This is a genomic window from Brenneria salicis ATCC 15712 = DSM 30166, from assembly GCF_003315515.1.
Classification (GTDB): Bacteria; Pseudomonadota; Gammaproteobacteria; order Enterobacterales; family Enterobacteriaceae; genus Brenneria; species Brenneria salicis.
On record NZ_QNRY01000007.1, the window covers coordinates 57,672 to 102,855 of the forward strand.

The following is a 45,184-nucleotide window of genomic DNA, read 5'->3' on the forward strand; positions in this document are numbered from 1 at the left end:
GACCGTCATATTGATTCGTTCGCCCTTATTGAGCACACTCTTAATATCAGACAGCGTATCAAGCGAATCGGCATAACTGTACTGAGAAAGGCTGAATAAAAGCGCGGTAAAAATAAACTTCTTCACGGTAAAAAACGAGGACATCCGGTTTCCTTTAAAAGACGATTTGGAAAAAAACATTTTATTACTCCCTTATGATAATATCCCAATAAATACAAACCCCGAAAATATTCCATTATCCCGATCAAAAAACAAGTGTTATTAATTAAAAAACACAAAAAACGTTATCTTATATTATATAATTTAAAGAAATATAATATTAATAAAAATCATGATTTTGCTACTCAATAAAGAGAAGAATTGAAAGATGACGGGGATAGTCATTATTTAAGTTATATGACTTATATCTGAAATATTTTATGAAGAAATATTTCCCGATATATTTAAACGCGATGCGGCTTATTCACCCCGCATTAATCCGGTAATCCGTTCCACCAGCCCACTGTGCCGTTGGGATGGCGTTTTTACCGCCCGACACAGTATTTTCATATCCGCATACAAAGACAGACGCTGACGAGCGCGGGTAATGGCGGTATAAACCAGTTCGCGCGTTAATACCGGCAAATAGTGATTCGGCAACACCAGCGCCGTATGCTCAAATTCCGATCCCTGTGATTTATGCACCGTCATGGCATAGGCGGTTTCATGGGGAGGTAAACGGCTGGGCGCCACCGCTTTCAGTTTGCCGTCAGGTAGTTGGAAATAAACGCACAATTCGCCTTTTTCACTCATCAGCGCGATACCGATATCGCCATTAAACAACCCCAGCACCGCGTCATTACGTTCGATCATCACCGGACGCCCAATGTACCAACGGTTGAGCGGATTGCGATTCCGACTTATCAACCCGGCTTTTTGCAGTGCCTGTTCAAGCCGCTGATTCAACCCCGCCACGCCAAACGGTCCTTCTCGCAGCGCGCATAACTGACGATAACGCTGAAACGCCAGCAATACCGCGTCAGGGCTTTCGCCCGCCGCAATACGCTGTAAATAGTCACGATATCCCTCAACGCCTGCGGTGAGAATACGCTGATAATCCTCCGTTTCCGCCAGCGGGTAACAGGCGATATCAGTAAAATCGCCGTTCAGTACCGCACGCACCCCTTGATCGTCGCCGTTATTCACCGCCAGCGCCAACTGGCCGATCCCTGAGTGCTGGTCAAAACGATAGCTTCTGCGCAACAGACAGATGCTGTCCGCAACAGTAACCGGACTTTCCGCGCCTGTTTCCGCCAATGGGCAGCCCGTCAGCCGTTGTAGCTGCTGTACCCTGTCGCGGCTATATCCTGATTCGGCAAAACGACAGATATCGCCCAGTACCGCCCCCGCCTCCACCGAAGCAAGCTGGTCGCGATCACCCAACAGGATAAGCCTGGCCTGTTCGGGCAGAGCGGCAATCAGGTTAGCCATCATCGGCAGGTCAACCATGGAAGCTTCATCCACCACCAGCACGTCCAGATGCAGCGGATTGCCCGGATGATGACGTAAACGCTGGCTATCCGGCACCGCGCCCAATAAACGGTGCAAAGTTGCCGCTTCCTGGGGAAAAGCATCACGGTGCGCCTTGCTCAGTGCAAGCGTGTTCAATGCCGTTCCTAATGATTCGGTCAACCGGGCCGCCGCTTTCCCCGTCGGCGCCGCCAACTGAATCCGTAACGCGTCGCCGCGATTATTCAACTGAATCAGCGCCGCCAGCAATTTGGCGACAGTCGTGGTTTTTCCGGTTCCCGGCCCGCCGGAAATAATAGCGACACGTCGGGTCAACGCCACCGCAGCAGCAATTTTCTGCCAGTCAATATCACGGTCTGGCGTGGGAAACAGGCTATCGAGCACGGTGCGGATCTGCGATTCATCATGAGGCAAATCCTGCCCCTTGCCGGCAATAAAATGCGCGACGCGTCCTTCATATTGCCAGCTACGCTGTAGATACAGCCTGTCCTGTTGCAATACCAACGGCGTTGGCCGGCTTCCGTCGCTGACCGCCTCCGACGCAAGTAAATACCGCCGCCAGCCCGCAACATCCGGTTGTCCCGCCAATTCCCCTATCTCATGAGCCAGTTGATGGTCGCGCCCGTCGAATAACCATTGCGTATGCAACCTCTCTAACGGCAGGCAAACGTTGCCCGCGCCCGACTGAGCGCTCAGACAGGCTGCGGCCAGCAATAAATGAGGATGTGCGTCATCCGCCAACATTCTGGCGAACTGCATATCCAATGGCCGCAGCAACCGCCGCTGTAATGCCGTGTCGAGCAAGTCAATCATGGTGGTCATGGCGTATCGGCCCCATCTGCCTGGTTTCCCTGAAACAACCGGTCCAATCCGGCGACAAAAGCAGCCGGTGGCCGACAATAAAATACCCCGTTACCGGGGTAACGACGGTCGATACCGCGTAAAAACAGATAAAACACGCCGCCGAAGTGCTGCTCGTAGTCATAATCCGCCAGGCGATGACGTAAATAGCGGTGTAACGCCAGACTATAAAGCTGATATTGCAAGTCATAGCGATGTTCGGCCATTGCCTGCATCATGGCGGGCTGCGTATAAGCACCGGCATCGGCGCCCAGCCAATTGGATTTGTAGTCCAGCAGGAAATAACGCCCATCCCAGCAGAACACCAGATCGATAAACCCCTTCAGCATGCCTTGCACCTGCTGAAACGACAACGGAGGACAGCGGGCGGATAACGGGTCATAGCGCTTTGTCAGCGCATCAAGTTGCGCCGCCTGCATCGGCGCCTCAATCGGCATGTAAAACTGCAACTCCGCACGTTTATGTTGTGTATCCAGCGCCGACAGCGTAATACCATTATCGTTGAGCGGTATAGTTAAAATCACCGCCATCCACGATCGCAGCACCGGATGCCAGACCGGGTCAAGACCGTGCAGTTGGAGTTGTTCCGCCAGCCATGCGTCATCTACCGGCTGGGTGAAATCCAGCGTTTCGAACAGACTGTGCAAAAACGTCCCAGGGCTTGCGCCTCGTGGAAAAGTATGTGGGGTAAACTGCGTTTCAGACTGTTCCTGCCGCTCACCCATCGCTTCTATATCCAGGCGAGGCAGCAACTCCTGCATGGTGGAAGAACCGTGTTGCTGCAAACCGGAATAGCTGGTCACGCGCCAACCATTGAACCACACGCTCTCGCTGTGACGGGCCGACAATGTCGACTGAACGGGTTCATCGGGTCGCCACGGCTGCTCATCGCCAGGTTGAACCGGCGTGACCGCCACGCCGTCGCCGATCAAACCGTTAAACTCAACCACCAGCGTCGCCGCCTCCGCTTCCTTACCGCGCTGGAGCAAATAACCCAGCGCGCTCTGATGCATATCGCTGCCGTCACCTTTGCGGCGCGAACGTTGCAGCGGCGCGACGCCAACGCTACAGTGGTAAATCGCGCGGGTGAGCGCCACATAAAGCAGCCGCAAATTCTCGGACAACCGCTCTTCTTCGGCCAGCGCCTGACTTTCTTCGCTGTTATTCAGATCAAGCAACGCCTGATAGCTGCTTCTGTCATGATAAATGCCCTGCTCCTGCACCCGGAAATTGCTGATAAAAGGCAGCCAGACCAGCGGGTACTCAAGCCCTTTCGATTTATGGATCGTCACGATCTGCACCAGATGATGATCGCTTTCCAGACGCAGTTGTTGATTCTCCGCCTGCGGATTGGGCTGGGTAATTTGCTGCGACAGCCAGCGAACCAACGCGTGTTCGCTATCCAGCGCCGATGAAGCATCCTGCAATAATTCACCGATATGCAGCACATCCGTCAACCGTCGCTCACCGTCACCGCCGGCCAGCAGGTTTTCCGCCAACTGGCGCCGACTCATCAGCCCACGCAACATCGGCAACACCCCGCGCTGTCGCCACAGAGAACGATAGCCGGCAAACTCTTCAACCAGCACATCCCAGGCCTCTTCGCTACGGCTTAGCGCATCTAAACCCGGCGCATCCAACCCCATCAGCGAGGTGGCCATCGCGCTGCGTAACGTTCTCTCTTGCTCAGGCGTCAGCACCGCCTGCAAGATCCACAGAATATCGCGCGCTTCCGGCGTGGTGAACACGCTGTCGCGATTTGACAGGTAGACCGACGGGATAGCAAGTTTACCTAATGCTTCCCGCACCAGCGCGGCTTCATGACGACTGCGCACCAGCACACTCATATCTGACGCCTGAACCAGACGTCGATCTTTACCCGTACTCAGCCAGGCCTGTTTACCTTGGCTGGCGACCAGCCAGTCACGGATCTGTCGCGCGCATTGACGCGCCATTAACTGCTGATAATCGCCAATGCCAATGGGCTCTTCGCCCGTCAGCCAAAACTGTAGCGCGGGCTGCGGCGCACCGCCGATCTCAAAGACCAGATCGCGTTTAGATTCAGCCGGTTCAACTGCCAGAAACGGAATCTCTTTAAAGAGAAACGGATTTTCAAGACGCTGAAATAAACGGTTCACGCCCCGCACCATCTGATGAGATGAGCGCCAATTAGTGCCTAATGTATAATGCGCGCTGACTTCAGATCGGGCGCGCATATAAATAAAAATATCCGCGCCGCGAAAGGCATAGATCGCTTGTTTGGGATCACCGATCAACAGCAGGCCGCACTGCTGTTGCCCGCCATACAATGAGCGAAAAATACGGTATTGCTGGGGATCGGTATCCTGAAACTCGTCGATCATCGCCACGGGATAACGCGCCCGCACGGTATGAGCCAACTGTTCGCCCCCCGGCTGTTGCAACGCTTCATCCAGCCGACCAAGCAGATCGTCAAATCCCAACTCCGCACGCTGCCGCTTTTCCTGACGCACCGACTGACGAATCTCGCTCAGCGCTCGCACCATGACGATATCACGCAACGAAAGCGACTCCCCCAGCAAACGATCAACCGCCGCAAACACCGGATGTTCAGGCGCCGCGCCTTTTTTAGTTTTCTCCACCAGCACCTGCTGGCTAAATCTTTCCAACTCTTTTGGCAGTTGATAATTCTGCGTTGGCTGTGCCGCCCACTCCGTGACTTTCTGCAACCAGTTAGGCAGGTGTTTGCTGCTATAGCTGCGTTTATCCACGCCAGACGCGTTAATCAGCCCTTCCAGTTCCGCCGCTGACGCCTGCCACTGCTGTTTGCAAGCATCAATAAGCGCAATCATTTTCTGATGCCGGCTAAGCAGCGTTTCCTGCTCCTCCGGCGGATGACGAAAAACCGGACTTTCGCCTTGCAGATAAGGCATCAGATCAGCGAGCAGACTCTCCGGCCCGCTCCACTCCAGACCGACGACACGGGCGACATCCATAGGCAACGGATAACAGTAGCGACGCCAGAAATCCGCACAGGCCTGACGGCGTAATGGCTGCTCATCCTCGATCAGCGCCTGCTCAAACAGGACGCCGGATTCAAACGCATTGGCGCTCAGTATCCGCTGACAAAAGCCGTGAATAGTGTGGATCGCCGCTTCATCCATCTGTCGCTCGGCAGACAACAGGATTTCCGCCGCCGCCTGATAATCCGGGATCTCGGCCAGCAATAATTTCAGCAGCGGGTCGTCGCTTTCTCCACGGATACAGGCGATACGCAAGACATGGATTTTCTCCCGGATACGTTCGCGCAGTTCCTCTGTCGCCGCCTCGGTGAAGGTGACCACCAGAATTTCTTCGACCAACAACGGGCGCGGATAAGCGGACTGCCGCCCCAAACCCAGCAGCAAACGCAGATACAGTGCCGCCAGCGTATAGGTTTTCCCCGTTCCCGCCGACGCCTCAATCAGCCGCTCCCCCAGGAGCGGCAACGTCATGACGTTGAGTGATTGCGGCGCGGGATGTTTCATTTCAACGTTGCCTTATTGAAGGCGTTATCGGTTTCAGACGCGGAAGCGCCGCCGCTTTTCATGGTCGGCGCGTTCTCAACCGGCAACGTTTTCTGTAATGAAGACGCGTTCGGGTAGGTCCGCCATCCCTGCGGAGCAGCGTAATCCGCCTTGCCATGATGACTACCGGAAATTTGCGACAGCACAGCCAGCCCCTCTGGTTTTAACGCCTGCCGGAAGAAATCGGCCAGTTGCTCCACCGTCAGCGGTTTAACTTCAGCAATCAGTTTCTCACGGGTATCAAACGCGAAATTTTCCCGATCCAGATCATTGCGCAAACGGCTGATTTCTTCGTCCAGCGTTTGTGGCCGCTGACTCAACTCATTGATAACGCCTTGTTTGTATTGTTCAAACTCTTCTTTTTTCATCCCACGCAGGCGTTTTTGCGCTTTCTGATAAAAATCCTGATAGCGCTGGTATAAGTAGGCGGGTTGTTTGCTGTTGCTTTGCAGCAGGAAACCCATCCCCCATTGGCGGCCAATTGATATCGGAAAAGCAAACACCACATAGCCAAGTTGTTCTTCCGTTCTTAATTGGTTATAGAACCAGGGTTGAATAATCTGCCCCAGCACCGAGCTATAGGCCATTCCCTGGGTTTCGCTATAGCCGGTGGGAATGTAAACCGCCGCCAATGCGGAGTCCGTGCTGCTGCCGGCACGTTGTAGATTCGCTCGCTGCGGTTGATCGATCCTCACCTCTCTACTGCGCCATAACGTTTTACCACCGCAGTTCAAGCGGGTTTTCAACGCTTGCGCCAATTCTTTCACCTTATCTGACGACAAGTTACCGACCACCAGCATCTCCGGCGTCGCTTTTTGCAGTAAATCCCTGCGATAATTCACCAGTTCCTGCAACTTGATGTCTTTCAGCAACTGACGACGTTCTTCGCGTTCACTGTATGGCAGTTGCGACAACGACTGGATTGGCTGTATAGCCAGTTCAAACGCTTTTGCTTTTTCCGCCGCCTCCAACTGTTGCAGATACCAGGATTTGGCTTGCTCCAGTTGTTCTTCCGTCGAGGTAAACGAGGAATAGCCATCAACCAGCGCCAGCAAAAGCTGCGGCAGACGCTGAGTGTAGCCGCCGGCATCAATCACCAGGCCATCATTGCTTTTGGTTGAAAAGCTAATCCCGCCAACCGATGCCTGATAGCTCAATTCATCCAGCGCAAGACCGGCCAGATAATCATTAAGTGCAAACAGCACCTGACTACGCGCGCTATTGCGGGCATCCTGATTACGCAGCAGCAAGGTGATTTCGGCTTTAGGCTCATCGGCAAAATAACGGCTCGGCATATACAGCACACGCAACCCCGGCTCCTGCGACAGGATTTTCGGATGCGTCGGACGGGTATTGCTCTTGATCAGAGAAAAATCATTCGGGATATAAGGATTGGTAGTGGGGAGGGACAGTGAAATTTTCTCTCCCAGCGTTTGCCATTTGGCAAACGTCTCTGCCGGAATTTTATTCACTTCATAAGGCGCATCGACAAAGTAAGCCACTTTGTTGTGCGGTTCATTCGGGCTAATCATCCAGATACGGGCATTTTGCGGCGTCATGACATCCAGACGCTGCGCTATCGCCGCGGGATCGAACTGATCAGCCAGGTACATTGCATCCAACGTATGTTCGACCGGCACCCACAACATGGTATCGACCAGCCACTCGATGTAATCCATATCACGGCTGATGGACAGGTAGCGGAAATCCAGATCCAATACGCGGGCGATCTCGTCAAAGTAACGCTGTTGGATACCCTCATGGCGGATCTGCCGCAAATAACTGAAGATGGCGGCGATAACGTCGTCACGTTGCGCCAGCCCTTTATCCGTCAGAGAGGCTGAGATCGCGAAGATACCGCCGTTACGATCGATGACCGGATCGGCGCCCGCGCCAATCGATTCCGCCAACCCTTCCTTTTGCAGCCAGTCGGATAACGTATTATGGCTGCGGTTGCCCAGTAGATAACTGATATAAGTATCGGTTTTGCTGCGGAACGCCTGGCTGTTGTTATCGACTCTGAATTCGATACGTAACTGTTTTCTCGGCTGCGCCGGGACATAGTGAATCATCAAACCACGTTGTTTTTGCGTGGTCACCGGCACTGTAACGGCCGGGACGCTGGCTTGCTGATCGGCAATGCGGCCAAATGTCTCCGTAGCCAGTTTTGCCAATGCAGACAGAGGCTGATTGCTGTAAATCACCCCTTTCATCAAATTGGCTGAGTAATAACGTTGATAAAACTTCACCAGTTCATCATGCAATTTGCTGCCCGGTTTATCGCTGAGCGTTTCCAGATTACCGCCGGAAAACCTCGCGCTGGGATGCGCGGGGTTCAACGTCTCTGCGCCTACCTGCCCCATGCGTTGACCATCACGCGAGCGCGCCATGGTCATTTCGGCATTAACGGCATTACGTTCACGGTCGGCATTCAGCGGATCAAGCAACGGGTCGGCAATGGCATCGGCCAGCCGATCCACCGCAGATTGCAACGCGTCGTTTTCCACTTCCAGATAAAATGCCGTGCGATAAGACGCGGTGCTGGCATTGTAACTGCCGCCATGTTTTTTAAGAAACTCGGACAACGCTTCAGGCTTTGGATAACGTTTGGAGCCCATTAAAACCATATGTTCAAGATAATGCGCCAACCCCAACTGACTGTTCGGATCGTCAAGCGATCCTACCGGCAAGGCCAATGAAGCCAGGGATTTAGTCGCCTGCAGATCGGAAACCAGCAGTACTGTCATCCCGTTATCCAGTTTTATCGCCTGGTATTGACGCGGATCCTTCTCACTTTTACGGATAGTTTGAGCAACAGGCTGCCAGCCTGTTTCAGCCCAACTCAACGGAAGCCAGAAAGTGAATAAAAAAAACAATCCGATAATCCAGACAAACGGTTTACGCATGCAATTCTCCAAGAGCCTTTACTTCACTGAATCAAGCCAGATTAGAACGAATCGGCGGCAGCAGCCAGATTTGCGCCGCCTCAATAATTTCATTCATTCGTTTTTCATCCCATTCGCGCACAATTCTATGCAGATAGTCGTCCTCTCCCTCGCCCGGCGCTCCCTTATTCCCTTGCCAGGCCGATAACAGTTTGGCGCGAGCTTTGCTCTGTGTTTCATCATCCCATTGAATACTATCACTTTCGCGATCATAGCACTGCGCCAACCACGCGCCGCCCGATTTGTTGAGCAGCAGGAGCGGCTTATTCATCCCTTGCTGATAGCCGTCCAGCAGTTGTTGCAGCAATGCCAAAGCCTGTTTCTCCGGTATAGGAGCGAATCGCCAGGCCGTTTTTTCACGCCCGTACATCCGGCTTTCCCCCTGCCCCCCCGAAAGGCAATAGACCAGATGTTCCAGCCACAACATCATGCCGTCCGTCATGGCGAGTTTTACGGGACGCCAGCGCAACAGACCATCAGGTTGCACCTGAGCCAACCAGCCTCGAAGATGGACATCATCAATGCGGATATCGATTTCCATGCTTTCCGCCGCACCCGGCGTCATTTCCTCACGTATGCGTGCGGCCAGTTCAGCCATTTCCTCTTGTTGCGCCTGCCAGTATAGTTCGCCAAACGCGCCGAAGGGCAAACCGCCCGCGGCACGAACACGCCGGTATAATCGTGCGGGATCTTCCTGGGCAATCAGCGTATTAAGCAATTCGGTATTCAGTTGATAGCGACTCAGGTTGTCGAGGGTGAACGGTTCTTCATCAAGAAGTTCGTCATTTTGCAGCATAAACCTAACGCCCAACCGATGCTGAAAGAACGCCCGCACCGGATGCCGGTAAAAACGTTTTAAATCGTCCAGATTGATGTCGGTATAGCGTTCCTGCGGCAATTCACGATCAAAATCAGGCGCGGCTCGTCCCTGCCGGTTGGCCGCCGCCAGCCACTCCCCGGCAAAGCTTTGCGGCACCGGTTCCGCGAGAAAGTTTTTTGCATCAAACGGCATCCGGCTATGTTCGTGACACAAATGGCGAATAACTCGCTCCGCGCTGCTATCAATATCGAGCGCCGCATCATCCGGCAGGTAGTGACTTTGCGCAATGTATTCAGTCAGTTCACTGACCAGCACGGAAGGATAGCGTCGGGTGTTATCCTGTATCGAACGACCGATATAGCTGATATACAGCTTGTTCTGAGCGGACAGCATCGCTTCCAGAAACAGGTAGCGATCGTCATCGCGACGGCTGCGATCGCCCTGCCGGATGCTTTTCCCCATAAGATCGAACCCCAGAGGCGGCAACGTGCGCGGGTATACGCCATCATTCATTCCCAGCAGGCATACCACTTTGAAGGGAATCGAACGCATGGGCATCAATGTGCAAAAATTAATGGCGCCTGCCAGAAATCGCTGGCTGAGTCGCTCCTGATCAAGCCTGCGGGAGAGCTCATCACGCAGGATCGATATCGGCACCGCCTGGGGATACTGGGACGCCGTACCCATGCCGAGCACGTGTTGCCACTGTTTCTCAATCAACGCCAATGCAGCTTCCGTATCGCTGTCCGCTTCAAAAAAGGTTTCCAGCAGTTGGCGACACACAGGCAACCATTGCGTCAACTCACGCGGTTGACTCAGACGCTGGCGCCACCCATGAAGCTGCATTAGCAATTCAGCCAATTGTCCGGCGAGTTCCGCCACCAGACCGCTGGATTCGTCGTAAGGCAGTACCCCTTGCCACTCGCCGGCCTGACTGTCCATAGCGTAACCCAGCAACATGCGCGTCAACCCAAAGCGCCAGGTATGCTGTCCGGTGGCAGGAAGCCTCAGTTCCCGAACGTTATCGTCGTCCAGTCCCCAGCGAATACCAGACTCCACGACCCATAAACGTAAACGGCGCAACCCCTCTTCCTGGATGCCGAAACGCGCCGCTAACGCAGGCACTTCCAACAACGCCAGAACCTGCTCGGCGGTAAAGCGGCTATTGGGCAAATCCAGCAGGTTGATCACCGCCTGTAACGCTGGGTGAGCGTAGCGTGCCCGTTGATCGGAGATTGCATACGGCAAATGGCGCTCAGGCGGAGCATTACCGAATACGGCCTGAATAAACGGCGTATAACCATCAATATCCGCCATCATGACAATGATGTCGCGCGGCGTCAGTTGCGGATCATCTGCCATCATAGATAAAATCTGATCGTGCAGCACTTCAACTTCACGTTGCGGACTGTGGCAAGCATGGATATCGACGGAACGATCACGGCGATCCAACGGACGTTTCTTCACGCTGGTTTCCAGCGATGCCTTGCTGACGGCCACCACCGCATGATCTTCCAGTTCCAGAATATCGCGTTGCAGGGTGCGCAACAGGCTATCCGCATCCAAATCCACGAACGCGTCCACCTCCTGTAGCGCATCAAGTTCGGCCAGCAGATACAAATGATCACGACCTAACTTTCCCCAGGACGACAATAACGGATTATTAAGCCGCTGTTCCCCCTCAGCGTTGAACAACCCATCAGCCTGTTGCGGATCACGAAATAAGGCGCGGTGGCTTTCAGGCTGAGCGCTGTCCCAGCGATGCAGCCGGCGATGGCGATTTTTCAGCCTGGACAAAAACTTATAATCCTGAATGTCGCTCCAGTAATGACGACAAGGATTGGTAAACAGCAGATGCACATCAATATGGCGGGCCAATCCATGCAGCGCCTGTAAATGGACCGGCGGCAACGCGGATATACCGCAAATGAAAATCCGCGGCGGTAATCCAGGCGGACAGGTTTTTGCCTTTTCCAGCGTTTGAATAAAACGTTGGTACAACATCGCATGATGCCATTCGGGTTGTTGCAGTTCCCTGGTGTAATCGACCAATGCCCGCCACAGGGCGGCCTGCCAGAGTTGGTTACCCCCAAGACCGTCCACCTGACGGCCTGCTTGCCATTGCGCGATCCACTGCGGACGATAAATCAGATATTGATCGAAAAGATCGGCGATACGTCCGGCAAGTTGGTGCAACTTCCGCTGATCGTCATCATCCTGTAGATAATGGCGCAGTAGAGCAAAATCAGGTTGTTCCAATTGTTCAGGCAGCAAATGCATCAGCTTCCAGGTCATCATCTCTTTGCTGAAAGCACTTTCTTTCGGTATGTCGGGAAAAATATGACGGCACATATCCCACAAAAAAACGCCGGGAAGCGGAAAATGGATATTGGCGGCGATGCCGAAATGTCCGGCCAGTTCAATCTGCAACCACTGGGCCATGCCAGGGCTTTGCACCAGAATCACTTCCTGCTGAAAAGGATCCTGAAGCGGCTGACGTTTAATCAGTTCGACCATCAGTCTTTTCAAAATATCCAACTGGTTGGAATGATAAACCGTAAACATCCTGGCTCCTGTCATGCCGCTAAGTGTGACCAAATTATCCACTAATGGATTGCGCCGCCTGACAAAACCAGCGGGTAAGCCGCGCCTGATAGTTTGTCGGCGTCGTGACGGTTGCCGTCACTTTCCTGCACTCAGCCGTCAGTCTTTGCTCTGACAAGCCGGACTGCCACTTTCGTCCGATTCCTGTGGTGGGATCAAGCATTGTTTTGTCATGAATCTTGTCATCAGACGCCATGCCATCATTGAGTATCCCCGTGTACGCGACCCCCGCCTCATACGCGTCCAGTTGCTGCGCAACCAGACGCCATGCCTGCCGTTGTTGCCACTGATGCAGAAACGACTGTTGCAATAGCTGGTGATATTGCAGTAAACCCAGCAGCGATAGGGTTAACAATAATGCCGCAACCAGCGTTTCTGTCAGGCTAAAGCCCCTCTGCGAGTAGAACGGCCTGAACATCATGGCGTTATTCCGGGTCAGCACAGCGTTCGGCCTCGCTATCCGGGCAGAAATCCAGCCAGCCGCGGGATACCGCCTGAAGCGTGATCCGATCGGATGTCAGACCCGAGAAAACCACCCGCTGATACAGGAAAAGCGGACGACGCTGGGATGGCAGCAGTCCCTCGCCCCGCAATAACCCCAGCCCCTCATCAGACGCTTTTTTCAAACAGACGTTCAACGCGTCGCTTGCCAGCGTCTGGCATGTCCAGTCATTCTGTACCTGCGGCCAGACCACATGTATACCCCAGTTCAGCGAAGATAATGCCTGATTAAACGCCCGCAGGTAATGGCGCTCATCATTTCCCATTTGTATCGTCGCATCAAGCTGGCGTTGCAGGCCAGACATGAGCAGCAGCCCGATAACCGCAATCAACATCACCATGACCAGCGTGCCGCCGCCATACTGTTCTCTCCTGTTCATTGATTGCGTCCCAGGATCAAACGCGTGACGTTACGCTGAACGGCTGGGCGTTTTGTCCAGAATCCGGTCAGTTGCAATTGGTATAGTTTAGCCCCGGCCTTGCCAGCCACAGGTTGTATGCGGAAATGCGTCAGCATCACTTCCTGTGGATCAAAGAGCTTCTCCCAACGATCGCCACGGCAGTTATGCGCGCCGCTTTGGATCTCCAACGCTCCGGCACGCAGCCGATAGCCAAACGATTCCTGTTCCTGCTCTCCTCCGTCCCAGATGCCATTGCGGTTCAGATCGTAAGAGACGTTCAGACAACTATTGGGCATTTCTCCCGGATAGCGCGCCAGCGTCATCACCGCGCCCTGACACGCGCCCGCACAAAAACCCGCACGGCGGATATCTTTTTCCATGCCGGCAATCACCTGACTAAATAGCTGTTCCAGCCGAAAATACTGCGCGCTGTTTTGGCTCTGACTACGCAAAATGGGATACCACTGGGCGGCGGACAACATAATCAGGCTGCTCAAACTCAGCGCCAGCAGAATTTCGGGCAGGGTGAAACCCCGGTGCGCAAGCCTCAGCATAACGGGATCGCCAGAACTTGCCGTTCTTCACTGCACAACCGCATACGCCCACGCACGGAGATGATCAGGCGTAGCTTTCCTGCCGGATTCATCAACGTGATATGCCCCGCCTGCGCCGTACTGCGCAAACCATAAAAAACAAAGCGATTGCTGGTTGCATTCGCCACCGTCATCGTCTGGGTGGGGCTGACATATTGCTGGCCGCTTGCTTCACGGCACAACATATTTTCCGCCCGACGTTCGGCATCACTAACCACACACCAGCGTTCTCTCTGCCGTACCAGTTGCGCCGTGCGGGTTTGATTATGCCAATAGGCATTGGCCTGAACCCGATTAAGAAAATCCATCAGTTGCTGCGCGCCCTGCTCCAGACGCAACGCCTGCTGATAGCCTATCCACGCCTGCATGCCGCCGCCAGCCAATAACGCGACAATGGTCAAAACGACCAGTATCTCAAGCAAGGTAAACCCCCGCGATTGCCGATTGTTTGTGTTCATAGCGGCAGTGTAGATATTTTTATCATTCAATACAGTTGATTAGCGTTTTTTTTGCATACCGATACGCAATGTTTTATTGCAACGATGTAACGACAAAACAGACCTGCGGGAAGACGGGAAAAAATAAGCGGCAATAAACCGACGCAGGAAACAGGCAAACAGGGTGCGCCAATTAAAAAGGGCGCAAAAGCGGCCCTTTAAGATCATCAATGCAGGGAGCTAGCATCAAATCGCCACAGGCGCTTTGATTGGCGGATGCGGATCGTAACCTGCGATGTCGAAATCTTCAAAACGGTAATCAAACAACGTATCAGGACGGCGTTTTATCACCAGTGTCGGCAGCGCGCGCGGTTCGCGGCTCAATTGCAGATGCGTCTGTTCCATATGGTTGTTGTAGAGGTGCGTGTCGCCGCCGGTCCAAACGAAATCGCCCACGTCAAGATCGCACTGTTGCGCCACCATATGCACCAGCAACGCATAACTGGCGATGTTGAACGGCAGTCCCAGGAAGACATCGCAGGAACGCTGGTATAGCTGGCAGGATAATTTGCCGTCGGCGACATAGAACTGGAAAAAGGAATGGCAAGGCGCCAGCGCCATTTTGTCCAATTCCCCGACGTTCCAGGCCGAAACAATAATACGGCGGGAGTCAGGATCCTGTTTCAACTGTGTCAGCACGTTTTTCAACTGGTCGATCTGACGTCCATCGGCCGCGTCCCATGCGCGCCATTGTTTACCGTATACCGGGCCGAGATCGCCGTTGTCATCCGCCCACTCATCCCAGATGCTGACGTTGTTGTCATGCAGATAACCAACATTGGTATCGCCATTCAGGAACCACAGCAATTCGTGAATAATGGAGCGCAGATGACAACGCTTGGTTGTGACCAGCGGAAAACCGTCCTGCAAATTGAAACGCATCTGATGGCCGAAAATAGAGCGGGTGCCAGTGCCGGTGCGGTCTGCTTTGGGCGTTCCTTCATCAAGCACTTTTTTCATCAGATCCAGATACTGTTTCATACTACCTCACCACAAAATTAAAGAATGATACCCGACTAGGATTGTACCGGTTGACGACGGTAGGCCCAGACCATCATCAGGATACCGGCGATCACCATCGGCAACGATAGAATCTGCCCCATACTGAATACGCCGCCAAACAACCCTAGTTGCGCATCCGGCTGACGGAAAAACTCGCTGATGATGCGGAACAGGCCATAACCAATCAGGAACAGGCCCGAAACACTCCCCATAGGCCGGGGTTTGCGAATAAACAGATTCAACAGGATAAACAGCAACACCCCTTCGAGCAGCATTTGATACAACTGGGATGGGTGGCGCGGCAACATGCCGTATTGATTGAAAATCGCCAGCCATTGCGGATTGCTGGCCGCCAGTTCCAGATCTTCGCCGCGTGAGCCGGGAAACAACATGGCCCAAGGCGTATTGATAGTGACACGTCCCCACAGTTCGCCGTTGATAAAGTTCCCCAGACGTCCCGCCCCCAAACCGAATGGAATCAAAGGCGCGATAAAATCAGATACCTGAAAGAAATGGCGTTTGGTCCTGTAAGCAAACCACATCATAACGACGATAACGCCGACCAGACCGCCGTGGAACGACATGCCGCCATCCCAGACTTTGAACAGATAGAGCGGATTTTCCAGAAAGGAGGGAAAGGCATAGAACAGAACATAGCCCAGACGCCCGCCGACAAAAACGCCGAGGAAGCCGATGTAAAGCAGGTTCTCGACTTCTTCTTTCTTCCAGCCGCTGCCCGGTTGGTTAGCCCGACGTCCCGCCAGCCACATGGCAAACACAAAACCGACCAAATACATCAGTCCATACCAATGCAGCGCCACCGGACCGATTGAAAAAATCACTGGATCAAACTGAGGAAACGCCAGATAGCTCGTTGTCATCGTTCACCACATATTTTGTTGTATGTCCCCCACGAACGGGGCATTCCCTGGCCAGGGCAGGAATATCATCCTTTCCCGCCAGGCGCGGCTGCGCATCATAGCATAGCGCATCGGATTCGATGGTTGCCGTGCGGAAAAAGATCTGTAAACCTTTATTCAAAATCGAAAAATCAGCGCCCGCCTCGCACCAATCCGCCCAGCCCGCGCTCTTCAATAAAATGCGCAGCCGATTGTCTGACCTCGCTGGCGGTGTGCGCATTCAGCAGTTGTTGCGCCAGAGATTGCGCGTCAGGCAGCGCGATCTGGCGCAGCAGATACTTGATGCGGGCAACACTGCGACCATTCATACTCAGCGTGCGATATCCGAGCCCTGTCAACAGCAGCGCCCCCAACGCTTCTCCGGCCATCTCGCCGCATACCGAAAGCGCTAGGTCGTGTCGCAGGCACTCAACGGCGATGAGATTGAGCGCCTGAAGCATAGCCGGGTGCAGGCAGTCATACAGCGAAGCGACATGGGCATTGTTGCGATCGACGGCCAGCAGATACTGGGTGAGATCATTGGTGCCAACCGAAACAAAATCGATACGGGAAGCCAGATGCTGCAACAAGAAAATCATTGACGGCACTTCCACCATGATGCCGATCCGCGGTTTAGGTTGTGGAAAGCCCAGCATCTCTTCCACTTCACCCGCCGCCTGATCGATAAGGCGGCGGGCTTCGTCAATCTCATCCAGACTACTGATCATCGGCAGCAGAATATTCAGGTTGCCGAGATGCGCATTCGCCCGCAGCATGGCGCGGATCTGAATCAGAAAGATTTCCGGCTGATCGAGGGTAATACGAATACCGCGCCAGCCGAGGCAAGGATTCTCTTCGCTGATGGGCAGATAAGGCAATGGTTTGTCCGCGCCGATATCCAGCGTTCGCAACATTACCTGACGCGACGGGTAGAGTTGCAGCATGCTTTGGTATTGCGCCAGTTGTTCCTCTTCCGACGGAAAACCGCTTTGCAGCATAAAGGGGATTTCCGTGCGATACAGGCCGACGCCATCGACCTGATTAATAAACCGTTTCTCATGATCCGCGCTCAAACCCGCATTCAACATAATCTGGATGCGCTCGCCGCTTTTTAGCACCGCGGGACGTTCCATATCGTCTTCAGCCAGGCGGGTAAGCTCGTTTTCTTCAATCAGCAGACGCTGATATTCCTGCATCAGCACCGGTTCAGGGTCCACCAGCAGTTCGCCACGATAACCGTCGATAATCAGCAGACGTTGATGAAGCATATCAGGCTGAATATCCGCACCGACCAATGTCGGCAGCCCCATGGCGCGCACTAGGATCGCGGCATGAGAATTGGCGGCGCCGTCATACACCACGACGCCGGCCAGACGCTCCGGCGGAAGCTCCGCCAGCAAGGTGGCGGTCAGTTCATCGGCGACGAGAATGAAACGTTCAGGCCACTGCCCGGTAATCTGCGCATTATCGTCAAGATGGAATAGCAATCGTTGCCCAAGCGCCCGCAAATCCCCGGCACGCTCACGCAGATAGGAGTCCTGTAAATTGGAAAACTGCGCCGCGAAGCGTTCGATCACCAGTTTAACCGCCCATTGCGCCGCGTTGCCTGCGTCCACTTCCTGAAACAGTTCACGCTTGAGATGCGCATCATTCAACAGATGGGTATACAAATCGAAAATCGCGGCGCTTTCTTTTTGGGCGCTGGCGTTGAAACGTTTGCTGAAGCGCCGAAACTCCGCCGTCGCATCTTCTAACGCCTGCATCAGACGAGAACGTTCGCGTTCGCTATCCAGACTCGATGCGGGAAAAACCTGATCCAGGGAAGGCTGGCTGCAATCCTGCCAGCCCGGTGCGATCGCCACGCCGGGTGAGGCTACCAGCGCACTGATGCGCGTCTGACGGTATTGGCCAAACAGCGTCTTGATCTGCGACAGAGAAAAAATGGCGGCCATTTGCGTCGCCAGCGTGACCATGAATGACTCTTCATTCTTGTTAAACTGACGATGCTCTCGCTGCTGGACGACCAATACCCCCAGCAACTGACGACGATGAATAATGGGAACCCCTAGAAAAGAGCGGAAATGCTGCTCTTTTACCGCAGGGATATACTTGAAACTGGGGTGAGTCGGGGCATCAGCCAGATTAATCGGTTCGGCGCGCTGGCCGACCAGACCGACCACGCCTTGCCCAAATGCCAACGTAACGGTTCGACCACGCGGTTTCTTTAAACCACGCGTCGCCATCAGGTAGTAGCATTGGTGATCGTGGTCAGCCAGATAGATCGAACAGACCTCCGTGTCCATTGCCTGACAGGTTTCATTGACCAGAATTTCCAGCGCATCATTAAGGCGAGCCGCCGCCGCTACTTTTTCAACAATTTCTCGCAAGCGCGTGAGCATGATGTGCCTGAATTACCCTCTTTTTCGTCGGGAGTCAGACGGAGATGCCGAGCGTGTCGCCGCACTCTCCTGGAGTTGTATTACCGGGCTGATAAATTCCTTCATTACACGACGGTAAACATCGCGTTTGAAAGACACAACCTGACGTACCGGATACCAGTAACTGACCCAACGCCAGCCATCAAACTCAGGCGTGCCACTGCTTTGCATATTGATATCAGACTCATTACACATTAACTGTAGCAGAAACCATTTTTGCTTTTGGCCGATACAGACCGGTTTAGTATCCCAACGCACCAAACGTTTCGGTAATTTATAACGTAACCAGTTGCGGGTAGATGCCAGCACGCGGACATCTTTTTTCTTCAGTCCCACCTCTTCAAACAGTTCACGGTACATTGCCTGCTCTGCGTTCTCGCCGGGGTTTATCCCCCCTTGAGGAAACTGCCAGGAGTGTTGACCGTAACGACGGGCCCATAAGACCTGCCCCTGCCGATTACAAATTACGATACCCACGTTCGGGCGGTAGCCATCATCATCGATCACCGGACTACCTCGATATACTTTAAATGCAAAGATGACCTGATTGTTTCACACTCCCGGCAGGCGGTAAACCACTGCTTAGCGCTGTTATCGCTCTAATAAAAAGCAGATAACCCACAGATAGAACCAAAGTTATAAACATGTGCAACCACAGAATAGCGGTTTATTCACTATTTCTGTGGACATCTTTGTGCAGAACCCATGAAGAAGTGAGTAAAACTTACTTTTTGCAGATAAAGAATTATCGGACTAACTAAAAAATATAGTTTTATTTTCATAATATTAAGTATCCACTTCACAGAAAGATCATTGCAAAGGATCCTGTGTGAATTCTTATCAACGCGCTGCTGGCGAAAGATCGTTCTATGTCGATTTTATCCACAGAGACAACGACGACATCAGGCAATAAATAGGCAAAAACAGCAAAAACCCATGACGTCAAGGCTGTAAATCAAACCAGTAATCCATCTTCACGCAGGTTATCCAAGAAATCTGTGGATAACCTGGTGTAAGATCCTGTTCATTGTTGGTTTCTATACGTGCACAGTTTAAAAAAGCGCATCCCACTTGGTTTTCGTATCAAAAAAAAGTTCTACGAATCATGCTATTATTGAATTCTTTAACAGCTTCGCACGCTGTACATTAATGTTTTTCACCCGCTGTGTTTTTTTTAAGCGGTAAACATCAGGTCAGACAGCCATGAATTCACCATCCGTGCTTACCGCGCCACCACATAACGAACTGGAACTGCTGCAACGCGCTCAGGTGCTGGCAGGTTATAACCTGGCTGAACTGGCCAGTATTGCGAAGTTGCCACTGCCCGCTAATCTGAAACGTGATAAAGGCTGGATAGGTGTGTTGCTGGAGCGTTTCCTGGGCGCCAGCGCGGGCAGCAAACCAGAGCAGGATTTCCCCAATATCGGTATTGAACTGAAAACCATCCCTGTTGATGAACAAGGCCATCCGCTGGAAACCACGTTCGTCTGCGTCGCCCCCCTGACCGGCAACAGCGGCGTTACCTGGGAAAACAGCCACGTTCGGCATAAGCTGGCGCGCGTGCTGTGGATCCCGGTTGAAGGTTCACGGCCAATTCCCTTAGGTGAACGACGGATTGGTACGCCGCTTATCTGGAGCCCCAACGAAAAGGAAGAGGAGCAACTGCGCCGTGACTGGGAAGAGTTAATGGATTTGATTGTGCTCGGCAAGGTGGAAAGCATCACCGCACGTCATGGCGAAGTGCTGCAATTGCGTCCCAAAGCCGCCAATAGCCGCGCGCTGACGGAGGCCATCGGTGAGTTCGGGCAACCCATCATGACGCTGCCGCGCGGGTTCTATCTGAAAAAAACGTTCACCGCGCCCTTACTTGCTCGTCATTTTTTATGACGGTCTTCACACAATGGATTTCAGGAGTAAAGCGGTAACAATATCAAACCAGGAACCGCACATATCAAAAAGATAAAGCGTTTCGTTAGCAACACTTTCACTTGCCCACTCACTGATGTAGCGGCGTATAATGTCGTTCACGTTTCGTTTAAGGTGTATTGATACATGTTTGATTGGATTGTTGATCCGAATGCCTGGTTAGCGCTGGGAACGCTGACTATTCTGGAAATCGTTCTGTGTATCGACAACATTATTTTCCTATCGTTGGTTGTCGCCAAACTCCCCAAAGCTCAGCAAAATAAAGCACGCCATATCGGTCTTATGGGCGCCATGCTGATGCGTCTTGGGCTGCTGGCCTCGATTGCCTGGGTGATCCGCCTGACCCATCCCCTATTCACCGTGCTGGGCAATGAGATTTCCACGCGCGACCTGATCCTGTTTTTCGGGGGCTTGTTTCTGATCTGGAAATCGAGCAAAGAGATCCATGAAACCGTGGAAGGAAGTTCGGTGGATCATGTGTCGCAGGTGCACTCTTTCTTTGGCGCGATCGTGCAAATCATGCTGCTGGATATCATTTTCAGTCTGGATTCGGTGATCACGGCGGTGGGCCTTTCCGACCATCTGTTTATTATGATGGCGGCGGTGATTATCGCCGTTGGTGTGATGATGTTTTCCGCCCGCGCTATCGGCGAGTTTGTCGAACGCCATCCGTCAGTCAAAATGCTGGCGCTGTCGTTCCTGATCCTGGTCGGCTTCACGCTGATTCTGGAAAGTTTCGATGTTCATGTGCCGAAAGGCTACATCTACTTTGCGATGTTCTTCTCAATGTCTGTTGAAGCCCTGAATCTGCTGCGCGGCAAAAAGGCTAAAGCAACGGACTAAACGGTTTCAATCCTCGCGCCCATCAATCACGGCGGGCGCAATGAGGAAAACGCGGTGTCGCATCAGCGCGCCGCGTCATCTGCGCATCTTGCGTCGTTTTGACCCATTTTCTCGATCGCATTAACCAAAATTAACGTGTTCTCCATTAATTTTTTCCACTATTCCTACTTAATGCCGCCAGACTCTTTGCTAGACTCATTGAATGATCTTCAATTTTTTTGCTGGTGAAAACAGGTAAAGATAACAATGAAATTACGGGTAAAAATAGCGGTGACACTGGCGGTATTATTCACCCTTAGCGGCTGTTCGAGTCAGTATGTCATGGCGACAAAAGAGGGACAGATGCTGTTGACGCAAAGCAAGCCGGTTCTGGATAAAGAAACAGGAATGCTCAGTTACATTGATGAACAAGGCAACGAAAGACAGATTAACAGTAATGATATTTCTCAGATTATCGAACGCTGATTGCCGGATGCCCTTCTCACAACCGAACGCCATTACCACGCCGCCAGACAATAAAGAGGCTTCCCCCCATCGCGCGGCTTCGTTATAGTCAAATTCAGGTGTGTCATCCCCAAAAACTCCGGGTTGTAGAAAAGCACCAACGCGCCTGTCGCCTGAAAGCTCAGCGGGCATTGATGCATCGGTTATTTTCAGACATACAAGGAAGCTGGCAATGCAATATCACCGTATTCCCCATAGTGCTTTAGAAGTCAGTGTGCTGGGTCTTGGCACGATGACTTTTGGCGAACAGAATAGTGAAGCTGAAGCGCATGCACAGCTCGATCACGCCATTGCCGCTGGCGTTAACCTGATTGACACCGCAGAAATGTACCCTGTCCCGCCACGACCGGAAACCCAGGGGCTGACCGAAAGTTTTATCGGTTCATGGCTGAAATCCCGCGGCGGACGTGAAAAACTCATTCTGGCAAGCAAGGTTAGCGGCCCGACCCGCGGCAATGATAACGCTATTCGTCCACAACAAGCGCTGGATCGCAAAAACATCCGCGACGCGCTGGACGCCAGCCTTAAGCGCCTGAACACCGATTATATTGATTTATACCAATTGCACTGGCCGCAACGCCAAACCAACTGTTTCGGTAAACTGGGATATCAGTTTACCGAAGACAAACCGGCGGTGACTCTGCTGGAAACATTGGAAGCGCTGAATGAGCAGGTCAGAGCCGGTAAGATTCGTTACATCGGCGTTTCCAACGAAACGCCCTGGGGCGTGATGCGCTATCTGCATCTGGCTGAGAAACACGAATTGCCGCGCATCGTATCGATTCAAAACCCTTACAGCCTGCTCAACCGCAGTTTTAAAGTGGGGTTGGCGGAGATCAGTCAGCATGAAGGGGTGGAACTGCTGGCGTACTCGTCGTTAGCGTTTGGGACGCTGACAGGGAAATACCTTAATGGCGCAAAACCTGCTGGCGCCCGTAATACGTTGTTCAGCCGCTTTACCCGTTACACCGCGCCCCATACTGAGTCGGCAATCGAGGAATACGTCGCGATGGCGCGCAAACATGGCCTGGATCCGGCGCAGATGGCGTTGGCTTTCGTCCGCCAGCAACCGTTTGTCGCCACCACCTTGCTGGGGGCTACCTCGGTGGAACAACTCAAGATCAACCTGGCGAGTCAGGATCTGACGTTAAATAGCGAGATTATGGACGAACTGGAAGCGATCCACCGCCGCTTTACGATCCCAGCGCCGTAATGTCCGCCAATATCGTTTGATGCGCCGCCCCTATCGGAGCGGCGTACCATCATACTCACTCAGAATGTCGCGCTGAACTGCATCCTGACGCTGTCGTCACGCGTATTTTTCCCCAACATGCCCTGATAACCCAGCGACAGTTTTCCGCTTTGCATCAGCCCCAAAGACATCCCTGCGCGCAGCAGCAAGGCATCGCGTTCAGCGCCCGACTTGATGGCGAATTCGTCGCCACGGGCAAAACGCAGCCGCATTTGATTATCATCAGACAGCATACGGCGCTGGTAGCCCGCATCCGTATAAAAAGCGACCGGCAACGGAGCGGAAAAACGCAGTTCACTGCGTAGCCCCAGCGTGGAAAACGCTGTGCCGCCAGTTTGCTTGCGCCAGTTTAGCGCCGCCTCACCGCCGTTTTCCCGTGCGCCGGGCATGTTCATCCAGACATAAGCCGCGTTGCCATAGGGCTCAAGGCTAAAATGATCGTTAAACGCAAAGCGGTGACTGGCCTCAGCAAAGCCCTGTGCCAGATGAGCACGGTAATTCGATCGCGCCCGACTCTCCAGCCCCGGCACGGTGATCGAACGTTCGCTTGCCATATCCAGATAGCTATATGTCGTACCGGCGCGGACGTCCATGCCCCACAGCGTGCTCCCCCAGAAACCCGCGAGATGATAGGCGGTGACATCCGTGCTGGACGCACGCTCATCGATTTTTATCTTGCTTTTCTCACTGCCGAGCGCAAAACCCAGGGTACTGTTTTCACCGATTGCATTACCGTTGCCGATTAAAAAGCCATAACCGCTATGCGTCACCTGGGCGAATCCCGGTTGTTCCACCTGCTCTTCATTAGCCCAGGAACTTAACCACAACGCATCCGCTTTCCCTTCACGCATCGAGCTATTGATAACGTCGCGCACATACCGACTACGCTGAAACATTGCGGAACGGGACGCGGCATAAATCTCACCGTTGAGGTTATCAAATGCGGCGCGGGCGGCTTCTTCACTTCTTGTATCGGCTATCATCGCAAAAACCTGGCCACGCTTCTGACTGTCAATCGCCTGGGCGACAGCGCTTTGATTAAGATTTTGCGCCACGTCGCTGAATGCCCGGCTATTACGCGCCACCTCCAGATAAGCCTGCTGGTCGCTGTAGCTCAGCGTATCGATCAGAAAAAGCGTCTGGCGCGGCGAGGTCAGCGGTTCAAAGGCTCCGGTTAGCTTGCCGCCCACGTTGACCAGCGAAAAACGCTCGCCAAACGCCTGCGGATACGCGTTTGTCAGCATGACTTTTCCCGCCAGATGCGCGTCCTGCGTAACCCTCAGGCTATCCGTCCGGCCCTGTTCATCAACCTCAAACGCATAGATGCCGCCTTGCCGGAAAGTTACATTGCCTACGGTCAATGTTCCAATGGACGTGCCGGGCGAGAGCGTAGCGCCGTCATCAACCGTCACGCTGCCGGCAATCTTGCCATGACCGCTCAGCGTCGCGGCGGATTGCACCCAGACATCGCCAGCCAGACTGCCTGTTCCCCCCGCGACAGCGCCGACCACAACCTCGCCGCCCTGGATGATGGTGGGCCCGGCATAGCTGTTATCGCCCGTCAGATAAAGCGTGCCATCACCTTGCTTACGCAAACCGACGTCGCGCCCAAACAACGCGCTTTGGGGATTTTGATTGCGAACCTGAACAATGTCATTACGCCAGGCGCTATCCACGCCCTGGGTATCAATGCCATACAAAGCATACTCGCCGCCGTTCGCCCCGCCGCCAATATCGTCATCGCTCAGCCGCCGCGCGTTCAGCGCGCCCGGCCCTTGCACCGCTTTATAAGCGTTCACGATCCCCTGGCCGAACAGCGATTGATATTCGTCCTCAGGCAGCACAGTGATATTCTGCTCGCTGGCCGCTTCAAGGATCATATCTCGCAACCGCTCCTTCACATCGTTGGGGGTTAAATCTGTGATTAACGAGCCAAGCAGAGCATTTATCTCGTCTTCAGTGACCGTGAAATCGCGTCGGGTTGAATAAAATTTCAGCGTAGTATTGAGCAGATTCATGTCGCCATCGTATTCGTCGCGGGCGAGCATTATCGCTTTGGGACGATTATCGTCGCGCAACGGCGTCGCGGTGGAAAGTAAGACATCGGCAATCTGTTTACCGTCCAGATAGGGAAACGCTTCGCTAACCAGCGCGCCGACGACCGCCACGTAGGGCGCGGAAAACGAGGTACCACTGAACCTGGCATAAGAATTCTTTTCTGAGGTGGTGGAAACATCCACCCCTGGCGCCAGCAGACTGTATTCGCTGGCCCCCAAAGCCAGGTTACTGAATAGAGCGATAAAGGCCGCGCTATTGGAAGATTGCCGGGGATCATACGTCATCACGTTGAGCCAATTGTTGCCAATCCGGTTCTCCTGACCAGTAACCTCCAACCATGTGGGCAACCCGGCCAGCAACGCGGGTGTCAGATGTCCTTCATTCCCTGCGGATAGAACCATCAATTTTCCGCCTGAAGTGATTTTTTCCGCCAAATCGGTAAAACTGGGTATCAAGAGATTGTCTATCTCATCCCTGATCCCGGGAGAATAGCTATCGATATCATCATAATAGAGCGAAAGACCCCAGCTATTATTGATAATTTTGACATCCGGGTATTCCGCGATTTCTCCTATCGTCTGAGCGACGCTGGCAATGCTGAGATCGGTGCCGAGCGCCAGCAGATTGGCATTGTATGCAATGCCATGTACGCCGATACCATTCTTTGCCGCGCCTATCACCCCGGCAACAGCGCGGCCATGCGGCCATCCATCGGCAGCGGAGCTAATCCAGCGCGTTCTACCGTCCACCCGTCCCAGAAACTCCGGCCCTGACAAATCGGCGCTGGAATCAATAATCCCAACGGTTACGCCCCGACCACTAAATCCCAGTGCGTAAGCATCCGCCGCTTGTATCGAATCCAGCGACGCTGCATTGCTCAGATATTCCGGCGTTCGAAAATCTTTAGCGGTCGCCGCCAGCAATGACGTCGCCGGAAGACAAGCCATTACCCAGAGTGCGACCGTCAACAACCGTGACCACTGGCGGAATCTCGTTTTATGACTGATTACGTTTAGACATGACGTGTGCGTTCCATGCTCGAAACCAGGCATTACCCTGGAAAAAATCTCCATATACCCTCCATAGTATTTCACATCACAGGCAAAAAACCGCCTTCAAACGCTTTACGTTATACCGCGTTAGCATTACTAAAGAAAAAGTTATGAAACTATAATAATTGTAAGAAAATACGATATAACAAAAGAAAAAGGCAACATTCGAAAATGTTGCCTTTTTATAATCGATTGAAAATTATTAAAAATAATTTACTTGACTGACTGAAATAAATTATTACGTTTGTTTTCCAATGTAGTGACGCGTTGGCACACATCACGACCAAACTGTTGAAATTCCATTTCCTGATTGTTCCACTCAGTCTGAATCGCTTTTTGTAACCCGCCGAGATTGCCCATCATCGCCTGTAATGGGTTGCCGCCGCTGGACATCTGTTTTACGCCCATTTCATTGAGACTGTCCTGCAAGACGCCGCCCATACTCTGCTGCACCAGTTGCTTGCCATCCTGCTCGACCTGTTTGATCGCCTGATGGTGGAAGGTCAATCCATCGCTGCGGTGTTCAATGATGCGATTCATCTGCTGCTTGAGTTGCTTATCGAGCGTCGTCAGACGGTTACGCACATTACTGTCGCTGCCCAACTCCTGTACAATGATTTTATCCAGCGCGACGCGCGCTTTTTCCAGATGTTGCCGTGCCCCCTGATCGATCCACGGGATCTGCTGGCGCAGATCGTCCTGATAGGCTTTCGACTGCCGGCGTTGCTCGGCATTCAACGTCAAGGGCGTACCGTTACGTACCATATCTCCCTGCGGTGAAATCTGTAAATTCCCACTGGCGCCAACCACCTGCACCTGCTGCGGGCTGATGATGATATCGTCCTGCGGATTAACGCTACACTGATACGCGGCCTGAGCCTGCCAGGACATTAACATCAGTAAACCGAGAGTCATTTTACGCAACATATTTTCTCCTGAAGAAACAACGACGGAGGCGGGTAGAATCACTAGCCAGACGAAAAAGGCTGAATAACAATGATATGAGTAACAGTGGCGTTACTCAGCCGCGCCCTGATTTACAACAGGTCTTCGGGTAAATTCCACCAGATGTCAAACAGATCGCTAACTTTAACATCGGTCAGTTTCTGCTCTTCCAGCCAGCGGTTGACCAGTTGACGGTGTTCATCGGTGCAATGGCCGATCTTCTGCAAGCAGATTAATCCTTCCCATTGCAGATAACCGCTGCCTTCAAACGCCAGGCCATTCGGTTCAATGACGTCATCAACGAATTCATCCATCATGCGATCGATATCTTCGACGCTGGTCCCTTGCGGGAAACGCCAGCTAACGGAAAAACCTAATTCCTGAAACTCATCAATGTGCAATTTTTTCCGTAAACGACGGCTACGAGCTTGTGCCATGTCAATTCATCCTCTCAAACATAAGATCCCAAACGCCATGCCCCAAACGCTGGCCGCGAGCTTCAAATTTCGTCAGCGGACGTGATCGCGGCCGCTCAACGTAGTCATTATTGTCAGAAAGATTGCGATAGCCTGCGACAGCACTCATCACTTCGAGCATATGTTGCGCATAAGGTTCCCAGTCTGTAGCCATATGGAAGACGCCGCCAATCTTCAACTTGCGTTGCACCAGTTCCACAAAGGGCGTCTGCACGATACGGCGTTTGTTATGCCGGGCTTTATGCCACGGATCAGGGAAGAAAAGCTGCACCATCGACAGCGAACCATCGGAGATCATGTTTTCCAACACTTCCCCCGCGTCATGGCACATGACGCGCAGGTTGCCGATATCCGCCTCATGCGCTGACGCAAGACAGGCGCCCACGCCGGGCAAATGCACCTCAATCCCCATGAAATCCTGTTCTGGATGTTGCGCGGCCATGGTCACCAACGATGCGCCCATGCCAAAACCAATTTCCAGCACCACCGGCGCTTCACGACCAAATAGTGAGCTAAATACCAGCGGTTCCGTCTGATATTCCACGCCCATCACCGGCCAATAGTTATCCAGCGCCAATTGTTGCCCGTTGGTCAGACGTCCCTGACGACGAACAAAACTGCGTATCCGACGCAGCGGGCGTCCGTTTTCATCAAATTCCGGCGAGATGACATTGTTAATCATAAAGCGTGCTTACTGGCTGTCCGATTTCATTAAGGAAACGCGCATTATGCAAGGATACTGTGGTTTAGCAAGTCTGCCGCCTCGGAAAGTTCCGGTTTACAGCACCATGACTCTGTGCTGGAATCGCTGTCAGACTTTTACCTGCCGGATAGTGATCCCATTTTATGATGCAAGCGCAACAGTTCGCGCACCAGGTGCTGAACTGGTATCAGCGTTATGGCCGCAAAACCCTGCCATGGCAGCTTGAGAAAACGCCCTATAAAGTATGGCTGTCCGAAGTGATGTTGCAACAAACTCAGGTCGCCACAGTCATTCCCTATTTTCAGCGCTTCATGGCCCGCTTCCCTGATGTGAACGCCTTGGCGAATGCGCCGCTGGATGAAGTGCTGCACCTGTGGACCGGGCTGGGCTATTACGCCCGCGCCCGCAATCTGCACAAAGCCGCGCAAACCATCGCTTCCCGACACGACGGCGTTTTCCCGACCACATTCGATGAGGTGGCCGATTTACCCGGTGTCGGTCGCTCCACCGCCAGCGCCATTCTGTCTCTGTCGCTGGGACAGCACTACCCGATCCTGGACGGCAACGTAAAACGCGTACTGGCGCGCTGCTATGCGGTTGATGGCTGGCCGGGTAAAAAAGAGGTCGAAAAACGGCTGTGGACATTAAGCGAAGCGGTGACGCCAGCCGACGGCGTCAGCCAGTTCAACCAGGCGATGATGGATTTGGGCGCAATGGTGTGTACCCGCAGTCGTCCCAAATGCGAACTGTGTCCTCTCAATACAGGTTGCATCGCTTATGTCAACCAGAACTGGACGCAATATCCCGGCAAAAAGCCGAAACAAACGCTGCCGGAAAAAACCGGTTGGTTTCTGTTGCTGCAACAAGGTTCAAAAGTATGGCTGCAACAACGCCCCGCCGTTGGGCTGTGGGGAGGATTATTCTGCTTTCCGCAATTCAGCGCACGCCATGAATTGGAACAATGGGTACAACAACGCGGTCTGAATGTTAACGCACTCCAGCAATTGAACGCGTTTCGTCATACATTCAGCCATTTCCATCTGGACATCGTGCCGTTCTGGTTGCACGTCGGCGAGCAGGATCGTTCACTACAAAGGTCCTGCGTGGATGAAGGCGCAGGTCTCTGGTATAACTTAGCGCAGCCGCCTGCTGTCGGATTGGCTACCCCGGTTAAGCGCCTGCTGCGGGAATTGGCCCCGCCGCAGTCAGCATGGCTGAACGCCTGAGCAATTAATGAGGAACAAGCATGAGCAGAACGATTTTTTGTACTTTTTTTCAACGTGAGGCCGAAGGGCAGGATTTTCAGCTTTATCCGGGCGAACTGGGGAAACGCATCTATAACGAGATCTCCAAAGAAGCCTGGGCGCAATGGCAAACCAAGCAAACCATGCTTATCAACGAAAAGAAACTCAGCATGATGAATGTCGAAGATCGCAAACTGCTGGAACAGGAAATGATTAAATTCCTGTTCGAAGGGAAGGACGTACATATCGAAGGCTATACGCCCCCGAGTCATTGATACCGCAGGGTCAGACGATCCTGTTACGTCTTTCATTCCGACACGGCTTTTTATATGAAGAAAACTTTAGCTTTGCTGGTTATCGCGCCGTTACTGATCTCCTGCTCAGGGAGCAAAGATAACGCCGTCAATGAACAATTTATCAAGGATACCAATGCGTTCGATATTCTGATGGGGCAGTTCGCCCACAACATTGAGAATATCTGGGGTATGAACGAAGTCCTGATCGCCGGGCCGAAAGATTACGTAAAATATAGCGACCAATATCAAACACGCAGTCACATCAATTTTGATGCGGGTACGATCACCATTGAGACTATTTCGGCGACCAATTCCGTCGCCAGCCTGCGTCAGGCCATTATCACCACCTTGCTGATGGGCGATGACGCCACCAACACCGATCTTTACTCCGACGCCAATGATATTCAGATCAGCCGCGAACCGATGCTGTATGGTCAGGTGCTGGATAACACTGGCCAGCCGATCCGCTGGGAAGGGCGCGCCGCCAGCTTTGCCGATTACCTGCTCCAGAACCGGTTGCAACAACAAAATTCCGGGCTGCATGTTATCTGGTCCGTCACCATTCAGTTGGTTCCCAACCATCTGGACAAACGTGCGCACAAATATCTGCCGCTGGTGCGTAAAGCCGCCGAGCGCTATGGCATTGAAGAATCGTTGATTCTGGCGATTATGCAGACGGAATCCAGTTTCAACCCCTATGCGGTCAGCCGCTCCGACGCACTCGGTTTGATGCAGGTCGTCCAGCACAGTGCGGGCCGCGATGTATTCAAAATGAAAGGAAAATGGGGACAGCCCAGCCGCAGCTATCTGTTTGATCCAGAAAACAACATTGATGCCGGTACTGCTTATCTGTCGATTCTGAAGAACAACTATCTGGCCGGAATAGCAGACCCAACCTCACGGCGTTATGCGGTGATCACCGCTTATAACGGCGGCGCGGGCAGTGTCCTGCGGGTGTTCTCCAGCGACCGGGATCGCGCGGTGGGCATTATCAATAATATGTCGCCCAGCGATGTTTATCAGACGCTGACCACCAAACATCCGTCAGGCGAGTCTCGACGTTATCTGTATAAAGTCAATTCCGCCCAGAAGAATTACCGTCGCTAGCGATTATTTCAATCATTCTGGCTGAGCCTCTGGCATGGATGAGCAGAGGCTCAATATCATAAAACCACCTGACCGCATAAGGGAACTGGCATGCCCGCGATACCGCTACCTTTTATCACCGCGTTTCTGTTAATCGTCCTTTTCCTGCGAATTCGGCACATTAACGGCAAAGCGCGTTCGACAAAAACAGAAACCGCGTTTATTGCCGCCAGTTGTCTTACTATCACCCTGTGCGGACTCCACTGGGGAACATCGGTTCCACTGCCAGCCTTTTTTCAGCCGATTGCCGCAGCCTCTGTGCCGCCGCTGTTTTGGCTTTGCAGCAAACCTGTCAATAACGATAGCAAACCGCTGGTACGCTACTTTCGGCATCTGCTTCCCGTGATCGGCGTGGCTCTCCTTATAACCATGAGAGCCCACATCAACTTGCCGCTGCTCGATTTATCGCTGCTGATGATTTACGCCGGCTATGGCACGGCGCTGGTTCACTCGTCACGCGCTATTCCATCGGCATCCCATCGGTGGAAGAAAATAGGTTTTCTGGCAGGCGTTTATTTCATCTGCTCAGGGATGGCTGATATCGCCATCGCGCTGGATCTGGAGATTTTTGGCGGCAGGCGGGCGCCCGGAATGATTGCCGCCGCCCACATTGCCACGCTGATTGTCCTGACTTTGCTGATTGTAACCAGGGATCCTTCTCTGGCGGAAACGGCTGAGAAAAATAAAGACGGCATCGAAATACAGCCTGCCAGCCCTGAAGATCGGGCGCTGGCAGACAAACTGGATCAATTGATTCGCGCTCACCATCTCTATACCGATCCCTCTATGACGATCCAACGCCTTGCCCGACGGTTGGGCATCCCCACCCGGCAACTATCGGAAGCCATTAATCGCGTTCATGGGCGTATATTTCTCAGATCATGAATGGCTATCGTATTGATGAAGCCAGACGGTTACTCAGCCAGACCGATTCACGCATCACCGACATCATGTTGGCCTGTGGTTTCCAGACCAAATCAAACTTCAACCGGGAGTTTTTAAAATTCACAGGGATGTCCCCCAGTCACTGGCGACGCGCCAACACCCCATCAGCATCCGCTAATTCTGTTGCCACGTCCGCATCAGAAAGCCATTGATCTTCTCGATCAGCGCGCGATGAATAGCCTCGCGGGAACCCGTTGCGCCATCCGTGCAGATAATGCCTTCGCCCGGTTCCGACGCATTGATAAGTGCTGCCGCGCCCGGCTTGCAGAGTTGCATAAAGCTAAAGTGCGTAGCATCAGCGATTTCCTGATACTGCGCCTTATTCGCCGGCAAATACCGCATCAGATAGCGTGATTCGAGCGAGGCGGGCAAAGCCGGGTCGGGAACGCCGGCGGCGATAACCAGTACCGGCACCGGTATAGCTGACAGACTCGTTGGGGTAAACCCTCTCGCCAATCCCAGATCCAGCGCAACGACCGCGCTGACCCGCTGGTCCCGCGCGGACGCATCAAGCCGCGCTCTGGACGTTTCATCCTTTCCGGCGCCAATCGCCAGATAGATCTTGCAGGAAGCGAGTTGCTTTTGAGTCTGGCAGTCCTTTACAAACTGTTCGGCGTTGAAACGCGCGCCAGCCACGGCTAATGCCGTCCATCCGCCCAGCGAATGCCCGACAACGGCAATCTGCCCGGATGAAATATTACCGGCGATGGCCGAATCCGTCTGTAAGGCGGTAATCACCCGGCTGACATCGTCAGGCCGCTGCCAAAGTTTCGCCGCCGCCACAGGATTCATATCAAAAGATGTCATGCCGGGATGATTAGGCGCGGTAACCACATACCCTTTTTGCGCCAGCGCATGGGCCAGCCAAAGCTGATTGCGCCAATTTCCGCCATAGCCGTGAGAAAGAATCACGAAAGGATGTAAACCAGCCTGCGGCTGCGCCTGCTTAATCACCGGCACGCCGAAAAAAGCCGGATTTTCGCCAAGCGACTCGCTTTCCGCGGCCGCGTCGGTCGGATAGAGCACCGCCACGCTCAGTGGCCGCCCGGTGTTTTCGTCAGCCAAGTCCAGATGCCGATACCCCACGGATGAAGATGCCAGCAACGGGAAACACAGCAGAGAACTCCAGGTAAAAACGATAAATAAGAATTTCATAATTGAAAGCTCCGACAGAAACCCAATAAAGCTCACAGCGCAGACGACAAATACGCCGGCGATGTGAAAAAAGCAAGGCATAAGGATGAACGGCGCCTTTTTACTGAGAATGACCGTCAGATGCGACCTAAAACACTATTTAGTACCTTTTATTTTGAATGGGGAGCCTGGCGATATTTTGTGACATTATGTTCGAATCGGCAAAAACAGCTTAATAAAGTGATATAAAACAAATAAATAGAACATTACGCTTTACTGGATTATTAAATAAGACATGAATAACTAATGATATGCAGGCAAGTCTCATCAAGATGAGACGCAAGAACGGCAATCCGCCGCCATCTGACTCACCGAGACAAACAAGCCCGGATAACCGGGCCTGGGATTATTACCGCTCAATTACATGACCATACAGACGTTTGCTGCCGTCTTCTTCGGCGACGCTGTATACGCCCTGTAATTCAGGAGAGAAACCCGGCAGCAGATTGATCCCTGCTTCCAACGCCAAGAAGTAACGTTGCACCGCCCCACCCCAGATTTCTCCCGGCACCACACACAACACGCCCGGCGGATAAGGTAACGCACCTTCCGCAGCGATACGGCCTGCGGCCTGCGCGATTGGCACCAGTTCTATCTCGCCCCGGACAAAAGCGCTGTTTGCTTCTTGCGGCAGCATCGCTGCCTGCGGGAAATCCACTTTACGGAACATCGCTTTTTGCAAATCTTTCACGTTGTGGCTGGCGTAAAAATCATGCATTTCCTGACAGAGTTGCCGCAGCGTATAACCCCGATAGCGCTGCTCATATTTCTGATACAGGCTAGGCAACACCTCGCTCAGCGGCGCATCGTGCGCAATCATGTCTTCAAAATGCACCAGCGCATCCACCAGACGCTGTAGTTTCAGGCTGTCTTCCGCGGGTGTCAGCAGGAACAGGATCGAGTTCAGATCGCATTTTTCCGGGATGATGCCGTATTCGCGCAGGTAATTCGCCAGAATGGTGGCGGGAATACCAAAATCGGTATATTCGCCGCTGATCGCATCAATACCCGGCGTGGTTAACAGCAATTTACAAGGATCGATAAAATACTGATCCTGGGCGTAGCCTGCAAATGAGTGCCACTTTTCGCCCGGCTCGAAGTTAAAGAAACGCACGTCATGCGCAATCACGTCCGTTTCATGATCCTGCCAGGGAAGCCCCGCCACCGTGGTGGGAACGAACGGCTTAATCAAAGAACAACGCGCCAGCAACTGTTTACGCGTATCAATGCCGAGCTTGACGCAATCCAGCCACAAACGACGCCCGCTGTTGCCTTCGTGCATTTTGGCATTCACATCCAACGCCGCGAACAGCGGATAGAACGGGCTGGTCGAGGCATGCAACATGAATGCATTATTGAACCGCTTATGATTACAGAAACGTTTTTGTCCTTTGATGTGGGTATCTTTCTTATGCACTTGCGAAGTCTGGGAAAAGCCCGCCTGCTGCTTATGCACCGACTGGGTAACAAAGATCCCCGGATCGTTTTCATTCAGTTCAAGCAGAAGCGGCGAGCACTGCTCCATCATCGGAATAAACTGCTCATACCCCACCCACGCGGAATCAAACAGAATGTAATCACATAGATGGCCAATGCTGTCCACCACCTGACGCGCGTTATAAATCGTGCCGTCATAGGTGCCAAGCTGGATCACCGCCAAACGAAACGGACGCTGCTCACCCGCATGTTCCGGCGCGACTTCACGCACCAGATTGCGCAGATAGGCCTCATCGAAACAACGGGCATCAATCCCACCGATAAAACCGAAAGGGTTACGCACCGTCTCCAGATAAACAGGCGTGGCCCCAGCCTGAATCAGCGCGCCATGATGGTTGGACTTATGGTTATTGCGATCGAACAACACCAGATCGCCGCGGGTCAGCAGCGCGTTTGTCACCACCTTATTCGCCGCCGACGTGCCATTCAGCACAAAGTAGGTTTTATCGGCGTTGAAAACACGCGCGGCAAACTTCTGCGCCTTTTTCGCCGCACCTTCGTGGATCAGCAAATCGCCGAGTTTGACGTCTGCATTGCAGATATCGGAACGGAAAATATTTTCGCCATAAAAATCAAAAAATTGCCGACCAGCAGGATGCTTACGGAAAAACTGTCCCCCCTGATGGCCCGGACAGGCGAAGGTCGTATTCTCCATCTCGACATACCGGGTCAACGTATCGAAAAATGGCGGCAGCAACGCATCCTGGTAATCTTGCGCAGCTTGTTCCAGCACGTCCGCATGTTCGCCGGCTTCATCCAACAGTAACCACTCGCTGCCTGTCGGCAACATTTCAGACAGTGAATCCGCGTCATTATCCCTGACAACAAAAGCAGGAATGGTAAAACCGGTGTGATGCAATATCGACAGAATCCCAATGCGGACTTCTTCAATAGAAACCACCACCGCCGCCACATCAGTAAAATCTGTCTGACTCAGCGCAACAATTTCACGTGTCGTGATTAAACGGCTGGCAACCGTCCCATTCGCCGCAATTTTTAACTGTTTCATTTAACCAAATCCAAACGGTTAAGGATGAGTGTACGTGCCTGGAAGACACAACGCAGGGATAACAATCCCGACCAATCACAATATCAATCACTACGACAAGCGTATGATTCCCACAATCATGACTGTAGGTTAAGAATGGAAAAGCTGAAGCCAGCACCATCCGATAGACATCAGTAAAATCAGAGGGGAGCTCTATTTTTACTCATGCCTAACAGTGAGCATACGAACGCCTCACCGCATGGTGGCAGAGGATAATCGACAGGAAAAAACGCGAACAACACGACTAAAAGCGGGAATAGGCCCTGACATCATCAAAGATCCGGCGCATTGATTTCGCACCATGAACAATGAATCCGGCATATCAGGCAGCCCCTCTTTTTAGCCTCAGGTGAACTGGGAGTTCAAGCGAACGGAAAGTGAAAAGCCGCGCAATATTGGCATTATTTTTCATCAAATTCAAGAAACGGCGGCCCACCTTTTTACAGTAAAGAATGGAGCAGCCTCAAAGTCGCGGCACAAATAAAATAATACGCATCCTGATGAGCAAAAAAGAGAGGAGAAACAACGAAAGAACCTCATTTTGCTTGAAAATAGAGCAAGCACGCGGCTTTGTGACAGAAACCCGTTGACGACGCGCCTCCAAATACGGTTTAATGCGCCCCGTTGCCCGGATAGCTCAGTCGGTAGAGCAGAGGATTGAAAATCCTCGTGTCCTTGGTTCGATTCCGAGTCCGGGCACCATAATTTAGTTTCAGGATGTCCTTATGCGTCCGGGAACGTTGAAAAATCAGTAAGTTGATAAGAATCTGGAGTACCAATAGGTACTACCAGTTTTTTTGACATCCGTAGTTTTTGGGGGCTTAATTGGGGGCCTGTCGGTTCGATAAACTACGGAGCCCCCACCATGCCTCTGACTGATACCGCCATCCGCAACGCCAAGCCGCTCGATAAACCTTACAAACTCAGCGACGCGCAAGGTTTGTACCTACTGATCAAACCCAACGGTTCCAAACTCTGGCATCTTAAGTACCGCTTCGGCGGCAAAGAGAAAAAGCTGGCGTTTGGCGCTTACCCGACGGTATCGCTTGCCAGTGCCCGTAAACTGCGTGAAGAAGCCCGGACTATTCTCAGCTCGGGGGACGATCCCAGCGTAAAGAAACAGCAGGACAAACAGGCGGGAAAAAACGGCAATACCTTTGAAGAAATCGCCCGCAAGTGGGTGGCCGGTAATATCCGTTGGACTGAAGCCCATGGCGCCAAAGCCCTGCGCTCGCTGGAACTGCACGTCTTTCCGCTGATCGGTAAATTCCCCGTTACCGACCTGAAAACGGCCGATCTGCTAATCCCGCTGCGGGTGGCGGAGAGAAAAGGCAATCTGGAAACCGCCGCGCGGATACAGCAGCGCACCACGGCGATCATGCGCTATGCGGTACAGGAAGGACTCATCGCCAGCAACCCTGCCAACGATCTGGCCGGAGCCATTGCGCCGCTGCAAAAAAACCACTACCCCGCCCTGCCGCTGGAGAAGCTGCCGGAGATGTTGGAACGGATCGAAGGCTATTCCGGCAGATTACTAACCTGTCTGGCGGTGCAGCTTAACCTGCTGATCTTTATTCGCTCCAGCGAGCTACGCTTTGCCCGCTGGACGGAGATCGATCTGGATGGCGTAATGTGGACCATCCCCGCGCAGCGGGAGCCCATTCCGGGCGTGCGCTATTCGGAGCGTGGCGCAAAAATGAAAACACCGCATCTGGTGCCGCTGTCAACGCAGGCGGTAACATTACTGAAGCAGCTAAAACTGCTGTCCGGTAGCAGTGAGTTGCTGTTTCCCGGCGACCACGATCCGCGCAAACCGATAAGCGAAAATACCATCAACAAGGCGCTGCGCTCGATGGGCTATGACACACAGGTGGACATCTGCGGCCACGGTTTCCGCACCATGGCCTGTAGCGCATTGATTGAATCAGGCCGCTGGTCAAAAGATGCTGTGGAGCGGCAGATGAGCCATCAGGAGCGCAACCACGTCCGCGCCGCGTATATCCACAAGGCGGAGCACCTAGACGAACGCACACAGATGATGCAATGGTGGTCGGACTATCTCGACGCCTGCCGGCAGAAATTCATCCCGGCTTACCGTTTTGAGAGGCATATTCAGGTTGCCTGAACCCGCGACTGATTGACGCCGAAAAGCAGATCTCTGCGCCAGCGGGGGATCTGCTTTTTTTATTTGCTCCAGTTCACTGACGCCGGAAAATCGCAGAACTGCACCAGATTCCCCGTCGAACGAACATAGAACAGCGCCAATCACGGCCTTTTCAGCCCTTTGGCCCTTTCCGGTTTGGCGCTGTTACCCTTGGCATCCCTTTACCCTTTCGGCCCTTTTTCTTTTTACTGCACCAGAGATAAGAATCATCCATCGTTTCAACGCCCATAAACCTGCGCCACATAACGCCCACGCCCGTCGCCGTGGCCTAAATCCATCGCCGTCAGCGCCAGCGCCTCTTTTTTACTGAACCCCTGCGCCAGATAATGACGAATGGCATCCTGCGCCCAGGCGTAACGCAATGAATGCGGGGAATATGCGCCAGTCAAGCCGATACGCGACGCCTGACCATGCCAATATTTCATCGCGGATTTAAGATCAGGCTTGTCAATCAGCTTGCCATTGCGTTGTTCTGCCACAGCCATCGCATTTCCCAGCGCTTTTCTGACTGCGCCAGCCTCCAGAACCACCGTCTCGCGGGGCCGTCCGCCTTTGGTGCCGAACACCACGGTCAGCCGGATTTCACCACGCTCCAGCGCCTGTTTCCATGTCCTAAGCGATTGCGCACACTGCACCGCTTCCTGAGAACGCAGGCCCATCAACTTTGATAGTTCCATCGCCGCCGCCATCCCGGCGTCTTTTGCGCGAGCGATTTCCAGCACCTGCCGGTAATGCTCCATCGTAATGGCCTGCCGGGTGCCGTTGCGGGATGCGCCAGACAAGCCGAGCGATTTATTGGACAGCCGTTCACTTGTGGCTAATCGATCACGCCCGGCCTGCTTCAGCAAACAGCGGAGCGACGCCATTTCGTTTTGCAGGCTGCGTTTCGTTATGCCCTGTTCCAACCGTTCACGAACGTAGCTTTCAATATGTCGGGCTTTCAGTTGCTCCACCCGCCGGATCTGTACATTCTGCCCCAGTAAGCGCTCACAAAATCGCTGAGCCAGCGCCATACGGTCATGAACGGTTTTATGACTGCCGCCCGCCTGCCGCGCCAGCGTTTTCATTTCCTGCTCCAGAATGCCCATTTTCGCTTTCCCCTTTTCATGATTGCCGCAAAATCCAAAACAGATACAACCTTCCCCGGCGCATAGGCCGATAGCCCCTGATTTTTGTCGGGGCTGCGAACGATACCTGAGCGCCGGGGCGGCAGCCGTTGAGGTGTTGCGGGGCTTCGGTTGTGCTCTCTGAGCAGCCGCCAGCGTTAGCTGGTTATCCCCCGGATCATCCTGCTCCCCCTCCGGTATCGGTTCAAGTTCTCCTGTGAGTGAAAGTGGATTGAATTAAGGTGTCAGAATCCCGCCACACGCTGGCGCAGTGGAATTGTCTGGTGCAGTCAAAAGGCGCTGGTGCGTCACTTTCCCGCTTTGCGCGGTTAAAGTGACGCACTGGACTGGCGCAGTGATTGAGAATTGAAATTCTGGTGCAAGATAGCGGTCACGCGGCAGCAAAGCCTTACGGCAATGCAGGCCGTTGCCCGTCACGTTTATAGGCTGGTGCAGAAGTGAAGGATGACCTTAACCGTCTGTTAGACGGTCCGGCAGTTTGCAAAGGTAGCCGCCGGTAAGGGATTGACCATCCTGATTCATCAGGCGCTTCTCTCAGGTCATAAAGCATTTTGTGCAGGTGCAAACTTACACCCGTGGCAACAAGGCAGAAAGGGAAAACTGTTTTTTGCTTTTATAGAGTTGTTTGTTGATTTTTTCGTCATTTTATGAATGACAAGCTGCCGCGCTTCGCTTGCCTTCTCCCGTCCCGTTATCCGCGTTCGCCGATAACGGGACGGAAGAGATTGTTTTACTTTAGTGATCCTCTGGCTTGCGGTAACGGGAAGGCCAGATTTCCGCAGGCGCAACACCCAACGCTTCCGCAATCAGCCGTTCTCCCTTGGGCCAGTGTTTTGTCAGCGCATTCGCCAGCGTGGAAGAGGCCAGCCCCGCGTTACGCGAAACCGCCGCCAGTGTTGTTCCCCGCTTTTTCAACGCCGCAATAATATCGGCGGGATGCCAATCCTGTTGGTTCATGCCGCCTCCTCATCAATACACTTCACGCCGTCAGCAGTACGTATCCAGCGCGGGGCTTTCAGTTCAGCGGCAAAGTAATCAACCAGTTCCGCCAGAAGCCAGCGCAATTGTTCTTCCGCTTGTGGCGGAAACATCCGGCAAAGCAGAAGCTGAGTCAGGGTAAAACAGTAATCGCAAAGCGTATCTGCATCAGGGGCAAAACGGGGAGAATTTGTGGGCAAGGTATCAACGGTTAGGCTGTCTATCAGGTGAGGCGGAATGGGATCGCTTAGGCCCGGTTTCAGCAGCGCAAGACCGGCGGCAAGCCGACCGCAGAGGGCCATCTTCAATACAGGATCGTAGCTTTCCGCCTGAGTATCTGCGCACTTTTCACAATGATCGGCCAGTACGGTGAAATCCGTGGCGGTGCTAAAGGGAATGGTAAGTAACGGGTGAGTCTGGGTGAGGGTTGTAGCCATAGTGGCAGCCTCCGATGAGTAAGGAATATTACCACCACCGAAGAGACCAATCTTACGGGTGGTGGACTGAACGGAGTTGGTCTTACCGGCCTCATCGGACACCGGCGCACCTTACGGTGCCCCCGCCCAGCCCACCATAATTCGGCATAGCTAAGCATACGACATAAAAAAAGACGCTGGCGCGTCCTATGTCGCCGATGAAGTATTTCAGGAGACCAATCCCGGCACCTGATTTTGCAGGTGCCTATAAAAGATACCGCGATTGATTCGCGGCGGCAAGGAGTATCCTTTTTCGGCTGGCTGATTAATGACTTTCATCAAGGAATTAAGGTGCTTATACTACCTCAATCAATTATCTCGACAGTACACTTATTCATTTCCCTGATATAGCTAAAAAATACAGGGAATTATTCAGGCAGTAGCAGCCATCAGGTTTGCCCCATGACAACAACAGAAAAGCAGATCGAACAGGACTTAATCGGCAAACTGGCCGACCTTAAATATGTTTATCGTTCTGATATCCGCGATCGTGACGCACTGGAGCACAATTTCCGCGAGAAGTTCGAGGCGCTGAACCGTGTACATCTGACCGATGGCGAGTTTTCCCGCCTGATGGAGAAGATCGTCAGTCAGGACGTATTTGTAGCTGCAACGCAGCTTCGCGAGCGCAGCAGCTTTGAACGCGACGACGGTACGCCCCTTCACTACACGCTGGTGAATATTAAGGACTGGTGCAAAAACACCTTTGAATGTGTTAACCAGCTACGGATAAACACCGACAACAGCCACCACCGCTATGACGTGCTGCTACTGATCAACGGCATTCCGGTGGTGCAGATCGAACTGAAAGCGCTGGCGATCAGTCCGCGTCGCGCCATGCAGCAGATAGTCGATTATAAAAATGATCCCGGTAACGGTTACGGCCGTACTCTGCTTTGTTTCCTGCAACTGTTTATCGTCAGTAATCGCAGCGATACGTGGTATTTCGCCAACAATAATAACCGACACTTCAGCTTTGACGCGGACGAACGTTTTCTGCCGCTTTACCAGCTTGCCGATGAAAGCAACCGAAAAATCACTCAGCTTGATGCGTTTGCCGGTAAATTTCTCGCTAAATGTACGCTCGGTGAAACGATCAGCCGCTATATGGTGCTGGTCGCCAGCGAACAGAAACTGCTGATGATGCGGCCCTATCAGATTTACGCCGTGCAGGCCATTGTGGACTGTATCCACCAACGCCGGGGCAATGGTTATATCTGGCATACCACCGGCAGCGGAAAAACGCTAACGTCCTTCAAGGCATCGACGCTGCTAAAGGATAACCCTGATATCGAAAAGTGCCTGTTTGTCGTCGATCGTAAGGATCTCGATCGGCAGACCCGTGAGGAATTTAACCGGTTTCAGGCCGGATGCGTAGAGGAGAATACGAATACCGAAGCGCTGGTCCGGCGTTTATTATCTGACGATTACGCCGATAAGGTGATCGTTACAACCATTCAAAAACTCGGTCTGGCGCTGGACGGTAACAGCAAACGCAACTATAAGGCGCGTCTTGAGCCGCTGCGCCATAAGCGCATGGTATTTATATTCGACGAGTGCCACCGCTCACAGTTCGGTGATAACCATCAGGCCATTAAAGAATTTTTCCCCAACGCCCAGCTATTCGGTTTTACCGGTACGCCTATTTTCCCGGAAAACGGGACTTACAAACAGATTGACGGGCAGGAAAAATCCATTGTCACCACGGCGGATGTGTTCCAGAAGCAGCTCCACGCTTATACCATTACCCACGCGATAGAGGATCGTAACGTTCTGCGTTTCCATGTCGACTATTACAAAGCGGAAGGAAAAGCCAGTCTGAAACCCGGAGAAATGCTGGCGCAGGAAGCTGTGGTCAGGGCGATTCTGGATAAACACGATACCGCCACCGCCGGACGAAAATTTAATGCCATTCTGGCAACCGCATCCATTAACAACGCCATTGAGTATCACCGCCTGTTTCAGGATATTCAGGCGTTACGGCTGATGGAAGAAAGTTCGTTTACGCCGCTGAATGTAGCCTGCGTGTTCTCCCCACCTGCCGATGGTAACAAAGATGTCCAGCAGATTCAGGAAGACCTGCCGCAGGAAAAAGCGGATAACGAAGATGCGCCGGAAGAGAAAAAAGCCGCGCTGAAAGCGATCATCGCCGATTACAACACCCGCTACGGCACCAACCACGATATCAATAATTTTGATCTGTATTATCAGGACGTTCAGACACGCATTAAAGCGCAACAGTACCCAAATCAGGATTACCCCCACGAGCAAAAAATCGATGTGGTGATTGTGGTCGATATGCTGCTGACCGGTTTCGATTCCAAATTCCTGAATACGCTATATGTGGATAAGAATCTAAAATATCACGGTTTGATTCAGGCATTTTCCCGCACCAATCGCGTGTTGAACGACACCAAGCCTTACGGCAATGTGCTGGATTTCCGCCAGCAGCAGGATGCGGTTAACGACGCTATCGCGCTGTTTTCCGGTGAGAAGCAAGAACACGCCAGAGAAATCTGGCTGGTTGACCCCGCGCCTGTGGTCATCGACAAACTGGAACAAGCGGTCGCTACGCTGGACAGCTTTATGACATCACAGGGTTTGCCCTGCGCGCCGGAAGAAGTGGCGAATCTGAGAGGGGATGAGGCTCGGAGTCAGTTTATTAACCTGTTTAAAGAGGTGCAGCGGCTAAAAACCCAGCTCGATCAATATACCGATCTGACGCCGGAGAATACCGCCAGCATTGAACAGGCTCTGCCGGAAGATACGTTACGCGCTTTCCGTGGCGTGTACTTGGAGACTGCACAACGTCTGAAAGCACAGCAGGAAAAAAATGACGATACCATCGCTCGTGAAGTGCAAGAACTGGATTTCGAGTTCGTACTGTTTGCTTCAGCGGTGATTGATTATGACTACATTATGAGCTTGCTGGCTCGTTATACCCAGAATAAGCCCGGCAAGCAGAAAATGACCCGTGAGCAATTGATCGGCCTGATTTGCGCTGAGGCCAAATTTATCGATGAGCGCGAGGAAATTACGGCCTATATTGATACGCTTAAAGCGGGCGAAGGAATGAGTGAGGAAGAGATACGTCAAGGGTATGAAGAGTTTAAGGCGCAGAAATTTACCCGCGAACTGGCAACAGTGGCGGAACAGCACGGACTGGACAGCGCCGCGTTGCAGGCGTTTGTCGATGGGATTATGCAGCGGATGATTTTCGACGGCGAGCAACTGAGCGATTTGCTGGCACCGCTGGATCTGGGCTGGAAGGCGAGAACGCAGAAGAGTCTGGCGTTGATGGAAGATTTAGCGCCGTTGTTGCATAAGCTGGCGCAAGGGCGTGAGATTTCGGGATTGGCGGCGTATGAGCAGTAAGATGAAGATTTCAGACATGAGTAAAAAAAAGGGTGAAAAACAGTTGCCTGCATTGAGGTTTCCGGAGTTTCAGAAGGTTGCAACATGGAGAATAAGGCCACTACGCAATGTCTGTAATATCAGTTGTGGAGGAACACCTTCCCGAGTAAAGAATGATTACTGGGGAGGAAATATACCTTGGATTTCGTCTAAATATTTTGGTGAGAACAACCAGATTATCGGTGAAGAATACATTACACCCATTGGCCTTAAAAAAAGCTCTGCAACAATAGCCAAGCAAAATTCAACAATGCTAATAACCAGAGTTTCGGTTGGGAAGTATGCATTCGCCAGAAAAGACTATGCAATAAACCAAGATATTACATGCATTAACCCTAATAAAGAAGTTTATGCAAATTTTCTTTTCTATTCAGCACATTTTATTGCTGAAAAAATAAAGAGAAATGCTATAGGGACAGGGATAAAAGGTGTAACTCAGGGCTTCATTTCCAGTCTTACTATAAATATCCCAGAGTTCAGAGAACAACAAAAAATCGCCGACTGTCTTTCTTCACTTGATAATGTTATTTCATTACAAACGAAGAAAATTGATGTACTTCAGCAGCATAAAAAAGGACTGATGCAGAAGCTGTTTCCGGCCGAGGGGGCGACTTTGCCAGAGTTGCGATTTGCTGAGTTTCAAGGTGCTCCTGAATGGGAAGAAAGAAAACTGTCCGAAGTTTCCTCTTCAATTTTTGATGGCACACATCAAACCCCAAGTTATAAAGATGAGGGTATTCCATTTTTTAGTGTTGAAAATATTGTCAGTGGGAAAGAAAATAAATTCATTTCAGAAAATGACTTTAAAATTAGCACTAAAAAAAACAAACCTGAAAAAGGTGACATTCTATTAACTAGAATCGGGAAAATTGGTTATACAAGAGTAGTCGACTGGGACTATGATTTTAGTATTTATGTCACATTGGCCGTAATAAAAAAATCAAAATATTTTAACTCTTTCTTTATGCATTATTTTATGCAATCTAGTCGATATCAAGCAGAAATACATGGAAAATCATTATTGAATGCAGTTCCGTGTAAAACCAATATGGATAGTTTAAGAAATACATTGGTTTTATTGCCCAAGCTGGATGAACAGAAAAGAATCGCAGATAATTTTTTTGTTCTTGATGAATTAATTACCGCCCAACGCCAAAAACTAAATAACTGCGCCTAATAGTAGATCACTGAAGGGAACTCAATCCGGTTTGAGCGATCTGATCAATCGCCAAATCAAAACAAATCACCAACCGGACTGAGTTATGCCGATCATAGCATTCA

At 52.4% G+C, this 45,184-nt stretch carries 34 protein-coding genes and 1 tRNA gene (1 of these 35 running past the window's edge); 13 read left to right on the top strand and 22 right to left on the bottom strand.

The genetic code is table 11. The features are described from left to right. From DES54_RS05350 to rppH, 13 genes are all read right to left on the bottom strand, one after another. Nucleotides 1-144, bottom strand: the 5' portion of a protein-coding gene (locus tag DES54_RS05350; RefSeq protein ID WP_169050469.1) for a VirK family protein. Its footprint begins 297 nt before the window's first position; 144 of the gene's 441 nt are visible here — the first part of the coding sequence; the start codon lies at nt 142-144; the stop codon falls past the left edge of the window. A 315-nt stretch (nt 145-459) separates the two neighbouring features. Next, complete coding sequence (recD, locus tag DES54_RS05355; protein ID WP_113865601.1) at nt 460-2,322, bottom strand: exodeoxyribonuclease V subunit alpha; 1,863 nt, start codon at nt 2,320-2,322, stop codon at nt 460-462. A 5-nt stretch (nt 2,323-2,327) separates the two neighbouring features. Continuing rightward, nucleotides 2,328-5,876, bottom strand: coding sequence for an exodeoxyribonuclease V subunit beta (gene recB / locus DES54_RS05360; protein ID WP_113865566.1), 3,549 nt, complete (start codon nt 5,874-5,876; stop codon nt 2,328-2,330). Further along, on the bottom strand, nt 5,873-8,821 hold the full coding sequence (ptrA, locus tag DES54_RS05365) for a pitrilysin (protein ID WP_113865567.1): 2,949 nt from the start codon (nt 8,819-8,821) through the stop codon (nt 5,873-5,875). Before ptrA ends, recB begins: the two co-directional genes overlap by 4 nt. A 31-nt stretch (nt 8,822-8,852) precedes the next feature. Then, nucleotides 8,853-12,245 carry an exodeoxyribonuclease V subunit gamma gene (recC, locus tag DES54_RS05370; protein ID WP_113865568.1) on the bottom strand — a complete coding sequence of 1,131 codons (3,393 nt, stop codon included), beginning with the start codon at nt 12,243-12,245 and terminating at the stop codon, nt 8,853-8,855. A gap of 34 nt (nt 12,246-12,279) precedes the next feature. Continuing rightward, nucleotides 12,280-12,705: a prepilin-type N-terminal cleavage/methylation domain-containing protein gene (locus DES54_RS05375; RefSeq protein ID WP_113865569.1), complete on the bottom strand. Its 426-nt coding sequence runs from the start codon at nt 12,703-12,705 to the stop codon at nt 12,280-12,282. Nucleotides 12,706-12,709: 4 nt separating this feature from the next. After that, nucleotides 12,710-13,165, bottom strand: coding sequence for a YgdB family protein (locus DES54_RS05380; RefSeq protein ID WP_240634944.1), 456 nt, complete (start codon nt 13,163-13,165; stop codon nt 12,710-12,712). Continuing rightward, nucleotides 13,162-13,740 carry a prepilin peptidase-dependent protein gene (locus DES54_RS05385; RefSeq protein ID WP_113865570.1) on the bottom strand — a complete coding sequence of 193 codons (579 nt, stop codon included), beginning with the start codon at nt 13,738-13,740 and terminating at the stop codon, nt 13,162-13,164. Before DES54_RS05385 ends, DES54_RS05380 begins: the two co-directional genes overlap by 4 nt. Beyond that, nucleotides 13,734-14,237: a prepilin peptidase-dependent protein gene (locus DES54_RS05390; RefSeq protein WP_113865571.1), complete on the bottom strand. Its 504-nt coding sequence runs from the start codon at nt 14,235-14,237 to the stop codon at nt 13,734-13,736. The genes DES54_RS05385 and DES54_RS05390 overlap by 7 nt, the downstream gene beginning before the upstream one ends. 225 nt (nt 14,238-14,462) lie before the next feature. Then, a complete protein-coding gene (thyA, locus tag DES54_RS05395; protein WP_113865572.1) occupies nt 14,463-15,257 on the bottom strand; it encodes a thymidylate synthase in 795 nt (264 codons plus the stop codon). A 35-nt stretch (nt 15,258-15,292) separates the two neighbouring features. Continuing rightward, on the bottom strand, nt 15,293-16,159 hold the full coding sequence (lgt, locus tag DES54_RS05400; RefSeq protein ID WP_113865573.1) for a prolipoprotein diacylglyceryl transferase: 867 nt from the start codon (nt 16,157-16,159) through the stop codon (nt 15,293-15,295). A gap of 170 nt (nt 16,160-16,329) precedes the next feature. Further along, the gene (ptsP, locus tag DES54_RS05405; RefSeq protein ID WP_113865574.1) at nt 16,330-18,576 is read right to left on the bottom strand and encodes a phosphoenolpyruvate--protein phosphotransferase; all 2,247 of its coding nucleotides are present in this window, start codon (nt 18,574-18,576) and stop codon (nt 16,330-16,332) included. Between the two features lie 12 nt (nt 18,577-18,588). After that, nucleotides 18,589-19,122 (bottom strand): RNA pyrophosphohydrolase, encoded by a 534-nt coding sequence (rppH, locus tag DES54_RS05410; RefSeq protein WP_113865575.1) that lies wholly within the window; start codon nt 19,120-19,122, stop codon nt 18,589-18,591. 696 nt (nt 19,123-19,818) lie between these two features. On the opposite strand from rppH, the gene mutH reads away from it, so the two are divergent. The 4 genes from mutH to DES54_RS05435 all read left to right on the top strand — a co-directional run bounded on the left by mutH (nt 19,819) and on the right by DES54_RS05435 (nt 23,101). Continuing rightward, entirely contained in the window at nt 19,819-20,502 is a 684-nt protein-coding gene (gene mutH, locus DES54_RS05420) for a DNA mismatch repair endonuclease MutH (protein WP_113865576.1), read from the top strand. 165 nt (nt 20,503-20,667) lie between these two features. Next, complete coding sequence (locus DES54_RS05425; RefSeq protein ID WP_113865577.1) at nt 20,668-21,384, top strand: TerC family protein; 717 nt, start codon at nt 20,668-20,670, stop codon at nt 21,382-21,384. 246 nt (nt 21,385-21,630) lie between these two features. Beyond that, nucleotides 21,631-21,849: a YgdI/YgdR family lipoprotein gene (locus DES54_RS05430; RefSeq protein WP_113865578.1), complete on the top strand. Its 219-nt coding sequence runs from the start codon at nt 21,631-21,633 to the stop codon at nt 21,847-21,849. Nucleotides 21,850-22,060: 211 nt separating this feature from the next. Continuing rightward, nucleotides 22,061-23,101 (top strand): NADP(H)-dependent aldo-keto reductase, encoded by a 1,041-nt coding sequence (locus DES54_RS05435; protein ID WP_113865579.1) that lies wholly within the window; start codon nt 22,061-22,063, stop codon nt 23,099-23,101. Between the two features lie 59 nt (nt 23,102-23,160). Here DES54_RS05435 and DES54_RS05440 read toward each other — a convergent pair whose 3' ends face one another. The 4 genes from DES54_RS05440 to trmB all read right to left on the bottom strand — a co-directional run bounded on the left by DES54_RS05440 (nt 23,161) and on the right by trmB (nt 28,353). Next, on the bottom strand, nt 23,161-26,166 hold the full coding sequence (locus DES54_RS05440; protein WP_169050470.1) for an autotransporter domain-containing protein: 3,006 nt from the start codon (nt 26,164-26,166) through the stop codon (nt 23,161-23,163). A gap of 297 nt (nt 26,167-26,463) precedes the next feature. Continuing rightward, the gene (locus DES54_RS05445) at nt 26,464-27,177 is read right to left on the bottom strand and encodes a YggN family protein (RefSeq protein WP_113865581.1); all 714 of its coding nucleotides are present in this window, start codon (nt 27,175-27,177) and stop codon (nt 26,464-26,466) included. 110 nt (nt 27,178-27,287) lie between these two features. Then, nucleotides 27,288-27,632 (bottom strand): YggL family protein, encoded by a 345-nt coding sequence (locus tag DES54_RS05450; RefSeq protein ID WP_113865582.1) that lies wholly within the window; start codon nt 27,630-27,632, stop codon nt 27,288-27,290. A 1-nt stretch (nt 27,633) separates the two neighbouring features. After that, nucleotides 27,634-28,353, bottom strand: coding sequence for a tRNA (guanosine(46)-N7)-methyltransferase TrmB (trmB, locus tag DES54_RS05455; protein ID WP_113865583.1), 720 nt, complete (start codon nt 28,351-28,353; stop codon nt 27,634-27,636). Between the two features lie 164 nt (nt 28,354-28,517). Between trmB and mutY the strand changes: the two genes are divergently transcribed. The 5 genes from mutY to DES54_RS19240 all read left to right on the top strand — a co-directional run bounded on the left by mutY (nt 28,518) and on the right by DES54_RS19240 (nt 32,157). Beyond that, a complete protein-coding gene (gene mutY, locus DES54_RS05460) occupies nt 28,518-29,600 on the top strand; it encodes an A/G-specific adenine glycosylase (protein WP_113865584.1) in 1,083 nt (360 codons plus the stop codon). 20 nt (nt 29,601-29,620) lie between these two features. Continuing rightward, a complete protein-coding gene (locus tag DES54_RS05465) occupies nt 29,621-29,893 on the top strand; it encodes an oxidative damage protection protein (protein WP_113865585.1) in 273 nt (90 codons plus the stop codon). A 54-nt stretch (nt 29,894-29,947) separates the two neighbouring features. Next, nucleotides 29,948-31,021 (top strand): membrane-bound lytic murein transglycosylase MltC, encoded by a 1,074-nt coding sequence (gene mltC, locus DES54_RS05470; protein ID WP_113865586.1) that lies wholly within the window; start codon nt 29,948-29,950, stop codon nt 31,019-31,021. A gap of 90 nt (nt 31,022-31,111) precedes the next feature. Further along, complete coding sequence (locus DES54_RS05475) at nt 31,112-31,945, top strand: AraC family transcriptional regulator (RefSeq protein ID WP_113865587.1); 834 nt, start codon at nt 31,112-31,114, stop codon at nt 31,943-31,945. Continuing rightward, nucleotides 31,942-32,157 carry a helix-turn-helix domain-containing protein gene (locus tag DES54_RS19240; RefSeq protein ID WP_113865588.1) on the top strand — a complete coding sequence of 72 codons (216 nt, stop codon included), beginning with the start codon at nt 31,942-31,944 and terminating at the stop codon, nt 32,155-32,157. Before DES54_RS05475 ends, DES54_RS19240 begins: the two co-directional genes overlap by 4 nt. Here DES54_RS19240 and DES54_RS05485 read toward each other — a convergent pair. Beyond that, a complete protein-coding gene (locus DES54_RS05485) occupies nt 32,120-33,160 on the bottom strand; it encodes an alpha/beta hydrolase family protein (RefSeq protein ID WP_113865603.1) in 1,041 nt (346 codons plus the stop codon). The genes DES54_RS19240 and DES54_RS05485 overlap by 38 nt on opposite strands. A 388-nt stretch (nt 33,161-33,548) precedes the next feature. Next, entirely contained in the window at nt 33,549-35,705 is a 2,157-nt protein-coding gene (locus DES54_RS05490; protein WP_113865589.1) for an ornithine decarboxylase, read from the bottom strand. A 665-nt stretch (nt 35,706-36,370) separates the two neighbouring features. Between DES54_RS05490 and DES54_RS05495 the strand changes: the two genes are divergently transcribed. Both DES54_RS05495 and DES54_RS05505 read left to right on the top strand, forming a co-directional pair. Next, nucleotides 36,371-36,446 (top strand) — tRNA-Phe (locus DES54_RS05495). 163 nt (nt 36,447-36,609) lie between these two features. After that, nucleotides 36,610-37,869, top strand: coding sequence for a tyrosine-type recombinase/integrase (locus DES54_RS05505; RefSeq protein WP_113865591.1), 1,260 nt, complete (start codon nt 36,610-36,612; stop codon nt 37,867-37,869). A gap of 257 nt (nt 37,870-38,126) precedes the next feature. Here DES54_RS05505 and DES54_RS05510 read toward each other — a convergent pair whose 3' ends face one another. The 3 genes from DES54_RS05510 to DES54_RS05530 all read right to left on the bottom strand — a co-directional run bounded on the left by DES54_RS05510 (nt 38,127) and on the right by DES54_RS05530 (nt 40,450). Then, complete coding sequence (locus DES54_RS05510; protein WP_113865592.1) at nt 38,127-38,996, bottom strand: integrase domain-containing protein; 870 nt, start codon at nt 38,994-38,996, stop codon at nt 38,127-38,129. A gap of 774 nt (nt 38,997-39,770) precedes the next feature. Continuing rightward, nucleotides 39,771-39,992: a helix-turn-helix domain-containing protein gene (locus tag DES54_RS05525; RefSeq protein ID WP_113865593.1), complete on the bottom strand. Its 222-nt coding sequence runs from the start codon at nt 39,990-39,992 to the stop codon at nt 39,771-39,773. Then, nucleotides 39,989-40,450, bottom strand: coding sequence for a hypothetical protein (locus DES54_RS05530; RefSeq protein WP_113865594.1), 462 nt, complete (start codon nt 40,448-40,450; stop codon nt 39,989-39,991). The genes DES54_RS05525 and DES54_RS05530 overlap by 4 nt, the downstream gene beginning before the upstream one ends. Nucleotides 40,451-40,891: 441 nt before the next feature. Between DES54_RS05530 and DES54_RS05535 the strand changes: the two genes are divergently transcribed. Continuing rightward, on the top strand, nt 40,892-43,864 hold the full coding sequence (locus tag DES54_RS05535; RefSeq protein WP_113865595.1) for a type I restriction endonuclease subunit R: 2,973 nt from the start codon (nt 40,892-40,894) through the stop codon (nt 43,862-43,864). A 16-nt stretch (nt 43,865-43,880) separates the two neighbouring features. Next, nucleotides 43,881-45,080: a restriction endonuclease subunit S gene (locus DES54_RS05540; protein WP_169050471.1), complete on the top strand. Its 1,200-nt coding sequence runs from the start codon at nt 43,881-43,883 to the stop codon at nt 45,078-45,080. Nucleotides 45,081-45,184 lie beyond the last annotated feature (104 nt).

What these genes read in the sequence shown, in the direction of transcription:
- mutH (WP_113865576.1), top strand. Translation starts at nt 19,819, where the DNA reads ATGAATTCACCATCCGTGCTTACCGCGCCACCACATAACGAACTGGAA.
- mutY (WP_113865584.1), top strand. Translation starts at nt 28,518, where the DNA reads ATGATGCAAGCGCAACAGTTCGCGCACCAGGTGCTGAACTGGTATCAG.
- DES54_RS05540 (WP_169050471.1), top strand. Translation starts at nt 43,881, where the DNA reads ATGAGTAAAAAAAAGGGTGAAAAACAGTTGCCTGCATTGAGGTTTCCG.
- DES54_RS05510 (WP_113865592.1), bottom strand. Translation starts at nt 38,996, where the DNA reads ATGGGCATTCTGGAGCAGGAAATGAAAACGCTGGCGCGGCAGGCGGGC.
- lgt (WP_113865573.1), bottom strand. Translation starts at nt 16,159, where the DNA reads ATGACAACGAGCTATCTGGCGTTTCCTCAGTTTGATCCAGTGATTTTT.
- DES54_RS05505 (WP_113865591.1), top strand. Translation starts at nt 36,610, where the DNA reads ATGCCTCTGACTGATACCGCCATCCGCAACGCCAAGCCGCTCGATAAA.
- DES54_RS19240 (WP_113865588.1), top strand. Translation starts at nt 31,942, where the DNA reads ATGAATGGCTATCGTATTGATGAAGCCAGACGGTTACTCAGCCAGACC.
- DES54_RS05435 (WP_113865579.1), top strand. Translation starts at nt 22,061, where the DNA reads ATGCAATATCACCGTATTCCCCATAGTGCTTTAGAAGTCAGTGTGCTG.
- DES54_RS05465 (WP_113865585.1), top strand. Translation starts at nt 29,621, where the DNA reads ATGAGCAGAACGATTTTTTGTACTTTTTTTCAACGTGAGGCCGAAGGG.
- recD (WP_113865601.1), bottom strand. Translation starts at nt 2,322, where the DNA reads ATGATTGACTTGCTCGACACGGCATTACAGCGGCGGTTGCTGCGGCCA.
- DES54_RS05490 (WP_113865589.1), bottom strand. Translation starts at nt 35,705, where the DNA reads ATGAAACAGTTAAAAATTGCGGCGAATGGGACGGTTGCCAGCCGTTTA.
- trmB (WP_113865583.1), bottom strand. Translation starts at nt 28,353, where the DNA reads ATGATTAACAATGTCATCTCGCCGGAATTTGATGAAAACGGACGCCCG.
- DES54_RS05445 (WP_113865581.1), bottom strand. Translation starts at nt 27,177, where the DNA reads ATGTTGCGTAAAATGACTCTCGGTTTACTGATGTTAATGTCCTGGCAG.
- DES54_RS05380 (WP_240634944.1), bottom strand. Translation starts at nt 13,165, where the DNA reads ATGAACAGGAGAGAACAGTATGGCGGCGGCACGCTGGTCATGGTGATG.
- DES54_RS05525 (WP_113865593.1), bottom strand. Translation starts at nt 39,992, where the DNA reads ATGAACCAACAGGATTGGCATCCCGCCGATATTATTGCGGCGTTGAAA.
- DES54_RS05375 (WP_113865569.1), bottom strand. Translation starts at nt 12,705, where the DNA reads ATGATGTTCAGGCCGTTCTACTCGCAGAGGGGCTTTAGCCTGACAGAA.
- DES54_RS05535 (WP_113865595.1), top strand. Translation starts at nt 40,892, where the DNA reads ATGACAACAACAGAAAAGCAGATCGAACAGGACTTAATCGGCAAACTG.
- DES54_RS05385 (WP_113865570.1), bottom strand. Translation starts at nt 13,740, where the DNA reads ATGCTGAGGCTTGCGCACCGGGGTTTCACCCTGCCCGAAATTCTGCTG.
- DES54_RS05530 (WP_113865594.1), bottom strand. Translation starts at nt 40,450, where the DNA reads ATGGCTACAACCCTCACCCAGACTCACCCGTTACTTACCATTCCCTTT.
- ptsP (WP_113865574.1), bottom strand. Translation starts at nt 18,576, where the DNA reads ATGCTCACGCGCTTGCGAGAAATTGTTGAAAAAGTAGCGGCGGCGGCT.
- recC (WP_113865568.1), bottom strand. Translation starts at nt 12,245, where the DNA reads ATGTTTACGGTTTATCATTCCAACCAGTTGGATATTTTGAAAAGACTG.
- thyA (WP_113865572.1), bottom strand. Translation starts at nt 15,257, where the DNA reads ATGAAACAGTATCTGGATCTGATGAAAAAAGTGCTTGATGAAGGAACG.
- DES54_RS05425 (WP_113865577.1), top strand. Translation starts at nt 20,668, where the DNA reads ATGTTTGATTGGATTGTTGATCCGAATGCCTGGTTAGCGCTGGGAACG.
- DES54_RS05450 (WP_113865582.1), bottom strand. Translation starts at nt 27,632, where the DNA reads ATGGCACAAGCTCGTAGCCGTCGTTTACGGAAAAAATTGCACATTGAT.
- DES54_RS05485 (WP_113865603.1), bottom strand. Translation starts at nt 33,160, where the DNA reads ATGAAATTCTTATTTATCGTTTTTACCTGGAGTTCTCTGCTGTGTTTC.
- DES54_RS05430 (WP_113865578.1), top strand. Translation starts at nt 21,631, where the DNA reads ATGAAATTACGGGTAAAAATAGCGGTGACACTGGCGGTATTATTCACC.
- DES54_RS05390 (WP_113865571.1), bottom strand. Translation starts at nt 14,237, where the DNA reads ATGAACACAAACAATCGGCAATCGCGGGGGTTTACCTTGCTTGAGATA.
- DES54_RS05475 (WP_113865587.1), top strand. Translation starts at nt 31,112, where the DNA reads ATGCCCGCGATACCGCTACCTTTTATCACCGCGTTTCTGTTAATCGTC.
- mltC (WP_113865586.1), top strand. Translation starts at nt 29,948, where the DNA reads ATGAAGAAAACTTTAGCTTTGCTGGTTATCGCGCCGTTACTGATCTCC.
- recB (WP_113865566.1), bottom strand. Translation starts at nt 5,876, where the DNA reads ATGAAACATCCCGCGCCGCAATCACTCAACGTCATGACGTTGCCGCTC.
- ptrA (WP_113865567.1), bottom strand. Translation starts at nt 8,821, where the DNA reads ATGCGTAAACCGTTTGTCTGGATTATCGGATTGTTTTTTTTATTCACT.